This is a genomic window from Francisella sp. SYW-9 (assembly GCF_008711465.1).
Classification (GTDB): domain Bacteria; phylum Pseudomonadota; class Gammaproteobacteria; order Francisellales; family Francisellaceae; genus Francisella.
Window position 1 is genome coordinate 1 of sequence record NZ_VXKQ01000033.1, and the last position, 54016, is coordinate 54016.

A 54016-nucleotide genomic window follows, 5' to 3' on the forward strand; every position below is an offset into this window, starting at 1 on the left:
GGCTGTGGTTTTATTTACTGATACTAATTCTGATGCAGTTAGCGCTGTACTTCCTGCTATAAATAACTCTATTAATTTGTCTTGCTTGTATGAACTTAATCTACTTTTTCTCATCAAAACCATCCTAACATAACTTAGTTATCTAGGACAGCCCCAAAAGATTTTTGAAAATGTATGTGAATCTTATAAGTATTTGATAACTGTATTACAAGTACATATATCTATTTATGCTTTTTTATTAGTAGAAAAATATATATTATGCGTAACACACAAAAATAATATAAAAGATAAAACTATAAAAAATAATTGTTGGATTGAAATATCTATTTGTAAGCTTTTTAACTCATTACTAGAAATTAAGTAGCTTGCTAAGCTTCCAAAAGAAAACTTAATTAGATTAGCTATTGCATTTCCAGAGCCATATCCAAAATTCAAAGTATTTAATGCAATTGATGTTACTAGTATATTTGTTGATACAAAACATCCAGTTGCTAATAGATTAAACACAATAAAGATATAAATATTATTATATAAATTAGATAGAATAATATTTATTATTAAGAATAAAATAGCTAATAAAAAATATATAAGTATTACTTTATATTGATTATTCTTATTCACTTTCTTTCTTACATAATAGCTGCTTAATATAACACCTAATATATTCAAACCAAATAGTAAGCAATATTGTATATACCCTAGTTTCAAGTAGCTTATTATCAATATAGATGATGAGCTTATAAAGCTAAACATTGCAGCAAATGATAAGCCTATAACTATTGTAAAGAGTATAAAAGGAAGATTTTGGAAATGCTTTATATACGTTCTAATGTTAGAAAGAATTGATACTTCCTTTTTTTCTTGATTTATAGTTTCAGGAATAAAAAATGAAAGAATTAATAGCACAACTCCATATATAGTTAAAAAATGGAATATATTCTTCCAATCATTGGTTTGATATATAATGAAACTCCCAATAATAGGCGCTACAATAGGAGCTATCATGAAAGTCATTGTTATTGTTGACATCATCTTAGTAAGTCTATTACCCTTATAGCAATCTCTTAAAATAGCCATAGAAATAATGGCTCCTGATGAATCTCCTAAGCCCTGGATAAAACGCATAATAAGTAACATCTTATAATTAACGCTTATAGAGCATAAAATAGAACTTGCTAGATAAATGATAATCCCTATTATTAGTGGCTTTCTTCTACCAAATCTATCTGTGATAGCTCCCCAAAGTAGCATACCAATAGCAAAACCTAAAAAATATGTAGATATAGACTTTGTTAAATCATGGTCAGATACACCAAAATAGCTACCTATTTCTTTGAAGGCTGGCATATATGCATCAATTGCAAAAGGTGGTAAAGCAGCAAATATAGTAATTACAAAAACTAAAGATAAACTACCTTTTCTAATAGTCACAAGATTATCTTAAAAAAGAAGTAAAAATTCCCGAGAGTATAACTTAAATATTGAGTATAATAAAGTTTTTAAGAGCTATTATATTTTAAGCTTTTAAAAGCCTATCTCACTCCAAATATTATATAATAGCTCTCCAAAAAGAGTATTTGCCCAAGCAAACCACTTTCTAGTATAGTCATATTGATTATCTTTGTTGATCCCTTCATGCATAAAATATGTTTCTGCATGAGAACTTTTCAAATATTTAATGCACTGCTTTATTTCTGATAGATCATTTGAAGTTAGAGCTTGAATAACTATAGCGATTGGCCAAACATACCCTCTACCAGTATGAATACTTCCTATCCCTGTTAGGTCTTTTCCATCAAAAAACCATGGATTATTCTCTGATAGTAAGAACTTGCGCGTATTTCGATATAACTCATCATTCTTATCGATACACCCTAAATATGGTAATGAAATTAAACTAGGAACATTTGCATCATCCATCAATATATGACTACCATATCCATCAACTTCATAAGCAAGAATCTTACCAAACTTTTTATGCTCTACAACACCATACTCATATATAGCACTATCAACCTCTTCTGCTAAAGCTTTACACTGATTTGCAAAGTCAAAATCCTCATACACTTCAGATGATATTTCAGCTAGCTGTTTCAAAGATTTAACTGCATAAAAGTTTGCTGGAATCAAAAATGGTAAAATTGTTGCATCATCAGAAGGTCTAAATGATGATGCTATTAATCCAACTGGATTAACAGGATATCCTAAACCATTATCTGCTAACGTATCTGTTGCAACTGGCGTAACTCTCTGAAAAGAATAATCTTTCTCAGAATCTTTACGCTGCTGATCCTTAAAAGTTCTATATATAAGTTTTGCTGACTCTAGCCAACTAGTATTAAAAACACTATTATCTTCTACTTTTTGATAATACATATACGACAGTCTAACGTGACTACAAAGAGAGTCAAGCTCCCATTTTCTCTCATGTAACTCTGGCTTCATATCTGTAAGATCATCCTGCCATGGAGATCCTTCATCTGCCTTATTAAAGGCATTGGCATAAGGGTCAATCAAAATATACTTAGATTGTCTATTTATGACTCCCTCAATCATTTTTTTTAACTTATTATCTTGATTAACAAGCGATATATAAGGAGTAACTTGAGCAGTAGAATCTCTTAGCCACATAGCATCGATATCTCCAGTAATCACATATGTATCTGGAGAGGATGAGTCTTCATCATAGTATACTGTTGTGTCAAGCGTATTTGGAAAACAGTTCTCAAATAGTCTAGCTAACTCTTTATCCTTAGCTTTAGACTTAACTTCTTCTATTAAATTATTAACTGCATCTGACGTAAAGAGTCTCTTCTCAGGTCGAGATGAACCCAATAAATTTACAATTTCATCTGATGTATAAATATCAGTAGTAATCTTACCACTGGCTTTATCATACTTGTACAATGAATCACTCATATTCTAATCAACCTTTGTTTTATGTAAAAATTTGTAATACGGAATAACTAAGATTATTAATATAATCAATGGAATAATTGTCGAAACCTTAAACCCTTGGACTCCTCCTAAAGAATCCATCATATAGCCAATACCTCTTGCTGTAGCACTTGATGCTAATGCAAAGACTATCGTAACAACAGTCATTACTAAAGCTTGCTTCTCTTTTGAGGTCCTACTTAATATAGATGAACTAAGAACTGGAGTTGTTGGCGCATAAAAGAAACCAAATGCTGGTAATATTATTGACATAATAGACACTTCGCTAAGATCTGTAATTTCATGTCCAGAAGCATGTATCGAGAACAAAACTATAACTAAAAATACAAATCCCACTACATAGTAGCATAGCAGCATCTTATGCCACTTCATATATTTTAATAATACAAAAGCAACTATCCTACCTGCAAAAGCGGCAAGCCCACCAAAACTAGCAATTTTCAAACTTAGAGCAGGAGATAGATGTAAAGCATCTTGATAAAATCCAGGTAGCCAAGCACTAAATCCCATCTCTAAAACACTACCAATAAAAATCATAACTATTGCAGCGATTACTAACTTACTTTTACAGATATTAAGAATATCTTTTATCTGTTCTTTTACAGGTGCTGCTTTTTCTTTTTCTAATGCACTCTCATCAATTCTGACAAACATCCAAACAATTATATTTATAATACCTATGACTGCATATAAGTACAAAAAATCTAACCAGTGATTAGTACTGCTAGACATAAAGAAAGCTATTATCCACATACCAGCCATACCCGCAATCATCCAAGTAGCTTCTAATAAAGAAAGTAACCCTGCTTGCTCATTTTCTTCCTTACTAATAATAGCCGCAGATGCATAAATACAAACTTTCATACCAACTAGAACAATTCCTGTACCAATTAAGAAAAGCTTAACTATCCAGTATGAGTCAATAATTGGTGTTATCACTGATAACAGTACCATTATAGAAAGTATTGTTATAATTGATTTTCTATAGCCAAGTCGCAAAATAAAAGAAAATGCTATAAATGAAAACCCTATAACTGTAAAGTTTTGATAGCTTTCTAAAGTTCCAGCTGATGTTAATGATGCATGGAAATAGTTTGATCCTTGCATAATGAATGTGGAAAGAGTCCCACAAAACAAACTAAAGACCCACACTGTGAAAATTAATGCTACCTTAGTTATAGTTGTATTAGTAACTTTTTTGGGCACAGCAATATCACTCATACTAACTCCTATGTAATATCAAATGCAAATTAATAAGGTTTAAAATATTGAATATTTTTAAAATTCATAAATTTACAGATTAGCATAAACCTAACTAAGAATTAGATATTTTATAGCGTAATATATGCCTACATAATGTTTTTAATACTATTTGAATTAATGTTTTGTAAAACTTTTTAATTGAACCTTAATGGATCAAAAACTTTATAACACCTTTTATTTTCAATATTTAATATATAATCCGAAACCATACTCCCAAAAGCAGGAGCATGCTTACAACCATGACCATTAAATCCAACAGCTACCCAAATATTATCATCAACCTTACCAACTAAAGGTAGCCCATCTTTTGTCAAACCATATTCACACATAGACAACTCAGGCTTAAAATCACTATTTAAATTTGGGAAGTTCTTTTTAATCTTTTTAGTTAAAGTTTTGCTAATTTTATCTGCAAATTCTTGATCTGTTAAACTAGTATCATCATATAAGTGACAATTATGTAAACCTGCTTTGATATAACATTTGTTATTGATATACTCTGACATTGCGTACATTTCAAAATGGTTATTTACTATTTCTATATATGTATTATTTAGATTTGAATTTTTCAATTCGTAGTAAAAGACTGGTATTCTTTGTCTAGATAGAGTTAAATTATATTGTTGTAAAATACCAGAATTAGCATTAGTCGCATAAATCAGCTTCTTTGTTCTAATAGTTTTTATAGCATCTTGGCTTTTTATTTCAATCTCTATAAACTCTTTATTCTTGTTATGTCTTATGAGCCTGTAATTCCAAAAGAACTCTAAATCATTTTTAAGCAAACCATAGTAAGTTTTTATTATTTCACTAGGATTTAATATGCCTAACATATTTTGAGAATTATTTTTCTCAATAATAGCTTTTTCTAATGGTTGGAGTTGTCTGAAATAGCAGTCAATAACTTGCTGCTGCCTACCCCGAATAATATCAACCTCAACATTATGTTCTATAGAAGAAGATATAATCTCTTTTAATAATTGACTATCCTGACCAACAACAATGCATTTGTTCGGCTTATGAATCTTAGGATTGTGCTTAGCTAACTCTCTATACTCACTATTTGAAAACGGTAACATACTATAATACTCACGACATTCAGATCCTATTGAGCGCCCACCTATTCTTGATCCTCCAATACTTGATTTAGTTGGAATATAGTCTGATGCTTGCTCTATTACTGCTATCTTTTGTGAAAATGATTTATTTAGATGATAAGCAATACTACTACCAATTAATCCAAATCCTATAATTACAACATCAAAATCCATATAACTCTCCTAAGGAGTAGCAACCCACCACAAACACAAAGATAATAAAATATCTTTCAACAAATCAAAATTAGATATCTAGCTATAAAAATATTATCACTTTCCTAACATTTTGATAAATAGAATAATGACAAACATATAAAAAATTTTTTAGACCATTATTTTGAATTTTTATTCATCTAAGAAATATCCTCATACATAACGAACCTCCAACAATAACTTGGTTAAATATCATGTTTTAATCATAAAAATATTCCAATATAGTAATTTTTAAACTACCATTATAGAATAATTATTCAAATAAATGAAATATGAAACAGCTTGTAGGTATATTTTTGATTATTGGTTCAACTATAGGTGGTGGTATTATTGGCCTACCTATAGCTGCTGTTAACTTAGGATTTGTAGGGAGCCTATTAGCAATATGCTTAGTATGGTTAATAATGACATTTACAGGATTATGTATATTAAAAATCTCATATAATATGCCTGTCAAACATAACACATACTATTCTTTATCCACTAAGTTCCTAAATTTTAAAGGAGCTAAGATTAGCGTTTTTAGCAGTTATTTACTAATCTTATATTTAACACTAACTACCTACATATCAGGGATTAGTTCATCTATAAGTTTATACTTCTCACAAAATAGTAATTTAAGTTATTTACTATCTGGAGTAACTCTTATCTTCATACTAGGTGGGATTACAACATATAACTCTAGAATTGTAATTAAAAGCAATGTCATATTTGTAATAACCAAATTATCTCTTATTATCATAGCTATATTTCTGATCTTTTATACAACAAAGAAGGTCGATATAAATGTTGATGGTTATCCTATTGAGTCAATAGGAGCATTATCATTTCTGTTTGTATTATTTAATGCTTTTGGTTACCACTTTATTATTCCAAGTTTAGTAAAATTTTATAATCAGCATATTTCATTTAAATCATTTGTATTTTTACTTATTTTTAGTACAACATTAATAGCTTTTATTTATCTAGCGTGGATCTTAGCAATATTCTTTACAATACCTGCAGAAGGTAGTCATGGAATGCTAAATATTTATAACAGTAAAAATCAACTAATAGCTTTTAATAATAGCATCAGCTTTTTCACTCAGTCATATACTATTAGTGATATGTTAAGTGCTTTTCAGCTAATATCGATGGTAGGATCTTTTTGCTGTATATCAATAGGTGTAATTGATGCGCTAAAAGATGCCTTCGGACAAAATGCCTATCTTAAAGTTCTAATTTGTACTTATTTACCGCCACTTATTTTAATGTGTCTATCACAAAACATGTTTCTAATTGCGATGTCACTTGCTGGAGTACTAACATTCTATGTTGAGGTATTTGTACCAATTTTAGGAATTAAAAATTATTATAAGTTTTCTAAAGAGAAAGGAAATAAATCATTATTTGCTGGTCAATATTCAAAGCTTTTAGTTAAATCTTGAGACAAATTTAGAATAAAAAAAACAGTACTTATTCACCATTTAACTTAAGTACTTATACTAAGATGAACTCTTTTTTAGATCTTGATACAGTAGCATAGCTACTGACGTAGTAGATATTAATGATTTGTCTTCTTGATTAACTGATTTACTAATCCAAACATTACCGCTATTTATAACTTTTACCGCTCCAATAGGATCGCCATTTATTGAGAATACATAACCTGTTGCTTGGCCCATTGACAAAGAGCTTGTAGAGAATTTATCTACTCCTGAAATATCAATAGCTGTTTTACCATCTGTTACATTTCCTTGTAAGGTATTAGAATCGTAAGATTGTGACATAATAATTGCTGCCACTTCAGCATTATTATTCCCTGTTATTTTACAAACCAATTGTGGATCAGAAGATGATTCTATACTTAGTTTACCTCCCAAAAACTCACCTAGTGTCGCATGATCCCAGCTTGCAGCAGATACACATTCTACCGCCCATAAATTTCTACCCGACTCATCAATTGAAAACTCATATTTTTGTTCTACTTTAGATGAACCGTAACCTAATATAGTTGCTCCGCTTCTCTTAGTCCACCCTCTGTGAATATTAGAAACATGGTATTTACCAAAATTAAACTCACCACTAAAGTCAGAAAAAGCTCGTCCCTCCACCGACATTTTAGTTGAGTTATTTTCTAGCTGCATTGGCATAGCCATATGCGCAGCACAGCCATCCAATATGATCGTTAAGAAAATACCGCAAATTACTATATAACAATTTTTTTTCGTAAATAGCTTATACATCAAAAACCCCACAAATTAAATTAAAGACCTAATTATATATAAAAACTAAATATACGGAAGTAAAATCGGATATTTAATTTTGGCAAACTACGTTCAATTTATAGAATATTTTGATATTATAGAATCAACTAAACAAGCAGCTGAATCTATTGCTACTATACCATTTCTACTAGAAGCACTATTAACTACTGTCGTTATATCAGTACAACCTATAATTATAGATTGAACACCTTTTTCTTTAACTTTCTTGATAAGATCGTTTGCTTTAACATTAACCAAACTATCATCTCCCACTTTCATAGCAGAGATTAACTTATTCACATCATCTTGCCAAGCAGTTTCAAAAATAAAAGGGACTCCTGCTTTTTCAAATCCATTTTGATAAACATTTGACTCGAAAGTACTTTGAGTTGCAAATAAAGTTACATTTCCTAGATTATCCGATAGTTTAGCTAAGGTTGCATCTATCATATTTAGCAATGGTACGTCAATTGCTGCTTGAAGTTGCTCGAAATACCTATGAGCAGTATTACATGGCATTGCAATTATCTCAGCTCCCCAACCTTCTAATTTACATAACCCTTGAGCTATTGAGCTTTCTAATTCTTTATGATTTATTTCACGATCTAAATAAAAAGGGGTTGGTAATGAATATATAACAACATGTGGATAATCTATATCATGAATTGCATTAAACTTTTTTCTCCACGCAACCATTAGAGCATCTATAAATGGTGCTGTTGACATTGGTCCCATACCTGCAAGTATACCAATCATAGACTTTTCACCTTTTTGTTTTATATATCAGACCCCACTCAAACTAACCGTACTACCCTCAGCTATTAATCTACTAATATCATTAACAAACTTATAAATAGAAAAAGGCTTTTGTAAATAATCAAACTTACCATCCACATCATCTAGAGAAACAGTTATTTCTAAAACATTCTCTTTGTGGCTATCAGTTGATGCGATATTTGTTTTTAGATTATCTAAAACCTTTTTAAGGTTTGTAGGGTTTACATTTTTACTTCTAAGATTTAGCTCAACTTTACTAAAGTTCTCATCAATATATTGTGATATCGGTTGAACCTTATCAACACTTAGCTTATTACACTCTCTTTGTACATCACGACTAACTTTACCCTCTACCACAACAATATCATCAACTTGAATATTATCTTTTACTAAAGCAAATACATCTTCGCCAACCAAACAATCTGCTCTATCAAACTCATCATCAATATTGATAATATACAGAATTCTACCAGTTTTGGTTTTTCTGCGGATAGCTGGAGTTATCATACTAGCAATAATTCTCACAGAATTACCATCCATATTTGGCTGCTGGATCTTTTGCAGATCACTAAAGCTAACATGATTACGCCAATGACTTTCTTCATCAATAATATGCCCAGAGAAATACATTCCTAAAGCTTTCTTCTCATTAATTAGTAGCTCTTTTAGACTCCATTCTTCTGAGATGCATTCTCTTTCTAATTCAGTATCAGTATCGCTCTCTTGCTCTGTAAAACCAAATAGATCATTTTGCCCAGCTGCTGCCATTTCATTGACATAACCAGCATTTTTAATAGCTTTTTCAATAGAGTTAAATGCTGTAGCTCTATTTCTAGATATATCCTTGATAGCTCCTGCAAAGCAAAGTGCTTCAAGAGCTTTTTTGTTAACCTTACGTAAATCAACTCTACGTGTCAGATCAAATATAGAACTAAACTCTCCTTTAGCATCACGCTCTGTAAGGATACTTTTTATAGCCTCACCACCAAGTCCTTTGATAGCGCCTAAGCCAAGTAAAATCGTACCTTTTGCAACAGCTATACAGTCATAAACACTTTTGTTCACATTGGGTGATAAAACTGTGATACCCATATTTTTACAATCTAGGATAAACTTAACTAACTGATCAGTATTACCCATATCCCCTGACATAAGAGCAGCCATATACTCATCAGGATAATGTGCCTTTAACCAAGCAGTTTGATAAGCAATTAAAGCATATGCAGCAGCATGAGATTTGTTAAAACCATAACCGGCAAAGGCTTCCATTTGGTCAAATATCTCATCAGCAAGACCAGCCTCTATATTATGATATTTAGCAGCGCCCTCTTTAAAGATTTTACGCTGTTGCTCCATCTCTTCTGGCTTTTTCTTACCCATTGCTCGACGTAATAAATCTGCTGCTCCAAGAGTATAGCCAGCAAGCTTTTGCGCCATCTGCATTACCTGCTCTTGGTAAACTGGGATACCATAAGTCTCTCTTAGAACTTCTTCTAATAATGGATGTAAATATGTAGTTCTTTTGCGACCATGCTTGCGATCAATAAATGTTGGTATATTCTCCATAGGACCTGGACGATATAGTGCCACTAGGGCAATAATTTCCTCAAAATTAGAGGTACCAAGATCTTTGACAATCTGACGCATTCCTTGCGACTCTAGCTGGAATATCCCAGTAGTATTACCTGCTTGTAAAAGCTTAAATGTCTTCTCATCTTCAAGAGGAATATCTGAGATATTTAAAGGAATTTCATCACTAGGTCGTTTAGCATTAATACTTGTAATAGCATTTTTGATAATCGTTAAGTTTTTTAGTCCCAAAAAGTCAAACTTAACAAGACCAACATCTTCAACATCACCTTTATCAAACTGAGTTACAATGTCACCGCCCTTATCCTCACAATATATTGGAGCAAAATCTGATATTACAGTCGGTGATATCACAATACCGGCAGCATGCTTACCTAAACTACGTGGTAGACCCTCTAACTTTTGAGCTTTCTCAACAATTTCCGCAACATCTTCATCTGCTTGCATCTCATCATATAAAGGTTCACCTTCATGGAGAATCTTTTTAAATGTAGTCCCTGGAGTTTCAGGAATAAGCTTGGCAATCCTATCACCGAAACCGAAACTTTGACCCATTACACGCACTACATCTCGCACTACACCTTTAGCCGCCATAGTACCGTAAGTTATAATCTGACCAACACTTTGTTTACCATATTTCTGCTCTACATATTTGATAACCCTGTCTCGACCCTGGATACAAAAATCAATATCAAAATCTGGCATTGATACCCTTTCTGGATTAAGGAATCTCTCAAAAAGTAGCCCATACGGTAAAGGATCAATATCTGTAATAAGTAACGAATATGCCACTAATGAACCAGCACCAGATCCACGCCCTGGACCTACTGGGATATCATTTTCTTTTGACCATCTGATGAAATCCTCTACTATCAAGAAGTAGCCTGGGAATCCCATATCACAGATAATATCAATCTCTCTTTGTAATCTATCTTTATAAACTTTTGTAATATGATCATGCTTATCTTGCGGCTTATTTGCTAACACTTTTTCTAAACGGTTTTCTAAGCCTTGATAGCATAGCTTTGAGAAGTATTCTTTCTCAGTTAAACCATCTGGAATATCTACAGTTGGTAGGCAAGGTTTACCTAAATCAAATATCACATTACAACGTTTTGCAATAGCTAATGTATTGTCAACTATAACTGACAAGGAATTAAATGTATCATACATTTCACCTGCTGATTTCAGATACTGTTGTCGTGTAAACCTTGATTTACGTGACTCATCAAGAATTGTAGTTTTTTCGTTGATACAAGCTCTAATTTCATGAATATCATAATCATCTGATTCCATAAACACTGTAAGGTTTGTTGCAACTGCAATTAGATTATGTTTGGTTGCTAACTCAAGAGCTTTTTCATTATACAAACCTTCGTTTTCATACCCTAACTTATGAATTTCAATAACATAATTATCTTGACCAAATATTGCTATATTTTCAGCGATAATCTCTTCTGCTTTAATATCGTCTTTAGCTAAGATTGCATTACCAAGCTCCCCATGTTGACCACCGTTTAGACATATTATATTCTCTAAGTTAGACTCTTTTAGCCAACTTTTTGGTATAAGAGGTATTGAGCCTACTCTATCAGCTTCTTGGTAAGCTTTTGATACTAGATCAACTATGTTTTGATAACCATCGTTATTTTCAGCTAAAAGGATCACGTTAGAAATACCTAGTTCAGTATCAATTTTTAGCTCAACACCAAATATAGGTTTAACTCCACTACCTAAAGCTTGCTTATAAAACTTTACTGCAGCAAATAAATTACAAACATCCGTAAGCGCTATTGCAGCAATATTTTTATCTTTTGCACGAGAAAAAAGATCTCCTAAACGTACCGTACTATCAACAACAGAAAATCCTGTATGGACTCTAAGATGAGAAATCATTATAGATTCTATTTTATTTTATGAACTTAGCTACAAATATTACTATAAATAGTACCTAAAATCATTCTCTAAGTTACATAGTATAGCTACACATATGTCTAATTTTAAAATGGAATATCAGATAAAATAAAATATTATTATATTAGCTCTTTCAAACGATTCTATACAAATGACCCTTTTTGGTGTTTTTTAAATAATCTTATTTCTAATAGCTTTTCCATTAATAAGCCATTTATCTAATCTATATAAAAGCCAAGGAATGATCGACAATTTTGAATTTAATCTAAGCAAAAAAGTTATTTAGTATAAAGAGTTTTACAATTACTCAACACATTTTACGCAGCCTCTTCCATTCTGCTTAGCCAAATAAACTGCTTTATCAGCTTTTTTAATTAACTGTTCAAAGCTTTTCATGCTTTTATCTTTAGATGCTACACCAACACTTATACTTCCTATCCAAGGCTTACCACCTGTTTTAATCTTCATTTTTGCAATATTAGCTCTTACTCGTTCAGCTACTTTCATAGCAATTTTGATATCTGTATCTGGCAAGATAACTAAAAATTCATCTCCCCCTAAACGGCATACAATGTCTTTATCTCTAAAGTTTTTATTCAAAGCCTTTGCAAGCTTAATTAAAACGACATCTCCTACATCATGACCATAGTTATCATTAACTTCTTTAAAGAAGTCTGCATCAATCACAACACAAGATATTGATTGGTTAATTGTTTGTGCAAGCTCCCAAGCACTTGATAAATATTTTATAGCATATCTTCTATTTGGTATCCCAGTTAATACATCTTTAAATGAAAGCTCTTCCAAGGAAGTATTAAGGATACTAAGTTGCTTATTTGCCCTATCAGTCTGCTCTACTCTTTGTTCTAGTGTTAAGTTAATTTCTTGCAGTCTCTGATGACTTAGTGATATATTTTTCAACAACGCATCAAAAACATCTAATAACTCATTTGCAGATGATTGGCTTCTTTCTGCCTCCAGCATTTCAAAAGTATCTTTGGGGCTTATACCAGCATTTACTGCCTTAATTTGATTTGCCATATCTTGATCTATACCTAGTATATGATGAGTCAACCAACGAGTTAGAAAATTAAATAATGAGCTGGTTAGTTCTAATGTGTCTAAATTTATCGTTTTTTTATATATAACGTTAACTTTTTCGATGAACCTGTTATGTATCTCAATGTGTTTTTCAACAAAACGCTCATCAAGTTGTGATTCTTTCATTGCCTTTTCTTCTTCCGAAAAATGATATTTCACATAATCAGAAATTCTGCTAAAGATATCTTCAACCTCTTCAAGACTAATATCTTCGTCATCTAATAATAATCCAAGCTCATTGATTATACTAATCAACTCTTGATGTTGCTCATCAACATCCGGTAGATTAGTAGCATAACTATCAGACCACTTAAATAAAGCCATATATCTAATACAAAAAAGCTAAATCATAGTTACCATTTTACATCACTAAATTAGCTATAACAAATATACGCTAGTAAATACTATATAGTATTCTAATCTTTAGATTAGTACAAAATATACATTATAATAAGTTATTTAAATACTGTTAGATCTACTGCTGACACTGTTTTGTATTTTTCAAGAGCACTGATGTTATGTAATATCATTTTAACCTTTTATCAATGACAAAAACCACAATGATTTTTAATAATAACGCTAAACTAAAACATACCCATAATGCTAAAAGAATTAAGTGATAATTTGAGATATCCATATGTGCCTTTATAAATCCCCATATAGACATACAAAATCCTACTGAGAATGTTAACATAGCTGCTGCAGTACCATGGTTTTTAGTAATATCACTCATAGCCGCCCCTGTTGCTAAAGGTATAAAAAAACCTAAAAAATAACATATTAGTTGTAGTGATATTACAGTGCTATATAACGACACGTTTAAAAAACTATATAAAATAATAAAAATAAAAGCGACCCCTAAAACTCCAAGTCTATAACGCTTTTTATGTGCAGAACTAGCTTTCATTCGGAAACTAATTATTCCTAAAATATAGAAGATAGATGCTAATAAAAATATAACTGTAAAAACATTAATAGATATATTTAACTCATCTACCAACAACCCTTTATATGAGCTCATCAATACTCCTAAATAAAAAGAGAAAAGTATCGCCGCAATCATAACATTAAGTAAATAGCTAGGTTTCGACAAAGCATGAACAAAGCCTGATAGAATTTGAGATGCTGGAATTAAAACTTGATTTTGAGCATCTATTTTTAATATTTCTATAGAGAATAGAAATAATGCTATTTCTATTATGGCCATAATGAAATAAGCAAGTCTCCATGAAACAGGTATCACACATAAAACCAAATAAGTACTCACAATTGGAGCAACTATTATCATTATAGATAATATAGAATATGCTTTTTTCATCTGAGTAATATCATCAGCATTTCGTGATATTAAAGCCCTAGCAATGGATGAATAACACCCCGTACCAAGACCTAAACACACAAATCCTACATACATAATATTAATATTACTTGCTATACCCAAAATTATTAAACCCAAGATTGATAAGCTTTGTGATAGAGATAACACTTTTTTTGCGGTAAATATATCCGAAAGAGTTGCAAATAGTATTGCAGAAAGACTAAACATAAAAAATGATAAGCTCATTGCTAGTTGAGTTTGTTCTTGAGGGATTTTTAAATTAGATGATACGCTAGATATTAGTGGCATTGATATCGTCAACGTCATATAACCAACATATGTTAAAAAATATGCTAGTAAATTCTCTTTTTTAATATTTTTAAACATATATCCATTTTCTTAATCTATAAACTAATACTAAACCCCAAACTTTAAAAAAATTCTAAAAAGTTATCCTCTACCTACCCATTTCAAAAAGCCTCATCAATTTCACATACTCAAAATGAAATAATGTACTCTCCATATTTAAACCTAGCTTCTGTTCACAATGGACTATAATATAGAGTTTTAAAATCCAAACTACTGCTAGTTAAAGCAAAAGAGCAGCATATATCAAAAGTTTAACAAACGAATTATCATATAAGAAGGAGAGTTTTAGTCAAGTATTTTAACATTGTTAAAAATTAGATCTGACGAAAAAAATATCTAAATAAGCGTAACTCAACCAAAAATTTGTAAGAAGATTAGCATCTAAATGTATTATAAATATTACTAAACTAAAAGATTATTTATAACCTCATAGTTATGAATTTATGTATAAATATCACAGTGTACTCGAGAACAGTACATCTTTATTAATTTATTTAAATTTTTGCTGAATAAACTTAAAGAAACCAACAATAATAAATGATAGTTTTAATTTATAAGTCACTATAAGAATTGACAAAAAGAGAGTTCATAATGAATATACAACAACCAGATATACTCACTTTAACCCCAATGATAACCTTTTTATAATTTACCTTATGAAAAAATCTGAAAGTAAAAATTATCAATCAAAGAAAAGAATATATCCAATCGGTTTAGTTCCCATACTAATAGTTCAAGTATTTATAATATTTCCTTTAGTATGTTTATCATCAACTATTGTTTACTATATGCAATCTGTTGGACATATAAATACATCACAAGCAGTAATAGTTTTTTCAATTAGTTTTTCTCTTATATGGGGAGGTAATTGGTTTGGTGTGACCGCTGGTAGGTTAGTAAATAGACATCAAGTTATTATAGTTGGTATTATGCTTATATTCATTTCTTTAATATGTCTAGCTAATAATTGGATAAGTATCATATACTCTATTGCACTATTTGCTACTGGTTTTGTCTTTTTTGCTCCAAACAAAAGTATTCTTATAAATTATTTATATGAAAAAAATGATGTCTATGGTAGAAATTCTGCAATAACATTACTTCAATTTTTCGTAAATATTGGATCTGCTGGAGCAGCAATACTTTTTGGAATATTTGTTAAAAAAATAGGTTATAGAATATCTTATGAAATAGTTTCCATCTTTCCCATTTTAGGTTTATTTATTTATTTATATTTATCAAAGAAAGTCCATTTATCTCAAGATAACAAAAAAATATTTTTTCCTCAGGATAGATACCATATAAAAAATATAGTATTAATTACTCTACTTGGGTTAGTTACTAGCCTAATATTCTTTATAATTTTTAAATTAATAAAATTAGAAACATATATTATTTTTACTATATCTGGTATTGTTCTACTTTTTATAATCTACAAAGCTAGAGTATTATTATTAGAAGAAAAAATTATGTTAAGATCTCTAATAATAATTTTTATATTAATTGTACTAGCATCATCTATAGATGCGTTTATACCATCTGTAATATCGTTATTTATAAATTCAAATGTTGATAGGCATATATTCAGGTATGTTTTGCCAGCATCATCTTTTCAAGGGTTTAATTCTATAATGGTTGTGATTCTATGTCTTCCACTCAGTTTACTATGGTCATACAAATCAAAATCATCTCATAATATAAATAATTTCAAATATATTTCAGGAGGCTTTATAGCATATGGCCTTGGGTTCTTAGTACTCTCTTTAGCAATTATGATTTCACCTGGCAAGCTTAATGTTTTTATAATTTTACTTTTCTATCTAACACAAGCTATTGCTTTTACTTTAGTATCACCTGGTTTAAACTCATTAATATTTAAATATATACCTAAAAAAATGGATAATCTAATTTTTGGTATATTCTCTTTTACAGGAGCTTTTGCTGGATTAACATTAACTTTTTTAACACCTATTTTACATATTGATATTATTAGCCATAAGATTCAAGACTCAACCAAAGGAGTTTTTGTGCATACTTTCTTTTATCTGTCATTATATCCACTTATAATCGCTATCTTGATAATAGCTTTTTATAAATTAAAAATATCTTCTATGAAGTTATTTTCACACAAAAATAAAACTTAATTAAAGGATGTACAATTATGGACATTAATAATATAAATAATTTAAATCTAAAAAAACAGTTTAAAAAAGATGGTTTTGTTTTAATAAAAAATGCTATTAATAATGAATTATTAGAAGAAATGCAGAAAGATTCTGAATTATTAGCAAATTCTATCGATTCAAGTATAAAACAAAAAGTTTGGCATGAACGAGTATTATTTAGAAGGCTGTCTTTTAGAAAGTTTATTCAAACTCCTATAATATTTGAGCTAGCGGAATTATTAATAGGGAATGATATTCAACTACTTGCTGCTGACCTAAAAAAACAAAGTCCCGGGGCTATGGGGATTGAGTGGCATCGTGATGTAAATTTTATATGCAATAAAACATTATCTATGAACTCAGGTATATATTTTCAAGATATCTCTGAAGAATTAGGGGCATTTGAAATAATACCGGGTTCACATAAAAGAGAGAGAATGTATAGTAATAGTGAATTAGAAAGTAAAAAAATAAAACTCTTCCCTAAAAAAGGAGATATTATATTTTTTGATGCTGGTATTCTACATAAAGCAAACCCTAATACATCTCAATCTAAGGAACGCTGGGCATTATTTCTTTTCTTTGGACATTATTGGATTAAAAGGATGGGAGAATATTTCCACTCACCATTACCTGATGAGTTAAGTGAAACTAATTCTGCAAAGCTCCAACAATTGTTAGGGATAAGGTTAAGAGATAATGTAACCTCATATCATGGCGATAATGAAGAATATAATTTATTAAGAGGGGAGCCCGGTTTAGATTTTTAATGTTTTTTAAAAGATTAAGAAGTACCTTTCCTTCAAATGAAGGAAAATATAATAAAGTCATTAAGTTTTTTATCAATAAAAATTTAAATACGCTTTTACTACTTCACGTTGGACCATATCACCATTAGAGTGCCCAGATGTAACAAAGTGTAGTATTGTTTCTTCATCTAAGGCTTTTTTTAACTCGTATGCTGCTGATGGCATGCAGATAAAATCATATCTGCCATGCACAATAGTTATGGGGATATGCTTTATTTTATAAGCATTATCTAATATATAGTTCTCTTTAAGAAAACATTTATTTAAAATATAATGAGCTTCTAAGAAAACTACTGACTCTGAGGCAAAATCTTCTAACTCTGATTCTAAATTCTTACCAGTAAAGTCTAGTTGAAATAAGCTTGATTCATACACTAGCCACTCTCGTGCAAACCTCTTCTTTTGATCCTCATTTTTACTACTGAGCAATTCTTGTAAAAAATGAGGTTTTATGTCGAGTTTCTCATGTATTGGCGCATTATCTCGAAAACGTTGCCATACTTCTGGAAAATGTGTCGAAGCACCTCCTCCACCAATATAGAATTTAATATCTATTTCGCGAGCTAAGAAAACTCCTCCTATAAGCATTTTTTCGACTATATTAGGATTTTCAATACTATATAATAATGCTAATGTTGATCCCCAAGAGAACCCATATAAAGATATTTTATCAAAACCTAGATGCTTTCTAAGTTTACAAATATCAGAAACTAAATCCCAGCTTGTATTATTACTAAAAGGTGAAGAAAACCTACTACGTCCAGAACCTCTTTGATCATGAAAAATAACACGATGTCTTTTAGGATCAAAATTTGAAAAATTATCCTTACTAAAACCAGCTCCTGGTCCTCCATGAAGATGAAAAATTGGGATTTCAATATTCTTATTTCCCCAATCGACATAATAAATACTATGATTATCACCAACATCAAGATAACCAGAGCTTATTATATTTGTATCTTTAATATCATTATCATCCATTTTGAAACTCCTTAGTACTTTCTGCAATTCCTTAAATTTAATTCTTATAAGGACCTTATGAATAAATCCTAACTCTTATCATAGATTATTTCTTTAAATCTATTCAGCAAAACATTAAATAATCAATAAAATCCGACTGTTCTCGAGTACTTTATAATACTAATTAACTTTTAAAAGATTTATAAATTTAGACATTTGAATTTATATCTAAATGTATAATTTAAAAAGGATTGAATACCTTAATTTATTAATTTAAACTTTTAAAATGAGGCTCTACTCCTGAAGTATAAAAATATGTCATCAAATAAAAAATATATTCTTAGCTTAAAAATTTCTAAAATAATATTTTTAACTCTTTTTATAATATGTTTATTTGCTTACATAAGACCTTTTACAACAGCTAACTACCTATCTAATAAACAGTTTAAAACTTTTGAGTACCAATCATTGGGGTTTCTAAATAAAAATCAAGTTTCAGGATTTCATAATAAAACTCCTAGAGACTTATTTGCTAACTTCTACTATAAATCTTTGAGCTTATGGATGGGGTCTCATAAGTACTACTATGATGTGATCAACTGTATTTCACCCCAAACTGTAAAAATAAATGATTACACAATTAGCGAACAAGATATTAACATTGATAAAATGCTTGTCGCTCTACTTAAAACTGATTTTAGGCTTAAAGATGTTCCAAATAATACAAATACAAACACAAATAAGTTAAGCCTAACTCTAGGCAAAGATAGCAATAAGCAGACTTTTTACTTAGCTAGAAAAGTTAATGGTGACTGGTATTTCACTCAAAAAAACTTCACAAACCCTAAAACACTTAAAAAATTTGTTGTTTATAAAAATGAGAAAAACTCTACCGAAGATAATATCAGAAATATCTCTATGCCTATACTATCATATATGAGGTTTGTTTTTGGGGTGAATCAAACATATAAATTCGACACCCAAGATGCTCTTGAGATTATGAATCTTAAATGGATCCCTCAAAATATACGAAAAGATTATGCATCGTTTGTCGCTTTTAGTATGGACAAAGTATTTGAGAACGCAAAGATTACAATAAGAAATATACCTGGTGAAGTCTTACCTGACAGTAATCTGGTAATGATATATACATCTCCATTATCTGGAAAAAGTATATATTTAGAAAATATACAAAATACTAAGAAAAATAAGATTTTTGATAACTGGATATTTACAAAAAATGCCCAGATTAATGGTGTGGAAATTTTCTTACATGATCTAGACAACAATACACGGACACCTATTGGCAACAATATAAAACATTCTCTTTGGGAGAACATCCCAAGTCTTCTCAATAAATATGGACAAACTGTATATATAATTATCATATCTGTAATCTCGGCAACTATTTTATATTTAATCTTCAAATTATTTTTTAAAATCTTGAACCCCATATTTAAAGTTCTAGGAAATATTTTTGAGAATAAAGATTATAAAACTATCAAAAAACTCACTATCGCAACATCGTTAATAATATCAATGTACCTTGCATATTTCTTCTTCTTTAACTCTATGATAGTTTTTGAAAAGGCTTGCTATTATTTTGATTTAATATTTAGAATTTCATACGGCATTATCATAATGTTTTTATGTACTGAGATCGTAAATGTTCTATGTTCATTTATTATTTCATCATATAAAAAATCTCAAGACTCAGACAAATCCGCAAGATTTTCCTTTGCTATAATTATTGCCAACAAAATCGTTAACCTTATCATAATACTTATTATTACTGGATATATAATAGAGCAACTTGGTATTGATATGTTCCACTTTTTAGCTGCTCTTGGTATTGGTGGGCTTGCTATAGCCTTAGCCGGCAAAGATACAATTGAGAACCTTTTTGGCTCAATTATTCTAGCTGCAGAAAGACCTATCAAAATTGGAGATTGGGTAATAATTAAAGATCAGCAAGGAATAGTAGAAAAAATAGGCTTAAGGAGTACTATTATTAGAACTTTTGAAGATTCTGCTCTAATAATACCAAACTTTGCATTTGTTACATCTCAAATAAATAACATGGGGGAAAGAAAATATCGTAGATACACAACTATGCTTGAAGTTGATGAATCTACCCCGACAAATAAACTTAAATCCTATGTAAATGCTTTAAATGAATTAGTCCAAAAAACTTCATACATGAAAAAAGATGGATACTATATAAGAGTAAATGATTTAAAACCATCATCTATTGAGATATTAATATATGTATTTTTTGCCTCACAAGACTGGGGAGAAGAGCTAGAGCAACGTGAACAATTCATAATAGATATATTAGATATAGCTGAAAAAATGAAAATTAAATTAGCTCCGTCACAAAGAGTTCAAATAAATAATGTAAATAACTAAATATTTTCCAAATAAATACTCTTTCTTTTTTAATATTAAATTTATGATATCATAATGTACTTTTATTAAATAACTTGATGGTCAATTACTAAAAAGTCAAAGTCTCTTTGATTTAGATGACTATTTTAAATAATGAATAGAAAAAAACTCTCTTTAGTAATATTATTTTTTTTTGCCTTACCACTAATTAGTACTGCTAATTCTGTAGCTAGCATAGATACTGATGCTAAAAAATTAGATAATGATACGAAGCATATCGAAAAGGATACAAAAGGTCTTTATAAGCTCCCTAAAAATTACTACAACATTAATGATCTTGATGGTATTACAAAAAAGACTTTCAAACCTATGGCATATATTAGTGTCAATGGTGGTTGGGGACAACAAACAAACATGTCTAAAGGTGGTGCAACTATAGTAGCTAGCTTAGGCTATAGATTTACAGAGTCTTTTGCTTTAGAGTTTGTTTATCAGAATTTTTTAGTTAGTGAATACAATACAACTCAAAATAATAACTACTTTGCTGGTGCTGCCAAATATTACTATAAGATAAACAATTATATAACAGCTTATGCTGCTGCTGGAGTTGGTCTTGGTCATACAAGTATTAATGGTATCGCAAACCAGCAAAATGCTCCTAGTGACTATTTAGCTACAAATGACACTTGGGGAGGTTTTGCTGTATTTCCAGTAGGTCTAATGTTTCCAATCAAATATGTCGATAACCTTAGTTTGAAAGTTACATATACATATACAATTTCTTTTTCAGGAGACTCACAAAACTTTGTAACTTCAGGTCTACAGTACTCTTTTTAAACCCTATTTTCTAAAACTCTGTTTTTCAGATAGTTTATAGTCTAAGAATGTACTAATATGATTTTTTTTATCTTTAAAGACAAAGTTATTATAAACTATCATGTACATTAGTACCTTTCTTATATAGTGTCTAGTCTCTCCAAACGGAACATTTTCTATCCAAATTGGTGCTGGGACTTCTTTTTTATTTAACCATTTAGCTACATTACCAGGTCCAGCATTATAAGCAGCTATTCCAAGCACTGTATTTTTATCGAACAACTTCTCTAAGAAATGTAAATTTGCTGTACCTAATTTAATATTATTCTGAGGAACAAATATTTTAGTATTCATATTTTCAGACTTACTTCCAACTAAAGAAAGTTTATATTTTTTAGCAATAAATTTAGCTGTAGGCTCAGTGACTTGCATTAAACCTTTTGCTCCCGCCCAAGATCCTGCCTGTATGTCAAATAAAGACTCTTTACGCATTATAGAAAGTACAAGATCTCTATCAACACCAAATTTTTTAGTATTTTCATCCACAATATTTATAAACGCCTTAGGGAAAAGCATATCAATATTATCGTACTTGCCAATCACTGCCATATTAAATATAGCTGCATAATACATATGGTTATCTTCTGCTAAACGTGCAAGCTCTTTTATCTCAGTGATTTGCTTTGCTTTTAGCTTATTTCTTATACTCCAACGCCATATACTTTTAGAGTCTTTATATTGACCCATTTGATATAAATCAATAGCTTGCTCAGTAGCATCTTGAGATAGTAACTTTTTAGTTTCACCATTACTTAATTTATCAGTAGCATTATTACCAAAATTATATGGCTTACCTAATTTATCAGATGCTAAGAATGAGTAATAATTTAGTGGCTCTTTGATCAGCTTTTGATATATTTCTTTGGCTTTTGTAGTCTGTCCCTCTTTATCATAGCTATAAGCTAACCAATATCTCCAAGCCTCATCTTGCTGAGATTTTTTCGGTAGCTGATAATATGTTTTTATAAAACCTGTAAAATTATTATTATAGAGTTCTACTCTTAATAACCATTCCCAAGCTATCGTATCTAAATATCTCTTATCAACTTTTGCTAACCACTGTTTTGCCTCTGGTGACTGAGATCTTGCAAAACTAACAGCAATTACAGAAATACATTCTTGTTTAGTCTTTTTACTTAAATATCTTTTATTTTTTAAATTATCCCATACTCTTGCATATTGAGTTGGACTTTTATTAATAAGATCTTTTGATATATCAAAAAATACTTCATCAAAATGCTTATAGTTATGAAATCTATTTATAAACTGATCTAACTTAGCAGGATTTTTTGTAGCCTCTTTCCATGCTGTAATATAATTAACGTAATCTCTATTATTTTTCACATAAGTATTTAACAACCATAAACTATCATCAAACTTATTAGCAAATGCAAGAGTATAAGCTTTATTAATTATGTAAGCTTTAGGCTTATAATCTAATTTATTCCAGTACTTTTGCATATCTGAACAAGCAGACGGCATATATACACGATTCTGCCATAAATTAGCAAACTCTTTTAAGGCTTGAGTTTTATCTCCTAAAGAATATTCTGCTTGCATACTCCAACATTTACCTGAGATTCCCAAATCATCTTTATAATACTTCTTAAAAAGTTTCCAATCTTGCTTTTGTGCATAATATTCTGCTAAATCATCCGAAAGTCTATCTTTCCAATACTTATTATCATTTTGCTTAAAATACTCATCAATTGTATCTTGTTTAAAAATACTAGGATCACTACTAATCTCTTTATACTGAAAATACGGATAAATACTTGTATTTTGAAGTTTAGATTTAAGATAATAATAAGACTTATAATCCTTTGATTCTAAATCCTTCAATGCTTGTTTTGAAACTTGGACCTGCTCTGTTGTAAGACTATATCCAGCTCCTACAGATAGGAATAATAAACAACTTGCTACAAACTTTTTATTAATCATAATAACTTAATTATTAGAAATTTATTTTGCTAAAAATACTAACATTATTAAGGACAAAAAACTAATGATTATACATAATAAGCTAGCTAATCATATTTAGAAAATTCATTATCTCATCAGAGCTTCAGATTTTAAGCATCAAATATACTAAAAATTAGTACATTTGTCTTAGGTTAGATTACAATTATAAAAATAGATACTATTAAATTGATTTTAGAATGAAAAACAAGCTGAGTTTAATTGCTATTTTTGCTTTTATATATTTAATTGTGGTGATTATTTTTTATAGTTTAAATAACCGATATAGTTATCATTTTTCTACCCCAACACCAACAAATAAAGAAATCTCAAAAGATATAAGTGTAAAGACTATTGCTAATTTAGACTATTTTAAATATAACCACGCATCATCAGTAACAACCTCAGGTAATACACTTTTTATAACTTGGTATAGTGGTGATCATGAGACAGCTCCTAACACAAACATAATGCTAGCAACAGCTAAAAAGATAGATGGGCATTGGAAATTTTCTAAAGCAAGATCTGTTATGAATCGTCAAGAGTTTCAATCTATATTTAAAAAACATATTCATCACTTAGGAAACCCAATCATATATGCTCATGGCAAAAAGATATGGTTAATTTTTACTTCATCTACAGGAGGTTGGGTTACATCTTCTTTGAATACCATGTATTCAACTGACTTAGGTAAAACTTGGAGTAAACCTAGACTAATTATTGCTTCTCCTATTTTTAATTTCAGCACTCTTACTAGAGGCTCTGCTATTACATTAGAAAATGGCAATTTTGCTGTTCCTGTATATAAGGAGTTTAATAACCTAAATGGAAGATGGTTTATCTTTAACAATAGTGGACACCTTATAAATGTATCAGAAATGACTAATGATGGTGTAAACTTACAACCTACCGTAGTACCTCTATCAAATACACATGCTTTGGCTTTTTATAGACAAATGCATAGCTCAATTAAAAAGATCTACACAAACCAAACATATGATAGTGGGCAAACATGGACTAAGGTAAAACCTACACAACTTAATAATCCAGACTCAGGAATTGCAGCGATAAAAACTAAAGATGGCATACTTCTAGCTTATAATAATGCTAGCTCTGGTAGATCAAACCTTAGTTTAGCTTATAAATCAGATAACTCTCAAGATTGGAAAAACATATATACTTTCCCAAACAAAGCCAAAGGTGAGCTATCTTACCCTGCTTTTACTTTCTATAAAGATAGTATTATTCTATCATTCTCAGATAAGCTAAAGAAAACTATAAGAGTTGTAGAGATTAAAGGAGAGAAAACTAATGCTTAATTATTATAACCTTCTAGCAGCAAACCTTTTTACAATATATATTTTTCTTAGGCTACTAGGATTTTTACAAAAGAAAGTACTATTGATACTAACTATTATTTTATTAGCTCTAAATTTAATAAGTGTGACTTCAGATAGTGAAACTATCTATTATTTTATTACTGGAGTTACAAGCTACTTTAGCTTAGCATCTTCATTATTTTTAGTAGTTATTATTGCTTCAATATTTATCAGTAATAATGCTATCGTTTTCCCATATACTAGCTTAGGTTTTTTGCCAATATTAGTTATTTTTTATGGACTATTTTTTATATTTTCATATAAACTTTATGACTTTGGTTTTAGTCCATATATAGTTACACCTTTTATTTTCATCTATGGATTAGTACTTTTACTTATATCTAATAGATTTATATTATTTAATATAATAATTGTTATATCATCAGTGCTGTTATTAACTAATATTCTGCAGGCTAATATTTGGAATTATTTACTTGATCCTGTTTTACTAATAATCTGTGTTATTGAGATAATAAGATCATTAGTTATATATCGTTCATCTCGAAAGAAAAAAGATAACTACAAAATAAGATATTATTAGATCACTTCTTAAAACTAAATTTATTAGATAGTTCTATACGCAAAAGGTCACTTAGCCTTTCATTATTGCTTTTCAAAACTAAATTATCGTAAATGACCATATTTACCAAAACATATCTAACATAGTTTCTAGTCTCAACGAATGGAATATTCTCTATCCAGATTGTTGCTAGAACTTCTCTTTTACTTAACCACTTAGCTACACTTCCTGGACCTGCATTATAGGCTGCTATACTTAGTATCAAATTATTCTTGAACAACCCCATCAAAAAATTCAAATTTGCACTTCCTATTTTAATATTAACTGTAGAATTATATATTTGCTGATCATCAAATGAATTCAGTTTATATCTTTTAGAAATAAAATTGGCTGTCGAGTTTGTAACCTGCATCAAACCTTTTGCTCCTACTGGAGACTCAGCCTTACGATAGAATAAAGACTCTCTACGCATAATAGCAAATATCAATGACTCTTCTAAAGAGTATTTTTGAGACTGTTCACTCACAAGATCTATAAAGGGATTAGGGAATAAAATCTTCAAATGCTTATTTAAACCTAACATACCCATAGTGAAAATAGCTTGATAGTGCATTTTATTATATGATGCTAACTTTGCCAAACTATAAATTTGAGAGTTATCCTCATTATTTAACTTCTGCCTTATGACCCATTTCCATAACCTAGTAGAATCTTTATATTGCTTAGAATTATATAAAGCTATTGCTTGATAGATATTTTCGTCTTTTAATAACTCTGTATGTTTTGACTTAGATATTGTGGTTGCCTTTTTAGAACCAAGGTCATATGGTTGTCCTAAAGCATCTGTAGCTAAGAGAACATAGTAATCAAAGCCTTTTTTTGAAGCTAATTCTTGATAAATATTATTTGCTTTTGACTTATAGCCAGTTCTAGCATAACTATATGCTAACCAGTACTTCCAAACATTCTCTTTTTGTAAGTGTTTAGGTAGTTTTTGATATGTTTTTATATAGTTTTAAAAGTCTAGATTGTATAAATCTACTCTTAATAACCATTGCCAAGCATTATTGCTATAGTAACGACTATCAATTTTTAAAAACCATTTCTCAGCACTTTTATTATGATTTTTAGCTAAGCTAACAGCTATAGGCAAGGTAGCCTTGCTATATAGTTTAGTATCTAAGTATTTTGTATTTTTTAATCCTTGCCATATTTTCGCGTATCTTTGAGGGCTACTTTTTGTTAAATCATTTGATATCTCTATTAATACTTCATCAAACTTAGGATAATCATGATATTTAGCAATAAATTCATCTAAGCCTTTAGGGTTATTTGTAACTTCTTTCCACGCATTTATATACTCAGTGTATGATTGCTGTTTAACATGCTTATTAAGTAAGGCTAGTGCACTATCAAAATTATCATCAAATGCCAAAACATAAGCTTTATCTACAACACAATCTTTACCCTTATTTGCATACCCCTTCCAATATGTTTGAATATCTGTACATTCTAAAGCCGATGGAGTCTCATCTTGATAAAATCTAGTAAAATCTAGAATAGCATTTTGTCTAAATCTTTCATCTTTACTATCTTGAGCTATCCAGCATTTTCCATCAGTTTCTAAATTACCATCATAGAACTTTTTAAACATTTGCCAATTTTTATTTTTAGCGTAATGTATTGCTAGATCATCACACAAAGCTGATGGCCAATACTCACTTTGATGAGTGTTGATATAGTTTGAGATCTGCTCTTGTGTAAAAGCTTCTGGATTTTGAGAAATATTTTTATACTTAAGGTAACTGCTTAGACTAATATTCTTTAAATTGGATCTAATCTGAGAATTATTAGAGTTTTGTTTTTGTTGAATCTGCTTTAGTTGCTGTTTTAAATTATTAATCTGTTTATCTGTCAAACCATATGACAAAATCGATAAAAAACTAACACTAGATACAACAAGCCACCTAAACCACAAACTATTCCCCTTTTATATCCTCTCAACTAAATTTATAACAAAGTTCGCTGACTCCTGTGCTGCATTTTTTGCAAATTCATCAAAATTTTCTGGAGCATCTCCATCAGCAGTATCTGAGATGCTTCTTAAAATTAAGCTTGGGACTTTCATCTCATTACATACAAGGTTAACACTACCACCTTCCATTTCTATAGCTTTTGCATCAAACTCATTAACAACAAAATCTTTTTTCTCTACTGAACTAATAAACTGATCTCCTGTTGCTATAATTCCAGTATGAAGATCGAGCCCTAGATCTTTCGCAACCTTTTTAGCATGATTCAGAATCATATCTGAAGTCTTAATTTGCACTTCTGATATTGGAATCTTACCATGCGGATAACCAAATGCTGTAATATCTACATCATGCTGTACTGTTGCCGTTGCAGCAATCATATCACCTACTTTTAACTCTTGTAAACCGCCTGCAACACCTGTAAACAATAAAGCCTCTGCACCAAAATGCTCTATCATTATAGTTGCTGTCAAAGTTGAAAATACTTTACCAATTTTACTATACGCAATAATGAGCTCTTTGTCTTTATATGTTGCTAAATAGTATTTATTATTTGCATACTCTACTGTTTCATAACTATCTAACTTCTCTAATATTGGTTGGATCTCTATCTCCATAGCGCCCAAAATTGCTATTTTCTTCATTCTTTTAACCTTCTATTTCTATTTTTGTTACTTTTCTAAATCCCTGTGGTAAAAGTACACCTCCGCCAGAAGGCTTATCAGTTAGATATGTTTCTATATTTTTACTATCTATACGAATAAATCTTTTGCCTGCATTTAAGATAGCCTCTTGCTCTGAATTTAATAACTCCACAAACTTAAGTTTATCTTTTTTATCAAGTCTAATAATCGACTTACCTTTACCCTTTTTAAGTATAGCAAAATTAGCAAAATCTCGTATTACCGTTCTGCCATTAGAGCTTACACCTAACATTTTTAAATCTTCAGCAAACGGTATAAATTTAAATACATCTTCACCATCAAAGATATTTTTACCAGTAACTTTATTTGCGATAAGATCCTCTGCAGCAATGACAAAGCCTTTACCACTAACACTAGCGACCAAAAAGTGCGAAGCTGCATTGACGAATTCCATATTAATAATCTCGTCTTTCTTATCTAATGGAATATAGGTAGTTATATGCTCACCATAACCTCTAGCTGAAGGGAATTTATCAATATACATTGAATAAGCTTTACCAAGCTTTGTAAAAAATACCACTTTAATATTGCTATTACCTGAAACAGCAAGAAAAGGCTTATCTTCAGGCTTATAGTTTAAACCTTTAGGGTCTATATTATCACCTTTAGCACATCTAACCCAGCCAGCTTTTGATAAAATAACGGTTACCTTCTCACTAGGTATTAGATCTTTTTCCTCTAATGCTTGAGCTTTTTCAGCATGTATAAGTTGAGAACGTCTATCATCACCAAAGTCTTCTAATATTTGCTTAAACTCTTTCTTCATTAAGTTTCTAAACTTAACTTCGCTATTTAAATACCCTTCTAAAAGTTCTTTTTCTTTGGCTAGTTCTTTTTGTTCTTTCTTAATTTCAATTTCTTCAATTTTCGCTAACTTACGCAATCTGATATTTAAAATTGCTTCGGCTTGAATTTCTGAAAGAGAAAATCTATTTTGTAATTCAACACTTGGATCATCATAATTTCTAATAATCTCAATCACTTCATCTATATTTAAAAATGCTATAAGTAAACCTTCTAAGATATGTAAACGCGCAAGTACTTTATCTAGACTAGTTTGTAGTCTTCTACGTAAAGTTTGTCTACGATATTCAAGCCATTCAGTTAAAATATCTAAGAGATTTTTAACTTTAGGTTTATAGTCTAAACCGATCATATTCATATTGACACGGAAGCTTTTCTCAAGATCAGTCGTCGCCAATAAGTGACCCATTATTTTCTTGATATTTTTCTTTGTAGTTCCTGAGTATAAAACTATCTTAACAGGTTCTTTATCATCAGATTCATCTTGAATATTTTTAATCCAAGTAATTTTCTGCTGCTTAAGCTGATTTGCTATCTGCTCCATTACAGAGGCACTTGATACTTGATGAGGTAACTTTGTAATCACTACATTACCGTGACTATCGTAGTCATATACAGCTTGTTGCCTAATTGATCCTGTACCAGATTTATAGACATCTGATATTTCTTCTCTAGTACTAATTATATTTGCTCCACCTGGATAATCCGGAGCTTCAACAATCTCTAAGACATCCTCTATTGAAGATTTAGGGTTTGATAGCAAGTGCAAGCAAGCATTAATAATCTCTGTAATATTGTGCGGGGGTATATATGTCGACATCCCCACTGCAATACCCATAGCACCATTTAGTAAAATATTTGGTACTTGTGCTGGTAAAAGCTTAGGCTCATCCATAGTACCATCAAAGTTTTTAACCCAATCCACAGTACCTTTTTTAAGTTCATCTAATAGCAAAACGGCATACTTAGATAAACGTGACTCAGTATAACGCATTGCTGCGAATGATTTTGGATCATCAACTGACCCCCAGTTACCCTGACCATCGATAAAAGGATAACGATAAGAGAAACTTTGAGCCATTAAAACCATTGCTTCATAACACGCACTATCACCGTGAGGATGATATTTACCTAAAACATCCCCTACCGTACGAGCAGACTTCTTATATTTTGATAGATGACTTAAGCCAATTTCACTCATTGCATAAATAATACGCCTTTGCACAGGTTTTAAACCATCAGATATATGTGGTAAAGCTCTATCTAATATTACATACATTGAATAGTTTAGATATGCTTGCTCTGAAAACTCTCCTACAGATTGCTTATTTTCTAAACTTGAGAATAGATCCATATAGTCTTATGAATATTTAATATTTTAATCAAATTATATATTAAATGTTGTAGTGATGCTACGACTCAAGCTTAAGGTCGCATATAGATTCTATACTTTCATATCATCTATCTTTTTAATCATAATAGCTAAAACTATATTTTCTTAAATAAGCTAGTTGATTATACTATTATATTTAATATAGAATGTAATCAAGTTGATGTTTAAAAGTGTTAATCACTTGAAGTATGATAAATCTAAAATCTTTTTGTAATACTCTTTACCCTTAATTATCACACCTATTCTATTTAGTACTTATTTTGCTAGATATTACTATGCAAAAAGTACTTATCGCAACTAAAAAATTCCAAGTAAAACAAAATAACTGTAATAGGTGTATTATGATAAACAATCAATATAAATACGGAGAAAATCAACCAGGAAACAATTCTGTTTTTTATAAAGACTATCCTCAACTACAAGAAATTAAAAAGAAACTACCACTACGTGTATTAAGTGAAAATGATTTTAAACACTGGCAAACCTATGGTTATGTAGTCATCAAAAATGCTATTCCAAAAGAAGATGCTAAACAAACTGTCGATTTCCTATGGGAGTTTAGCGAAATGAGGCAGAATGATAAATCAACATGGAAACCAAACAAAACTGTATATCGAATGCAAGAGCTTAATGGTAGTGGTATGCTTGAGTGCTATCACCATCCATTATTATGGAAAAACCGTCAGAATCAAAGAGTATATGACGCTTTTGTAGATATTTGGGATAGAGAAGATTTATGGGTTACTATTGATAGAGCTAACTTAAGTTTACCAATCAAATATAACCAAAAAAACTTCAGTGGTTTTTTACATTGGGATGCAGATTCAACATTAAAACCCCTACCTGTAAATGTGCAAGGTGTACTAGCATTAAGTGATACAACACTATCTAGCGGCGGCTTTCAATGTGTTCCAGAGCTATTCAAAAACTTCTCAAAATGGGAGCAACAACAACCATCAGATAGAGACCCATTTACACCAAACATAGAAACAGTTCCATACCCTGCAAAACCAATTCTTGTCAAAGCTGGGGATCTTATTATTTTTAATGCAATGTTACTTCACGGCATTCGCCCAAATACATCTGATGATGAAGTAAGATTAGCTCAATATATATCAATGACTCCTGCAGAGCCAACTAATCAAGCTATTAAAAACTGGCGAGTTAAATCATTTGAGGAAAAAACAGCTCCTGATGGTTTTGCTTTTGAGGGCGATCCAAGAGAATGGGAAAAAAACAAATACTTTCCTGCTAAGCTTAATTCTTTAGGAGAGAAGCTATTAGGACTTAAAAGCTACTAAAAAGTTTTAACTAAATATTTTTCTATATCAAATATTATGTGAATTTGTAGTCTAGCAATAAATATTTAATTCGCTTTAATACCAATAACAGCCTTATTTAAATTATTAGTACTTAAAGAATATTAAGAAGCATCATAATATTAAATTAGTTTCTGCTGCTGCATATGTATTGCACCATAATGCAATACATTGTATCATTATATTGAATTAATAAATTAATCCGGAGGTTGTAATATGAAATTAGGTGATCTTTTAGTTAAAATTACTAAAAAGTTAAACATCGATACTGTTTTTGGCGTACCAGGAGATTATGTCATGAATGGTCTTGACTACTATGAAAAAGATCTTGATATAACACTATGCACAACTTGTAATGAGCTAAATGCTGGATATGCTGCTGATGCTTATGCAAGATCAAAAGGCTATGGAATGGTAATGGTCACTTCAGGTCCAGGAGAGCTTAGCTTAGTAAACGCAATTGCTGGAAGCTATGCGGAGAATGTGCCTGTACTGCTGATTGCAGGTTGTCCCAATGATACTTTAATTGAAGCTCAATTACCTGTACACCATAGCCTTGGTGACTATACATCTCCAAGATTCAATAGAGTATTTGAAACAATTACTTGTGCATCATCTTCTGTTACAAAGCATAATTTTATCCAAGAAATAAATCGTGTCATTAGCACTATGATTAAGCAGAAAAAACCTGCCTATATTAATATTCCAATCAATCTTTTTGATATAGATATTTCTGAAAGTATCGAAGATATACACTTACTTGGTAATCTTGAACAAAACTTTGTTGATACTTCTATTAAAAAAATTTCTTCTTCTAGTAGACCATTACTAATTTTAGGTAATGATATTAAAGGAAATGAGGATATTATTAAAAGCTTTATAGAAAAAAATAATGTTCCTTTTGTCTCAACATTTGCAAGCAAAAGTATTCTTGACGAAGACCACCCTCTTTTTTGTGGAATATTTGCTGGAAATTTTTCAGACTCTACCACATGCGAAATTGTTAAAAACTCAGACTGTATAATATCTATTGGTGTTTTAAATAGTGATCTTATTTTAGGTGGTTTTTCTATCAACAACTATATAAATGAGAAAGAAATAATTATATTTAATAGAGTTAACTACCAAATAGAAAAACAATTCTTTTCTATTAATATCGATTATGATAAATGTTTAGAAAAACTATTCCTAAATTTAAATAGCTTAGACTTTCAATTTTCTGAATTCAAAAATAAGTATTCATTTAGTTCTAATAAAAATACTGAATTTAGTGGTGAACTTACACAAAATAAGTTTTGGCCTTTTATTTCTACAAATATACTTAAAGATAAGGATATTGTTATTGGTGAGATAGGATGTTCAGCTTTTGGACTAATACCTGAACAAATGCCTAAAAATGCTACTTTTATAGCTCAGCCTAAATGGTCTTCTATTGGATACACTTTACCCGCCGCTTTAGGAGCAGCAATGGCAAATAAAAATTCAAGAATTATGCTATTTATTGGTGATGGATCTTTTAATTTAACAGCCCAAGAACTTTCAACAATATCAGAACATAATCTCAATATTAATATCTTTGTTATTAATAATAATGGTTACACTGTTGAAAGAGGTATACATGGACCTAATGCAAAATATAATGATATTACTAAATGGGATTATATTAAATTTGCTGAATCTGTAGGTATTAATGATGTTTTACGAAGCAAAAATTTTTCTGAATTAGCTAATCTTAATGATTTTTTATCTAAAAAAGGACCTAAGCTAATAGAACTTTTCTTTGATCCATTTGATGCTCCTAAACTTCTAGAAATGATTACTACTTCTCTAGAAGCATAAAACATTAATAATTAAATTTTAAGTATTTTTTTTACGATGATAAGCTATTGTTTCTAGCTCTTTTGAAAAAATGAACTTATTCCTTCTCAGAAAATCTAATGTTTTCATAATATCTGTAAATCCAGAAAGAATCCAAGCTTGGATAGTATAGTCAAAAGTTGTTTTTGCTTTTAGATATCTACTAATCCCAGAGCGACATTCTTGAGTTAGAAAATCTGTCGCTGGGAATTTTATAGCGATAAAGCCTCTTTTGTCATATACTGCCATTTTTGCATAAGCTCCTAGACTTGAGATCTGCTCTTTTATATCTTTAAAATCTTCCCATGCTAGAAGAGTCTTTTCAACAGCTTCTTTCTCAATAAAGCGCATAGATTTTGAATTATAATTTTGCTTTAAACTATATGACTCTTCTTTTAACTCATTATATTTTTCAAGAAGTTCATTATAGCGTCTGTTTAAAGTTAGATTTGATATTTCTAAACTATCATTTTTGTTAGATACTTCAACGTGCTTTTGTTTCAGCTTTTTAGTTTTTTCAGACACTTGCTGGTCTATATATTTTTTCAAATTACTACGTATGCTAGTAGCTATCTGATTTTCTTCAACGGAGTATTCTTTTAGTGTCTTTTGTATTATTGCCAATAACTCATCACAAGGTTTATTTTGTAAAGGCTCCTCTTCTACTTGAGCTTCAATAAGAGCCTTTTTCTTATCTTGTTTATATAAAGTAACCTTCTCTACTAAATCAATGATTGAGATATTACCACCAATAAGCTTTCTCACCTTATTAACAGTAATATCCTCATTCTGTGACTTTAATAATTCACATTTTTGATTTACAAGTTTTTGCGTTACTTTTTGTGACATTTTATATTTTTTCTTCTTCTCTTAAAGTTAAAACTTCACAACCATCTTTTGTCACTAAAATAGTATGCTCCCATTGAGCAGAAAGAGATCTATCTTTAGTAACAGCTGTCCAGCCATCTTTTAAAACTGATACAGCTCTTTTACCAACATTTATCATTGGCTCAATTGTGAAAATCATACCTTCTTTGATCACCTCTCCTGTGCCGGCTTGACCATGATGCATAACATGAGGAGGTTCATGGAAACTAGCTCCTATACCATGGCCACAAAAAGCATCAACTATTGAATAACCGAATTTTTTAGCATGCTTTTCAATAACCGCACCAATATCACCAAAATAATTACCTGGCTTTACTACTTCTATACCTTTCCATAAGCACTCATGGGTTACTTCAACTAGCTTTTTAGCCATTACTGATGGTTCACCGATCATAAACATCTTACTTGTATCACCATGATAACCATCTTTTTTAACAGTTACATCAATGTTTAAAATATCACCTTTTTTTAGCTTTTTATCAGCAGGAATTCCATGACAAACAACATGATTTATCGATGTACATACTGATTTAGGGAAACCATGGTAGTTAAGAGGTGCTGGATATGCATCTTGCTCATTAACAATATAATCATGACATATCTTATCTAACTCTCCTGTTGTGATACCTTCTTTTACATATGGAGTAATCATCTCTAAAACTTCTGCTGCTAATTTCCCAGCAACACGCATTTTCTCAATTTCTTCAGGTGTTTTTATAATTATTTCACTCATACTTCAATACTAAACTTTTCAATAACCTAGTTGGTTATTATAAACTATCATATTGTGAATATATAGATGCTAAAAAAGTATGTTTATAAAATTATTTAGCGCTTTGGTTTTAAGCTTCAATAATATTTAATTTCTCAACCAGCTCCCAAAATATTTTCTTAACAGGAGAAATTAGAGCCTCTTTTCTCATTACCACACCTACTGATAAATTTGGTAATCCAACTGTCTCTATTATATTAACAGATTCGGATAAATGGCTATGTTTTAATACTACCTTTGGTAATATTGAAATTCCTATACCAGATGCCACCAATGATAGAATTGCTTCATTCCCATCAACATCACTATATATTTCTGGTTTTAAGTTTTGTTTGCGAAACCATTCATCTAAATTACTACTACCAATATGGTGTGACGGTCTAATAAATGGAATATTTCTAATAGCCTGTTTTAAATTTTTAACTTTTCTTATCGTTGGTGCAATCATAACCATCTCTGTAGTTAAAACTTCTTTAACGCAATAGTTATTAGGAATATCTTTTGAAAGTATACCTACAATTACGTCTGTAGTATCCTCTTCAAGTTGACTCGTACAGTTTTTTATTGACCCAGTAGTTAACTGTATCTTAATACCTGGGTAATTAATGTGTAGTTCCTTAATAATATTAGGTAAGACAGCATATGATGCTGTTACTGTACAAGATAACCGAATTTCTCCCGTTATTTGTCCTTTTTTAGGATGTAATATACAGTTTAAATCTTCATACTTCTGCAACATCTCCTTGGCAAATTGATAATAAACCCTACCAGCATCTGTTAATCTAATATTTCTATTATCTCTTTCAAAAAGTAGTATATCCATTTCTTGTTCAATACGCTGAATAAGACGGGTTAGAGCTGAGGGTGTCATAAAACATTTCTTACTTGCCCTACCAAAATGTAGTGTTTCAGCTAATACTTTAAACGCATTTAGTTCTCTTTTATCAATCATAAAATCTATTTATTGCATTTTCCGCAATAAATGATTGCAATTTTTTCACTTTATTTCAAGCAATACTTTCTATACATTTACAATTAGATTTACGATAAAAGAGCCAAATATTGGAGAAATATTATGAAAATTCAAAGTAACATTTTTGAAGTTAAAGAATACAACTTAGGTGGGCACAATGAAACTATCGTTGCTGGTGGTCGTCATTTATTTGAAAAACTACCTCAAGCGTTTGAAGGAATCAAACAAATCGGTGTAATTGGTTGGGGATCTCAAGGTCCAGCCCAAGCGCAAAATTTACGTGATTCTTTGGAAGGAACTGGCATCAAAGTTAAAGTTGGCTTACGTGCTGGCTCAAGCTCAGAAAAAGAAGCTGAAGCTGTTGGTTTTACTAAAGAAAATGGTACTTTAGGTGAAATGTTTGATGTTATTAAAGAATCAGATATGGCTTTAATATTGATATCAGACGGAGCTCAAGCTAAACTTTATGACAAGATTATATCTGCTGTTAAGCCAGGAGCTACTTTAGGATTTTCACACGGTTTCTTAATTGGCTTTGTTCAAAGTATTAATCATAAAATTAGAGATGATATAAATATTATCGCAATGTGCCCTAAAGGTATGGGGCCTTCTGTTCGTCGTTTATATGAGCAAGGTAAAACAATAAACGGTGCAGGTATCAATAGTAGTATTGGTGTTTACCAAGACGCTAATGGTAAAGCAACAGAGCAAGCTCTAGGTTGGGCTATTGCTTGTGGTGCGCCATTTGTATTCCCTACAACTATGGAAATGGAATATCGCTCTGACATCTTTGGAGAAAGAGGCGTATTGCTTGGTGGGGTTCATGGAATTATTGAAACTTTATACAAATATTTCACAGAAGATGGAATGGACAAAGAAGAAGCTTTCCGACGTACTGCTGAAGCAATCACAGGTCCTATATCTAAAATCATCTCTACTCAAGGTATGAAAAAAGTATATGAAAACCTAAATGCTGAAGACAGACAAAAATTTGAAAATGCATACAACGCTGCTTACACGCCTCTTTATGACATTTTAATTGAGTGTTATGAAGATGTAGAAAGTGGTGATGAAATCCGTTCAGTTATTAGGGCCAACGCTCGCCATAATCGTCTACCAATGGGTAAAATTGACAATACAGAGCTATGGGAAGTTGGTAAAAAGGTAAGAGCTGAGCGTGATCAACATGAGACGCCTATTGATCCGATTACAGCAGGTATATATATTGCCTGTATGATAGCTCAAACCGATATCTTAGTGGAAAAAGGACACTTATATTCTGAGATCGTCAATGAATCTATTATCGAAGCTGTAGATTCACTAAACCCGTATATGCATTTTAAAGGTGTATCACATATGGTTGATAACTGTTCAACTACAGCTAGACTTGGTTCACGCAAATGGGCGCCTAGATTTGACTACAACTTAATGCAGCAAACTATCCCATGCATAAACACTAAAGCAGGTGCAGATGCTCCTTTTGAGAAATTTGCTAACCATCCAGTTCATGAAGCTTTAGCTGTTTGTTCAACTTTACGCCCATCTGTGGATATAAGTGTTGTAGAATAAATAGTAGTATAAAATCCAATTCCTAAAATCTCATGCAAATTAAAGAAGCTCAACAAACCATAGAAAAGCTTTTTAAAAATATTTCTCATCCAAGATTAGCTAGCTTTATCGCTCTAACTGAAGAAGTTGGTGAACTAGCTAATGAAATTATGCAAAAAGAAATCTATGAAGAAGCTTCTGATAATGAAAAGATCAAATCAGAACTAACTGATGTATTAGTTTGTGTCCTTGAAATTGCAAATCTATACAATATCGATCTTGAGCAAGAATTTAAAAACAAAATACAAAGTCTAGAACCACGAGTTAAGCAATGGCAAAGCGCTAGCAAACTACTTAAATCTAAAAGAGAAAAACTAGATTAAATATAGCCTTTATAGTTTATGTATTATTATTTTATATCTAGCTATATCTTTTATAATATTTTTGTACTACACTAGGAGTGTAAGGATAGAAAATTTTCAAGAGTTTAATTTTCATTATATTAATTTCAGTTTTTGCTTAATCACATAAATTGTCATTTCATATAGTCCATACATAAATTAATAGCCTTAAGTGGCTATAGAGAACTAACCAAATAAAATTAAAGAGAATTAGAAATGGATAATAAATCACAAGGTACAGTAAAATTTTTCAATGACCAAAAAGGATTTGGTTTTATAACTCCTGAAAATGGCGGTAAAGATGTATTTGTACATATATCAAAGTTAGATGGTGAAACATTAGCTGAAGGTCAACAAGTAAGTTTTGAAACTCAAGAAGGTAGAAAAGGCCCTGAAGCTATAAATATCGAGGTACTATAATGCCAAGTATTAGAGTAGATGAGCGTAAACCTTTTGATATTAGTTTAAGAAACTTCAAGCGTGCTTGCGAAAAAGCTGGAATCAAGCAAGAGCTTAGAGATAGACAGCATTATGTTAAGCCAACTGAAAAAAGAAAAATTGCTAAAAGAGCTGCTGTGAAAAGAGCTAGAATTGCTCAAAGAAGAGCTTTTAGTTAATTAATTTCTTATTCAAATTTTTCTTAAAAATTCATTTTATATTTCAAATATATTAAATAACTTACTATATTAGGCAAATACCTTTTATAGCCCAAGATTTTATATAATTCTTTTATCAAATTTTTGTATAACCCATAATGGGCCTATTAGTAAAAATTGAATATCTTTTAAGAACGATGGTTTTTTACCTTCTAAATGATGACCATAGAACTGTAAAGCCCAACCAATGACAAATATAAGAAGAGAAATCAATAAAATATCTGGAATAAGAATAGCTACACCAAGCATTACTAGACTTGCTACTAACATAATCCAGGCATATCTAAACGATAATGAGAAATAAAAACATAATGCTAGAACTATCAAAATCAATGTTAGCCAAAGACTTATCGAATATAGTATTCCAATAATTGAAAAAGTAATTGCTGGAACACAAATAGTGTGAATCTTCTGATTAATAGCATTTTTGTGACTCAATGAGTATTCATATAGCCAACTTTGTAAATCACGTCGCATAAGTAATTATTTTAATAATAGCATTATTAAAAGTTTACATTAAAAATAATCTTTTAAAATAGCAAGTTTGTTACTTTATATATTTAAAGGTCTAACAAACATTTTTCTTTTGTTAGCTTAAAAACTAACCTATTATGTAGACTATCCTTCCTATACAAACTCGCTCCTAGCTTTTCTACAGCTTTCTGTGAACGGAAATTCTCAACCCAAATATCAAAAAATACAGTCTTAATAAAATTAAAGGCATAGCTAAGCATTAACTTTTTGACTTTCTTATTTAATTCAGTTCCCCAATATTTTTTTGCATAAAACGTATAGCCTATCTTTATTGATGATGTAACAGAGTCATACTCATAATATCTTGTAGAACCGACTAATTCATCTTTATAGTAGATCAAATAACAATTTTGAGGATTATTTATTCCACTATCAAAAAACTTCTTAAACACTTCCTTTTTATATCTTTGCTTATCATCATGCTGATCCCAAATTTCAGGATCACTAGCCACACTAAATAACTTATCAAAGTCATCATTGTTCATTACTTTAAAACAAACATCTTCACTAAATAAAGATTTATTAAAGTCCATAGATTTTGTAACTTTTTTATACATTTTATTATTAAATCATATAGTATGAAGTTTTGATACTTTATTCTGCAAATAGCTAACTCCTCCATAAAGAATTTCTCATTTCTAGGTATCACAAATTAAGTTATCTTTTATAATTAAGTACTATGATGCTAATAATGCATTTACGACTGTAGTATTTCTTCCTTCCCTCAAATTTGAATATGTCCCAGAGTTGGCATAATCAACATTATAGTTCCATACAAATATTCCTTTCAAATTCTTCTTATTAGCATATGCTATTACACCATTTATAAACCTATCATCTATATTCGATTTATCTTCTGCTTCTCCGACTTCAATACCTATATTAAGCTTACTAAATGGAACACCTAGTTTGTTATATGATAATACAGAATTTTTTGTATAAATAAGTGCTTGCTTGCTACCAACTTTTGGCCAAGAATATGACATAACATTATAGTAATCTATATATTGAGAAATGCGATAATTTCCAGAGAAAAACCATCTTGCTGTTCCCCATGAACAACTTGAGTTTTTAAGCCATAAACACATTCTATTATTAGAATTAATCGAAGCACCACATGCTCCTGTATGCGGTAAATCAATAGATATTAGTTTACCTTGCTTTCTTAAATTATTACTTAAATCTGATATAAATATCTGGAAATTTGATTTAAATACTGGAGAAGAATTAGGAACATCTACATCTACATCAATACCTACAACTCCTGTCTGCTTTACAATATTTGACAATGAATCAACGATTGTTTTAATATTAGCATTACTTTGATTAAAATATTTCCACCCTTTACTATTTGTAGATCCTCCAAAAGATAACATAAACTTATTTGCTGGCTTACCGCTCTGTAATATATAATCTTTGACTTTAGCAATACTCAAAGCTACTCCACCAGGAGCTCCCCAATATAAGGAAGCTCCTATATTTGTTACAAAAGCTATATTACTAACCGAAGTTAAAGTAGAATAAGGTTTTTCTTTTAGTATTGACGCTCCACTACCCCAGTTTATTACAAAACCTGATATCTTGTTAGAATCATATGCTGCCGTTGCTGAACTTACTATTAGAAAGCTTAGCGATAGCCAGATGTATTTCATATAGGAAATAACTATATTCCTTACTATTAAAATACTTTTAATTCTATAGCAATACTTTACTTAGCTATAGCTATTCATTGCAGCTTTTTTCTTTAAAGTATTTAATTATTTGTACTACTCAACAGTTACAGATTTAGCTAAATTTCTAGGTTGATCAACATCTGTGCCTTTAATTATTGCAACATGATATGAAAGAAGCTGAAGAGGTATTGTAAATACTATTGGTGCACTAAAATCATGACCACCATCTAACTCCAGTACAATACTATTATCAAAATTAACTCTATCCTTAATTGCTTTATCAACAAAGAGGATTAATTTACCACCTCTTGCATGAACTTCTTGAAGATTTGAAAGAGTTTTATCTAATAAGCCATCATTAGGTACTACTGCTACTATTGGCATATTTTTATCAACTAATGCTAATGGACCATGCTTTAACTCTCCAGATGGATAAGCTTCTGCATGTATATAAGAGATCTCTTTGAGTTTTAAAGCTCCTTCGACAGCTATAGGGAAATACAATCCCCTTCCAAGAAATATTGTATGCTCTTTATCTGAGAAGTACTCACTTATTTCATCTATCTCAGGATCAAGCTTTAAAGCACCCATAACTAAAGCTCGAGTATTTTTTAGCTCTTGTGTATATTTTGCAATCTCTATATCTGTTAAACTCTTTCTAAGCTTAGCCATTGCTAATGTAAAGATTGCTAAAGCTATTAGCTGAGTAGTAAATGCTTTGGTAGATGCGACACCTATCTCAACGCCTGCTTTTGTCATAAATGCAATATCAGACTCTCTCACTAATGAGCTATTGGGTACATTACATATACACATACTTCCAGCATAACCTTGATTTTTACTCTTTCTGAGAGATTCTAAAGTATCCGCTGTCTCACCTGACTGAGATATACTCACAAATAAAGAACCATCTACAACAACATTATCTCGATATCTAAGCTCACTTGCAATCTCAACACTACAAGGTATCTTTGCATACTTTTCTATCCAGTATTTAGCTGTCATACCAGCATTATAACTTGTACCACATGCAACTATACAGATATGCCTAGTTTTCTCGAATAACTCTTTTGCTCTATTATCAAAATTCTCTAAGCTAATTTCATTATCATCTTTTAATGATGCTAAAATTGTGTTTGAAATAGCTTCAGGCTGCTCATATATCTCTTTAAGCATATAATGCTTATAACCATCTTTTGATGCACTAGAAGTTGAATAATTATACTCTTCAACTTCAAGATTTTTTGAAATTCCTTGAGCATCAAAAACTTCAACACCATCCTTAGAGACTATCGCAATATCACCTTCGTCAAGATAAGAAAACTTATTTGTCACTGGTAATAAAGATAAAGCATCTGATGATACAAAATTTTCATCAATACCTACACCTATAACTAAAGGTGATCCAGAGCGCACCGCTATAATCTTATCAGGAAAGTTTTGTGATATGATTGCTAAAGCATAAGCACCTTTTAATAAGGCTATAATACGCTTAATATTTTCTATAACTGATTCTTGAGTATTCCACTCTCTATCTAATAAGTGAGCAACAACCTCGGTATCAGTATCTGACTTAAACTCATAGTTATCAGCTATTAATGATTTCTTAAGTTCAGAAAAGTTTTCTATAACACCATTATGTACTATACAAAAACTCTCTGATGTATGAGGGTGAGAATTTTCTTTTGACGGTTTACCATGAGTTGCCCATCTAGTATGTGCTATACCTATATTCCCCTTAAACTCAGGCAAAGCTCTTACTGATTTTTCAAGCTCAATAACTTTACCAACTTCCTTACATATATCTATATTTTTCTGATTATCAATTACCGCCAAACCTGCTGAATCATAGCCTCTATACTCAAGCTTTTTTAGACCTTCAATTAAAATATTTGTAACATTTCTCGTTGAATTTGCACCAACTATTCCACACATAATAAAATCCTATTAACTATATTACTTATCAGTTTTCTTTACAGGTCTTTCCCAACTATCAATATGTCGTTGCCTAGCTCGTGATATTGCTAAATTATCAGCAGGTACATCTTTTGCTATTGTAGATCCTGCTCCGACAGTAGCACCTTGACCTATACTTACAGGAGCAACTAATTGAGAATCCGAACCAATAAATGCATAGTCTTCAATTATAGTTTTGTGTTTATTTACACCATCATAGTTACAAGTAATTACCCCAGCACCTATATTACAATTCGAGCCAATTTCACTATCACCAAGATAAGTTAAATGAGATGCTTTTGAGCCCTTACCAAGAACAGTTTTCTTTGTCTCAACGAAATTCCCAATTACAGCTTCTTCTTTTATATCACAGTCTGGTCTAACTCTAGCAAATGGACCAACAATAGCTCCCTTTCTTACAATAGAACCATCAACCATACTATTTGACTTAATTTTAACATTATCTTCTATAATACAATCCTTTAAGATACAGTTCGCTCCAATAACAACATTATCACCAAGCTTTACATTACCTTTAATAATTACATTAACATCAAGCCAGCAATCTTTACCCACATTTAAGTGACCTCTTACATCAAACCTATTTGGATCAGCAATACTAACACCTTTAGCCATAATTCTATCAGCTATAGTTCTTTGCCAAGTTCTCTCAAGATCTGCAAGCTGCTGTCTATCATTGACACCAAGTATTTCAAACTCATAAATTGGATGAGTTACATTTATAGATAAACGATCATTCTTAGCAAATGTAACAATATCTGTTAAATAATATTCTTTTTGAGCATTATTAGCTTCTAGATTAGGTAACCATTTTTCTAAGAGATTTTTATGAGCACAATAAATACCTGTGTTTATTTCTTTTATCTGACGCTGTACATCATTTGCATCTTTTTCTTCAACAATCTCTGATACTGATCCAAATCTATCTCTTACAATTCTTCCTAAACCTTTAGGATTATCAACAAAAGCAGTTAAAACACCTAGGTCATAGTCATGAGTCGTAGATACAAGATTATCTAGAACTTCCGCTGATATTAAAGGAACGTCTCCGTATAAAATTAAAACTTTCTGACTTTTTAAATGTGGTAGCGTTTGTAATACAGCATGCCCAGTCCCTAGTTGCTCTTCTTGGTAGACAAATGTTATACCTCTACCATCTAAAACATTCTCAACCTGCTCTTTTAAATGTCCTGTTACAACAACGATATTATCGGGATTCAATTTTTCTACAGACTCGACAACATGGGTGATAAGAGGTTTACCTGCAAGTGTTTGTAAAACCTTCGGTTTATTTGAGTTCATTCTAGAACCCTTGCCTGCTGCTAAAATTACAACTGATAAATCCATAATATAAAAATCTCCTACTTCTTATTTTTATAATAGTTTTCTAGCAAAACTGTGATAATTTGATAGTGATCTTCTAGCATTCTATCATACATACTATTAAGAATTGACCTTATAGGAATCCATTTCGCATTTTTTGCATCATCTGCTGCTTTAATATCTGGTAATTTTTGCCATTCCTCAAATACAAATAATCCCACATGGCTAATTGTTCTACCCCGAACTGATCGAGATGGGTAATCAAAAACCTTCTCATATCTTTTTGCTATTGCTAACTGCTCAACTGTTAGGTCAATATTTGTTTCTTCAAGCAACTCTCTAACAATTGCTTGCGATACCGTCTCTGTATACTCTAAGAAACCTCCTGGTAATGCCCAGAGATTTTTACCTGGAAAACCATTTCTCTGTACTAAAAGTATATGATCATTTACTATTACTAAAGCATCTACAGTTACTAGAATTGGTTTATATGGTGCAGACCTCCATGATTTCTTATATTCTATGACATAATTATTCTCTTGTACTAAATCATAATATTTTTGTGTTTTCATAAAATCATTAAGAAACTTGTATGTAGCCATATTAGAATTTTCGCTACACATGTAATCAGACTTAATAAGACCTTTATAGAATTCTAGCCTAAAATCAGTCGCATTATAGTTTTTATAATTATCAACGGTAATAAATCCCCATTCAGGAAAGCTTTCAAGGTAATAGCTAGAATCATCTTTCATATGTCCAACAATAGCTACTGTTTGATCACTTCTAGTATGTTTAGCAACATTACTACGTAAAGCTTCTTCCCACTTTTGCTCTTCATAGAAAAAATCTGCAAGAGGCTCTATCATAACTCTAGACAAGTCAATACCTGAGATTTTTAGATCCTCCTCAATCATCATTTTTCTTTGATCAAATGAGAAAGGGTTTTTAATGTTAGGAGCATTGAAAGAACTCCCAACGTTTATAATTATCTTATCACTATTTGAAAGAGCCACTAAAATATTGTGTAAATGTCCTTTATGGAAAGGCTGAAACCTCCCTATAAATACTGAAATATCATACATTTTATTGCCTATGTATTTAGCACTTGAGCTTGCGTATCACTATCATAAACAGTGCCATCTGCTGGTGCTGTTAATTGAGTATAGTCTTGATCTGTTTGATGTTTTTCCTGCTGAGAGTTTGCTTTATCCATGGTTCTATCATAAGAACTAAAGAAAGTTCCCTTTTTCAATGATCCTGAAATGCCACCTAAACCTTGTTTATTAGATTTCTTATCTGCTGCTGCTGAATTTAGCTCAGCCTCTGTCTGCTTAATTATCTTGATATTAGCATTACTCTTAAGCTTAGCATTATTTAGAGCTTTACGTATCTGGCTCAATAACTTAACACTTTGATTTATATGATCTGGTGCTAATGTTTTACCATCTCCAGCAAATACTGTGTCTACTTTCACTAAACTAGATAAATCATCAACTTTACGAGCTTTTATAACAAATATTAAATTCTTTTTAATATCCTTAACTCTTATTAAATTACCAGATAGTATCTCATCTTTTACTGACAACAGTTTATAATCTTTTGGTCTTTTTTTGAAATACTCTTCAAGTAAGTTTAAAGTTATAGCTATAGGTTCTCTAAATACCAGTTTTAACGCTCCAGTACTATCATAAAGAACACTTATAGAAACTTCTGCGATTTGATCATCAATAATCTTAGACATATTAAATTTGTCAGAATAGTTAGCAGGCAACATTTCTTTCTGTGCTTCACTTACTTGTGATTTAGCGTAATTATTATTTCCTTCTGGAAGCTTAAGTGCTGGTTTTATAGCATTTCCATTTAAGCCTGTTGGAATTTTTAAAGGTTGTTCTTCTTTAACCTGAGCTCTTGCATAATCATATTTTCTATTTCTAAATGGTGCACCACTCACAGTTTCTGATAGATTTTCATATGAAAAATCATTATCAACGCTATTTGTTGAGCAGTCTTGCAATAGAAAAGCAAAGCCTAACATTACAAGTATTTTAGATATATTTTTCATTATTTTAAATTCATATGATTTGAATGATTAAGTTAGCTAAATATTATAACACAGTGATATACTATTATATAAGAAAGCTTTTAGTAATAAACATGAGTATACCTAATGAAAGATAATTTATTTATATTTTTACAATATTTATTGCCGCATGGTCTAACTTCACGATTAGTGAGTAGGCTTGCTGAATCAAAGAATAGGGCTATAAAGAACTACTTGATTAATCTAGCTATAAAGAAGTTTAAAATAAATACTGATGAAGCAAAAGAAACTAATCTTGATAATTACTCATCATTTAATGACTTCTTTACAAGAGAGCTAAAAGACGGAGTAAGACCTCTAAACACAGAGCGTACTATTATTACATCTCCTGCTGACGGTGTTTTGAGCGAGTTTGGAAATATTGAAAATGATACTCTTATTCAAGCAAAAGGAAAATCTTTTACACTTGAATCATTAATAGCAAATAGTTCTAGTACAACATTTACAAAGTTTGCAACCATTTACTTATCACCCAAAGATTATCATAGAGTTCATATGCCTATCGATGGTAAATTAACAAAGATGGTTTATATCCCAGGTAAGCTTTATTCTGTTAATAAATTAACCACTAGTAGAATAGACAATTTATTTGCTAAAAATGAACGATTAGTTTGTTATTTTGATACACAAATTGGTGAAGTAGCTGTAATCTTTGTCGGCGCTCTTTTAGTTGCTGGTATCGAAACTGTATGGCATGGCAAAGTTGCTCCCAACTACTATAGAAATATCCAAACTTGGAACTATGGTAGTAATGATTATGATATTAAATTTAAAAAAGGTGATACTATTGGTTGGTTTAATTATGGGTCAACTATTATTGTTCTTACACCAGGGGAAAAAATAGATTTTAACTTTAAAGAAAATAACTCAAATATAAGTGTCAATCAAGATTTAGCTTTTATAGTAGAATAAAGATTTACATTTATCCAACAACGGCTAAATATGTTAGTTTTTGTAAGATTTTCAGACTTACATTCATTAACATATGCTACTTCTCTATTAAGATCAGCACTATCTTCATTCAATCTAAATCTAGGCGGTAATTTAATATCAAATCGTTTTGCCCATTTTCTAATTGTTACATGTTTAAAGCCTAGAACTTTTTCAGCATCTTGATAGCTTAGTCCTTCTCTTTGACACTTTAATAGCATCTCTCGTGCTGAGCACTTAAATTTATCTTCAACTATCTGTTCAAAGTTTCCTGAATATTGATTTGCCATAAAATTGAGCCTCCTTTAATTTATAATTTAAAAGCAAATGACTCCCCCCAACAAAAAAATGTATTCTTTTTTATTTACTAACGACAAGTTTTATATAGCAAACATTAAGTAAAAATTAATATTTAAAACTGATCGTTAATTATCGAATACTATGTATTATCAGTCATACTACTTAATCATATTATTTAATTTGAAATAATATTTCATTCTCTTATAATCAAAATTTAATTTAAAAATAAGGAACTAATAATTATTCTTCCACAAAATTTACTTATAATCAATAATAAATTAATCTAATAATAATATTTTTTACATTTTAATTAATTTAATACTAATATAAGCATAATTTAGAAAATTTATTAAACATAAATATGACATTAGTTCTTCATATTGGCTTTTATAACTAATATAATCATGTACAGCATATTTAATTGATCTTAAAAACATGGATATAAATCATATTTTAATAACTATATTAATGGCAGGTATTCCATTAATATTTGCTATAACAATGCATGAGGCTGCTCATGGACTTATAGCAAAGTTGCGCGGTGATAATACCGCATATAACCTTGGCAGAGTAACGTTAAATCCAGTTTCACATATAGATCCTATTGGAACTCTATTATTGCCAGGAATAATGTTATTGTCATCAATAGCCGCGGGATTTCCCTTCATATTTGGCTGGGCAAAACCTGTACCTGTAGATTACAGTAACTTAAAGAAACCTAGATTAGATATGGCTCTAGTTGCTTTAGCCGGACCTTTAGCTAACTTTATAATGGCTATTTTATGGGCTGTAGTAGCAAAGTATATAACTTTACACCCCTATATACAAGGTATGGCTTTTTACGGCATTATGATAAACATCGTACTAATGATTTTAAATCTAATACCTATTCCACCATTAGATGGAAGTAAAATTGTAACAGCTTTTTTATCGCCATCACTAGCATTTAAATACAACAGTATACAAAGATATGGTTTTTTTATTTTACTTGCTTTAATAATTATTCCATTTAATGGCTCAAACTTATTATTCTATATTATGAAACCATTTATCATAGCAATTACAAATATTGTCCAATTTATAGTCTTCTAAAATAGAAGTTAAAATTTAGTTTATCTTTTATTTCAAATATATTCTTATCTTAATGTATCTTATAACTATTAATTTTTTATACATTAGATCTAAAAGAATAAATTAAGTATAATAAGATTATCAATAGGCTCTAAAATAAAAAATCCACATGCTAAAACTAATTAAGCTTCCAATATTTTTTTTGTTACTAATAATCTCTATAAATTCCTATTGTTACGGTAGTACACCACCTAAAAAACCAACTATTGTATATGTGACAGCATTTATTACAGATATTCAAAATCTTGATGAGGTAAATGAACAAATTCAGATTGATGCTATATTTAAGTTTAAGTGGCATGATTCAAGACTAGCGTTTGATTCAAAAAAAGATGGAGAAGAATATAAAAATTATCAAGGCAATTTTCAGTACGATGAAATCTTTGAAGGATGGCGACCTCAAATATCAATAATAAATGAGATAGGAAGCCCCCAAATTAAATCAAGACAGCTAAGAGTCTATCCAAATGGTGATGTAGTTTATACAGAACAAAGAACACTTGCTTTAGAAACACCTATGCAACTTAGGAAGTTTCCTTTTGATAAACAAAAACTTAATGCTCATATTATTCCTTTTGGCTACAATGCTAATGAAGTACAGCTAAAAGTAGATCCTGATTATAAAATTACAGTTAAAGATTATATTAAAGATCATCCAAATGTTAATATCGCAGAATGGCAACTTATAAATTTTGATCTCGAAAGTAGTACTCCTGTCAAACAGTACTATGGTAAGCCAAGTAAAGTATCCATGCTTGATTTTAATATTTCACTAGAAAGAAAACCTGTAAATATTTTACTAAAAGTATTAGTTCCTTTATCTCTACTAGTGCTAGCAATGTGGGCAGTCTTTTGGATGGATACGAAAGCTTTATCTGATAGACTAAACATTTCTTTTATTGGCATACTTTCTGTGATTGCTTATCAGTTTTTAGTTGAGGGTGAAATGCCTGATATTGATTATCTTACATTTACAGATGGCTTCTTACTGCTATCATTTTCTATACTTTTTTCTACAGTATTAGAAAGTTTGATAGTCTATTGGCTTGTCAAAACAAATAAGCAATCATTAGCTAAAAATGTAGATATCTTTTCAAGAGCTGCTTTTCCATTAACATATATTGGTCTTATATTTCTTCTTTATTTTATTTACTTGCGTTAAGCTCTTAAAAGAGTAATACTACAATATATAAATTCACTGTTGTAGATCATGACTAAAATGAACAAAGTTTTTAAAATCATCTTAACAACTTTAATTTTAAGCATACCAATATATTCAATAAGCAATCCTAACATTAACTCTCCCAAATCAATAGACTCACTTATTAAATTTCTTCAAAAACAAGTTAGTAATCTTCAGATAGAAGCTAAGAATATTAGTAAACAAGATAGTAAAAAACAACAACCATCATTTGTAATGTATAATAATGTTGTTGTTCGACATAATCCTAATGAAAACCTTTATATTTAGCCTTAATCACTAAAAATAGTTCAATACTATTTTCGTATTTTTTATACTAATTGTCTTAGAAAATGTTATATAATTTTTTTATGTGGTTCATAAAATATTCAGATATACGACTGAGGTTATTCTATGATAATTAAAGGGATAAGTTTTATCTAATCTAGATTTTTGAATATTTTCTTAAATCCATAGCCTGTTCACACTCAACAAGTGATAACCCTTCCATTTGACAAGTATTATTAAAGATTCTCGTATTTACTCTCATTACAGTACTAATATCATTTATATATACGCACCATAGCCCAAATAACTTCTCTATAATATTCAATCTAAAATTCACATTATTTATATTATGGTATAAATATCTCTACGATTAAGATATAAAAATCCATTTTTAAAAATAACTTCGGCTTCTTCATTTGAAACATCCGGAGCTATGATACATTTATCTTTTCTATCCCAATTAACAGGTGTAGCAAGAGCATATTTATCTGTTAGTTATAACACAATTAGAAGAAATTATTTTTGCGCACAGAACCTAATAAATACGTACTTTCTACGATACATGTCCTCTTTGAAATACATATAATTAATTACTAATTAAAACCCTAAATAATATTTGATTCTTAAAATTAAGCATGAGAGAAGCTCAAGTTATTCAACTTAATACCAATTTAAATCAACTGTATTATACAGATGATTATATTTCGATTAATGAGAAATTAAATGCTAAAGAAGCCACCTTTATAATAGGTGATTTACATGGTAATGCCTCGAAATTCATATCTTTCTTATTTTATTCAGAAATTATTCTTGCCAAGGAAGAACGTTCAAAAGGATATAAAACAAGCTTATAAGGATAAAAAATGATCCCTCATAATGGCCTATTATCTGATGATGAAATAAATAATCATAGCGACAATAATAAACTTATCACCTTAAATGATAGAGATCTTGAAGGAATATCCAATTATCCAACAGAGATTGATAAAATGAAATTTGATGGATGGATAACATGTCCTAAGATACTTCGATCTTATCTTTATTTTGGGAGTTATTTTGAAAGAGTGGATTTCGAACATATTTTCCCTCAGGGGAATTATATATATATGTCTGATATTCATCAAAAATATCTAGGAGAATGTTTTATAGATTCGAGTCTTATTTCTATTATAAATAAAAACCCTTTTCATTTACTCTTAAATATGCGATATAAAGATAATCGTATATATGTTAAATTTCACACAAAAAAATATATTAATGACATTTTTAACACTGATTACGATACCGTTATTTACTCTTTGGAACCTACTATCTTAAAGGGGAATATGAAAATTTCTGGATATAATTTTAATAATCATGCTCTATGGGCAAATCTTTTTATAAAAGCATATGCAGCACATTGTCGAGAGACTTTTAAACAAGAAGGTATCAGCTTGCTTTTTTAAATGGTGGATGCAGTATAGAAGTTTATTATGCTATATTAGGAAATTCTCGAGAATTAACTTTTGATTGGCTTATAGAAAGAGGTGTGAGTTATTCCATATTAAAAGCATTTTTTATTGATAATCCTATATCTCAGAAAATAATAGAAGATCAGATACGTGCTATTAATACTTTTAAAAATATTGTTGATAATCAATTGATTGGTAAAAGTAAAATACCTCAATGGAAAGTAGACACATTATTTAGAGAAATATTAAAAACTTTGTCTAATTTTAAAGAAGTTTTGGGTAACTTAGAAGATAATTCTTTACTGGAATATTTATCACCACTTAATAGTTCATTAGAAAATTATTTTGCTTTTAAGAACAATGCGTTAAAGATTGAAGATATAGATGAAAAAACTTTATTAAATAATATTATCAAATTAGCAAAAAGAAAGGCTCCTATTATTGATACTTTCAAAAAATACATAAATTCAACTCATATATTACCAAGTAATATTAGTGAGTTTGCAGATAAATCTTTAAGTCGTCAAAATACGAATAAAGAAAGCTTGTATGCTAAGATTGCAAAATTTGATGATAATTTTTCTATTAATTGGGATTTTTATCGAGTAGAAAAATATATAGTAACTTATATACAAAAACTCCTATCTACAGGTCATTTTATATCTGCTGCTACTAAAAATGATTTAAATCTTAGTAAGTTAAATACCTACTTAAGTCGTATTTATGGAGGTTGGAAAAATGGAATTGTTCCTTGTCATGCATACTCAATTATAGACTGTTATAAAAGAGAAGATAATAATTATTATATTCAGCTAGTTAACCCTCATCAAAAATCAATAGCTGAATATAACAACCAAAATAAACTTATATCAAAACTATCATACCCTGATGGATTTAATAAGCCAAAATATGATGATCATTACTCAAATAAATATGGAGCAATTAAACATAAATTTTTATCAAAGAACTTATTATATCCTGATCAAAAACCTGAGTATAATGGTACTTTTGAATTAAAAGTGCGAGATTTCTTTAATTATTTTTACGAACTTGCTATTGCTAAAGATTCTAGATCTATATCTTTGATAAATAATATACATAATATAAATACACTATATAAAGACCGTAATAACTTTATAAAAGAATTTGATGGCTATTCTTCTAGATCAAAATATATTACAGAATTTACAACAGGAGTTGATGAAATACTTCATAGTGCTAACAGCACTGATCAAATGCTTATAAAAATCAAAGAGCATCTGTTATTGACAGTAAAAAAGTTAACTAGTGAAACTTATATCCTAAAACTTCTAGAAAAAGTTAATGTTTATCTTAAAGAAAAAAGTTATTAATCGACATAAAATATATCACTGATTGAGGGTCTTCAACTAACTATTTAAATTAACCTCCAAATTATAATTTAGGGGTTAATGAAAAAATGGGGGTTAAAGTATAACTGTAACTATTGTAAAACAGAGGTTTAAAAAGAGTTATTTACAAATGTTTGTAGAATCTATAATTGCCGATTTAAGAGTCGATCGTTCATCTGTAAGCTAGACATACCAAAATTTATAGCTATGGTTGCAAAAATTCTGTACCTTCCTAAATAGAACCCCTCAATTTAAAAGTATTATTCACGAGCCCTAATGGGCATTTCATAAATTACTTTTGGGGCTGTCGTCCTAGATAAGTTTATTTTAAACTCTCTCTAACCCAATGTCTAATTAGCTTTAGCTGCTTTTTAGAGTCACTGTGGTTAAACCTCCATTCACTCTCCTTCAAAAATAAATGAAAATGATCTCTAGGAATACCGTTAAATTCCAAGTAAAGAATAAAAAAACCATACCCTATAAATGAAAAAGCCCCATATTTCTA

Annotated in this window: 47 protein-coding genes and 3 pseudogenes; 20 read left to right on the forward strand and 30 right to left on the reverse strand. The window is 30.2% G+C overall.

Going from position 1 to position 54016, the window contains the following annotated elements:
* From F3D62_RS11600 to F3D62_RS11620, 5 genes and pseudogenes are all read right to left on the reverse strand, one after another.
* A pseudogene (locus tag F3D62_RS11600) lies at positions 1-114 on the reverse strand (IS1595 family transposase); the annotation flags it as partial.
* Positions 115-225: 111 nt separating this feature from the next.
* Entirely contained in the window at positions 226-1431 is a 1206-nt protein-coding gene (locus tag F3D62_RS11605; RefSeq protein ID WP_150468415.1) for a multidrug effflux MFS transporter, read from the reverse strand.
* A gap of 93 nt (positions 1432-1524) precedes the next feature.
* Positions 1525-2919, reverse strand: a complete 1395-nt coding sequence (locus tag F3D62_RS11610) for a glycoside hydrolase family 125 protein (RefSeq protein ID WP_150468416.1) — start codon at positions 2917-2919, stop codon at positions 1525-1527.
* 3 nt (positions 2920-2922) lie between these two features.
* Positions 2923-4179, reverse strand: coding sequence for an MFS transporter (locus tag F3D62_RS11615; protein ID WP_150468417.1), 1257 nt, complete (start codon positions 4177-4179; stop codon positions 2923-2925).
* A gap of 176 nt (positions 4180-4355) precedes the next feature.
* The gene (locus F3D62_RS11620) at positions 4356-5492 is read right to left on the reverse strand and encodes an NAD(P)/FAD-dependent oxidoreductase (protein WP_150468418.1); all 1137 of its coding nucleotides are present in this window, start codon (positions 5490-5492) and stop codon (positions 4356-4358) included.
* 311 nt (positions 5493-5803) lie between these two features.
* Between F3D62_RS11620 and F3D62_RS11625 the strand changes: the two genes are divergently transcribed.
* Positions 5804-6958: an aromatic amino acid transport family protein gene (locus F3D62_RS11625; protein ID WP_150468419.1), complete on the forward strand. Its 1155-nt coding sequence runs from the start codon at positions 5804-5806 to the stop codon at positions 6956-6958.
* 57 nt (positions 6959-7015) lie between these two features.
* On the opposite strand, the gene F3D62_RS11630 is transcribed toward F3D62_RS11625, so the two are convergent.
* The 5 genes from F3D62_RS11630 to F3D62_RS11650 all read right to left on the reverse strand — a co-directional run bounded on the left by F3D62_RS11630 (position 7016) and on the right by F3D62_RS11650 (position 14864).
* Entirely contained in the window at positions 7016-7756 is a 741-nt protein-coding gene (locus F3D62_RS11630) for a hypothetical protein (protein WP_150468420.1), read from the reverse strand.
* A gap of 93 nt (positions 7757-7849) precedes the next feature.
* Positions 7850-8533: an aspartate/glutamate racemase family protein gene (locus F3D62_RS11635; protein WP_150468421.1), complete on the reverse strand. Its 684-nt coding sequence runs from the start codon at positions 8531-8533 to the stop codon at positions 7850-7852.
* Positions 8534-8560: 27 nt separating this feature from the next.
* A complete protein-coding gene (dnaE, locus tag F3D62_RS11640; protein WP_150468422.1) occupies positions 8561-12040 on the reverse strand; it encodes a DNA polymerase III subunit alpha in 3480 nt (1159 codons plus the stop codon).
* Between the two features lie 321 nt (positions 12041-12361).
* A complete protein-coding gene (locus tag F3D62_RS11645) occupies positions 12362-13483 on the reverse strand; it encodes a GGDEF domain-containing protein (protein ID WP_150468423.1) in 1122 nt (373 codons plus the stop codon).
* A 202-nt stretch (positions 13484-13685) separates the two neighbouring features.
* The gene (locus F3D62_RS11650; protein WP_150468424.1) at positions 13686-14864 is read right to left on the reverse strand and encodes an MFS transporter; all 1179 of its coding nucleotides are present in this window, start codon (positions 14862-14864) and stop codon (positions 13686-13688) included.
* Positions 14865-15502: 638 nt separating this feature from the next.
* Between F3D62_RS11650 and F3D62_RS11655 the strand changes: the two genes are divergently transcribed.
* Positions 15503-16990, forward strand: a complete 1488-nt coding sequence (locus F3D62_RS11655; RefSeq protein ID WP_150468425.1) for an MFS transporter — start codon at positions 15503-15505, stop codon at positions 16988-16990.
* A gap of 17 nt (positions 16991-17007) precedes the next feature.
* A complete protein-coding gene (locus F3D62_RS11660; RefSeq protein ID WP_150468426.1) occupies positions 17008-17781 on the forward strand; it encodes a phytanoyl-CoA dioxygenase family protein in 774 nt (257 codons plus the stop codon).
* 72 nt (positions 17782-17853) lie between these two features.
* Here the strand turns inward: F3D62_RS11660 and pip are convergent, their stop codons facing one another.
* Complete coding sequence (gene pip / locus F3D62_RS11665; RefSeq protein WP_150468427.1) at positions 17854-18801, reverse strand: prolyl aminopeptidase; 948 nt, start codon at positions 18799-18801, stop codon at positions 17854-17856.
* 294 nt (positions 18802-19095) lie between these two features.
* Here pip and F3D62_RS11670 point away from each other — a divergent pair, with 294 nt between their 5' ends.
* Positions 19096-21189, forward strand: a complete 2094-nt coding sequence (locus F3D62_RS11670) for a mechanosensitive ion channel family protein (protein ID WP_150468428.1) — start codon at positions 19096-19098, stop codon at positions 21187-21189.
* Positions 21190-21321: 132 nt separating this feature from the next.
* Positions 21322-22005 carry an outer membrane protein gene (locus F3D62_RS13000; protein WP_224732691.1) on the forward strand — a complete coding sequence of 228 codons (684 nt, stop codon included), beginning with the start codon at positions 21322-21324 and terminating at the stop codon, positions 22003-22005.
* 3 nt (positions 22006-22008) lie between these two features.
* Here F3D62_RS13000 and F3D62_RS11680 read toward each other — a convergent pair whose 3' ends face one another.
* A complete protein-coding gene (locus F3D62_RS11680) occupies positions 22009-23985 on the reverse strand; it encodes a lytic transglycosylase domain-containing protein (RefSeq protein ID WP_150468429.1) in 1977 nt (658 codons plus the stop codon).
* A 218-nt stretch (positions 23986-24203) separates the two neighbouring features.
* Between F3D62_RS11680 and F3D62_RS11685 the strand changes: the two genes are divergently transcribed.
* The gene (locus tag F3D62_RS11685; RefSeq protein ID WP_150468430.1) at positions 24204-25322 is read left to right on the forward strand and encodes an exo-alpha-sialidase; all 1119 of its coding nucleotides are present in this window, start codon (positions 24204-24206) and stop codon (positions 25320-25322) included.
* Positions 25315-25923, forward strand: a complete 609-nt coding sequence (locus F3D62_RS11690; RefSeq protein WP_150468431.1) for a hypothetical protein — start codon at positions 25315-25317, stop codon at positions 25921-25923. The genes F3D62_RS11685 and F3D62_RS11690 overlap by 8 nt, the downstream gene beginning before the upstream one ends.
* A 1-nt stretch (position 25924) precedes the next feature.
* Here F3D62_RS11690 and F3D62_RS11695 read toward each other — a convergent pair whose 3' ends face one another.
* The 4 genes from F3D62_RS11695 to parC form a co-directional block, all read right to left on the reverse strand.
* The gene (locus F3D62_RS11695; protein WP_150468432.1) at positions 25925-26515 is read right to left on the reverse strand and encodes a lytic transglycosylase domain-containing protein; all 591 of its coding nucleotides are present in this window, start codon (positions 26513-26515) and stop codon (positions 25925-25927) included.
* Between the two features lie 402 nt (positions 26516-26917).
* Complete coding sequence (locus F3D62_RS11700) at positions 26918-27880, reverse strand: hypothetical protein (protein WP_150468433.1); 963 nt, start codon at positions 27878-27880, stop codon at positions 26918-26920.
* Between the two features lie 12 nt (positions 27881-27892).
* Complete coding sequence (locus tag F3D62_RS11705; RefSeq protein WP_150468434.1) at positions 27893-28579, reverse strand: 5'-methylthioadenosine/adenosylhomocysteine nucleosidase; 687 nt, start codon at positions 28577-28579, stop codon at positions 27893-27895.
* Between the two features lie 4 nt (positions 28580-28583).
* A complete protein-coding gene (parC, locus tag F3D62_RS11710) occupies positions 28584-30797 on the reverse strand; it encodes a DNA topoisomerase IV subunit A (protein ID WP_150468435.1) in 2214 nt (737 codons plus the stop codon).
* Positions 30798-31177: 380 nt separating this feature from the next.
* Here parC and F3D62_RS11715 point away from each other — a divergent pair, with 380 nt between their 5' ends.
* Positions 31178-32137: a phytanoyl-CoA dioxygenase family protein gene (locus F3D62_RS11715; RefSeq protein WP_224732692.1), complete on the forward strand. Its 960-nt coding sequence runs from the start codon at positions 31178-31180 to the stop codon at positions 32135-32137.
* Positions 32138-32371: 234 nt separating this feature from the next.
* A complete protein-coding gene (locus F3D62_RS11720) occupies positions 32372-33994 on the forward strand; it encodes a thiamine pyrophosphate-binding protein (RefSeq protein WP_150468436.1) in 1623 nt (540 codons plus the stop codon).
* Positions 33995-34012: 18 nt separating this feature from the next.
* Here the strand turns inward: F3D62_RS11720 and F3D62_RS11725 are convergent, their stop codons facing one another.
* The 3 genes from F3D62_RS11725 to ilvY all read right to left on the reverse strand — a co-directional run bounded on the left by F3D62_RS11725 (position 34013) and on the right by ilvY (position 36624).
* Positions 34013-34861: a hypothetical protein gene (locus F3D62_RS11725; RefSeq protein ID WP_150468437.1), complete on the reverse strand. Its 849-nt coding sequence runs from the start codon at positions 34859-34861 to the stop codon at positions 34013-34015.
* Between the two features lies 1 nt (position 34862).
* Positions 34863-35633, reverse strand: a complete 771-nt coding sequence (map, locus tag F3D62_RS11730; protein WP_150468438.1) for a type I methionyl aminopeptidase — start codon at positions 35631-35633, stop codon at positions 34863-34865.
* Between the two features lie 109 nt (positions 35634-35742).
* A complete protein-coding gene (gene ilvY / locus F3D62_RS11735; protein ID WP_150468439.1) occupies positions 35743-36624 on the reverse strand; it encodes an HTH-type transcriptional activator IlvY in 882 nt (293 codons plus the stop codon).
* 123 nt (positions 36625-36747) lie between these two features.
* On the opposite strand from ilvY, the gene F3D62_RS11740 reads away from it, so the two are divergent.
* The 4 genes from F3D62_RS11740 to rpsU all read left to right on the forward strand — a co-directional run bounded on the left by F3D62_RS11740 (position 36748) and on the right by rpsU (position 39211).
* On the forward strand, positions 36748-38214 hold the full coding sequence (locus F3D62_RS11740) for a ketol-acid reductoisomerase (protein WP_191092612.1): 1467 nt from the start codon (positions 36748-36750) through the stop codon (positions 38212-38214).
* Positions 38215-38246: 32 nt separating this feature from the next.
* Positions 38247-38576 (forward strand): MazG nucleotide pyrophosphohydrolase domain-containing protein, encoded by a 330-nt coding sequence (locus F3D62_RS11745; RefSeq protein ID WP_150468441.1) that lies wholly within the window; start codon positions 38247-38249, stop codon positions 38574-38576.
* A gap of 234 nt (positions 38577-38810) precedes the next feature.
* Positions 38811-39014: a cold-shock protein gene (locus F3D62_RS11750; RefSeq protein WP_150468442.1), complete on the forward strand. Its 204-nt coding sequence runs from the start codon at positions 38811-38813 to the stop codon at positions 39012-39014.
* Positions 39014-39211 (forward strand): 30S ribosomal protein S21, encoded by a 198-nt coding sequence (gene rpsU / locus F3D62_RS11755; protein WP_150468443.1) that lies wholly within the window; start codon positions 39014-39016, stop codon positions 39209-39211. The genes F3D62_RS11750 and rpsU overlap by 1 nt, the downstream gene beginning before the upstream one ends.
* Before the next feature lie 99 nt (positions 39212-39310).
* Here rpsU and F3D62_RS11760 read toward each other — a convergent pair whose 3' ends face one another.
* From F3D62_RS11760 to F3D62_RS11790, 7 genes are all read right to left on the reverse strand, one after another.
* Positions 39311-39727 carry a DUF962 domain-containing protein gene (locus tag F3D62_RS11760; protein WP_150468444.1) on the reverse strand — a complete coding sequence of 139 codons (417 nt, stop codon included), beginning with the start codon at positions 39725-39727 and terminating at the stop codon, positions 39311-39313.
* 83 nt (positions 39728-39810) lie between these two features.
* The gene (locus F3D62_RS11765; RefSeq protein WP_150468461.1) at positions 39811-40317 is read right to left on the reverse strand and encodes a GNAT family N-acetyltransferase; all 507 of its coding nucleotides are present in this window, start codon (positions 40315-40317) and stop codon (positions 39811-39813) included.
* A 144-nt stretch (positions 40318-40461) separates the two neighbouring features.
* Positions 40462-41436, reverse strand: a complete 975-nt coding sequence (locus F3D62_RS11770; protein ID WP_150468445.1) for a glycoside hydrolase family 18 protein — start codon at positions 41434-41436, stop codon at positions 40462-40464.
* 114 nt (positions 41437-41550) lie between these two features.
* Positions 41551-43392: a glutamine--fructose-6-phosphate transaminase (isomerizing) gene (glmS, locus tag F3D62_RS11775; RefSeq protein WP_150468446.1), complete on the reverse strand. Its 1842-nt coding sequence runs from the start codon at positions 43390-43392 to the stop codon at positions 41551-41553.
* Positions 43393-43413: 21 nt separating this feature from the next.
* Positions 43414-44781 (reverse strand): bifunctional UDP-N-acetylglucosamine diphosphorylase/glucosamine-1-phosphate N-acetyltransferase GlmU, encoded by a 1368-nt coding sequence (gene glmU, locus F3D62_RS11780; RefSeq protein ID WP_150468447.1) that lies wholly within the window; start codon positions 44779-44781, stop codon positions 43414-43416.
* 14 nt (positions 44782-44795) lie between these two features.
* Positions 44796-45842, reverse strand: a complete 1047-nt coding sequence (locus tag F3D62_RS11785) for a bifunctional nicotinamide-nucleotide adenylyltransferase/Nudix hydroxylase (RefSeq protein ID WP_150468448.1) — start codon at positions 45840-45842, stop codon at positions 44796-44798.
* A gap of 8 nt (positions 45843-45850) precedes the next feature.
* A complete protein-coding gene (locus tag F3D62_RS11790; RefSeq protein WP_150468449.1) occupies positions 45851-46822 on the reverse strand; it encodes a hypothetical protein in 972 nt (323 codons plus the stop codon).
* A 105-nt stretch (positions 46823-46927) separates the two neighbouring features.
* Here F3D62_RS11790 and asd point away from each other — a divergent pair, with 105 nt between their 5' ends.
* Positions 46928-47773, forward strand: a complete 846-nt coding sequence (gene asd / locus F3D62_RS11795) for an archaetidylserine decarboxylase (RefSeq protein ID WP_150468450.1) — start codon at positions 46928-46930, stop codon at positions 47771-47773.
* Here the strand turns inward: asd and F3D62_RS11800 are convergent.
* On the reverse strand, positions 47746-48081 hold the full coding sequence (locus tag F3D62_RS11800; RefSeq protein ID WP_150468451.1) for a hypothetical protein: 336 nt from the start codon (positions 48079-48081) through the stop codon (positions 47746-47748). The genes asd and F3D62_RS11800 overlap by 28 nt on opposite strands.
* Positions 48082-48526: 445 nt before the next feature.
* Here F3D62_RS11800 and F3D62_RS11805 point away from each other — a divergent pair, with 445 nt between their 5' ends.
* The 3 genes from F3D62_RS11805 (at position 48527) to F3D62_RS11815 (ending at position 50693) form a co-directional block, all read left to right on the forward strand.
* The gene (locus tag F3D62_RS11805; protein WP_150468452.1) at positions 48527-49183 is read left to right on the forward strand and encodes a site-2 protease family protein; all 657 of its coding nucleotides are present in this window, start codon (positions 48527-48529) and stop codon (positions 49181-49183) included.
* 148 nt (positions 49184-49331) lie between these two features.
* Entirely contained in the window at positions 49332-50384 is a 1053-nt protein-coding gene (locus tag F3D62_RS11810; RefSeq protein ID WP_150468453.1) for a ligand-gated ion channel, read from the forward strand.
* A 57-nt stretch (positions 50385-50441) separates the two neighbouring features.
* Positions 50442-50693: a hypothetical protein gene (locus tag F3D62_RS11815; RefSeq protein WP_150468454.1), complete on the forward strand. Its 252-nt coding sequence runs from the start codon at positions 50442-50444 to the stop codon at positions 50691-50693.
* 154 nt (positions 50694-50847) lie between these two features.
* Here the strand turns inward: F3D62_RS11815 and F3D62_RS11820 are convergent, their stop codons facing one another.
* Together F3D62_RS11820 and F3D62_RS13270 are read right to left on the reverse strand one after the other, a co-directional pair.
* Positions 50848-51027 carry a hypothetical protein gene (locus F3D62_RS11820; protein WP_150468455.1) on the reverse strand — a complete coding sequence of 60 codons (180 nt, stop codon included), beginning with the start codon at positions 51025-51027 and terminating at the stop codon, positions 50848-50850.
* A 5-nt stretch (positions 51028-51032) separates the two neighbouring features.
* Positions 51033-51173: pseudogene (locus F3D62_RS13270) on the reverse strand (hypothetical protein); the annotation flags it as partial.
* 152 nt (positions 51174-51325) lie between these two features.
* Between F3D62_RS13270 and F3D62_RS11830 the strand changes: the two are divergent.
* From F3D62_RS11830 to F3D62_RS11840, 3 genes are all read left to right on the forward strand, one after another.
* Positions 51326-51544, forward strand: a complete 219-nt coding sequence (locus F3D62_RS11830; RefSeq protein WP_150468456.1) for a hypothetical protein — start codon at positions 51326-51328, stop codon at positions 51542-51544.
* A 9-nt stretch (positions 51545-51553) separates the two neighbouring features.
* The gene (locus F3D62_RS11835) at positions 51554-52135 is read left to right on the forward strand and encodes a hypothetical protein (protein ID WP_150468457.1); all 582 of its coding nucleotides are present in this window, start codon (positions 51554-51556) and stop codon (positions 52133-52135) included.
* Positions 52136-52218: 83 nt separating this feature from the next.
* On the forward strand, positions 52219-53493 hold the full coding sequence (locus F3D62_RS11840; protein ID WP_150468458.1) for a hypothetical protein: 1275 nt from the start codon (positions 52219-52221) through the stop codon (positions 53491-53493).
* 340 nt (positions 53494-53833) lie between these two features.
* On the opposite strand, the pseudogene F3D62_RS11845 reads toward F3D62_RS11840, so the two are convergent.
* Positions 53834-53962 (reverse strand): annotated as a pseudogene (locus tag F3D62_RS11845) (IS1595 family transposase); the annotation flags it as partial.
* Between the last annotated feature and the right edge of the window lie 54 nt (positions 53963-54016).

Bases quoted from the DNA above. Each gene is read 5' to 3' on its own strand.
- F3D62_RS11740 (WP_191092612.1), top strand. From the start codon at position 36,748: ATGAAAATTCAAAGTAACATTTTTGAAGTTAAAGAATACAACTTAGGT.
- ilvY (WP_150468439.1), bottom strand. From the start codon at position 36,624: ATGATTGATAAAAGAGAACTAAATGCGTTTAAAGTATTAGCTGAAACA.
- pip (WP_150468427.1), bottom strand. From the start codon at position 18,801: ATGGATGATAATGATATTAAAGATACAAATATAATAAGCTCTGGTTAT.
- F3D62_RS11685 (WP_150468430.1), top strand. From the start codon at position 24,204: ATGAAAAACAAGCTGAGTTTAATTGCTATTTTTGCTTTTATATATTTA.
- F3D62_RS11805 (WP_150468452.1), top strand. From the start codon at position 48,527: ATGGATATAAATCATATTTTAATAACTATATTAATGGCAGGTATTCCA.
- F3D62_RS11815 (WP_150468454.1), top strand. From the start codon at position 50,442: ATGAACAAAGTTTTTAAAATCATCTTAACAACTTTAATTTTAAGCATA.
- F3D62_RS11725 (WP_150468437.1), bottom strand. From the start codon at position 34,861: ATGTCACAAAAAGTAACGCAAAAACTTGTAAATCAAAAATGTGAATTA.
- parC (WP_150468435.1), bottom strand. From the start codon at position 30,797: ATGGATCTATTCTCAAGTTTAGAAAATAAGCAATCTGTAGGAGAGTTT.
- F3D62_RS11695 (WP_150468432.1), bottom strand. From the start codon at position 26,515: ATGCACTATCAAGCTATTTTCACTATGGGTATGTTAGGTTTAAATAAG.
- F3D62_RS11750 (WP_150468442.1), top strand. From the start codon at position 38,811: ATGGATAATAAATCACAAGGTACAGTAAAATTTTTCAATGACCAAAAA.
- F3D62_RS11760 (WP_150468444.1), bottom strand. From the start codon at position 39,727: ATGCGACGTGATTTACAAAGTTGGCTATATGAATACTCATTGAGTCAC.
- F3D62_RS11660 (WP_150468426.1), top strand. From the start codon at position 17,008: ATGGACATTAATAATATAAATAATTTAAATCTAAAAAAACAGTTTAAA.
- F3D62_RS11625 (WP_150468419.1), top strand. From the start codon at position 5,804: ATGAAACAGCTTGTAGGTATATTTTTGATTATTGGTTCAACTATAGGT.
- F3D62_RS13000 (WP_224732691.1), top strand. From the start codon at position 21,322: ATGAATAGAAAAAAACTCTCTTTAGTAATATTATTTTTTTTTGCCTTA.
- glmS (WP_150468446.1), bottom strand. From the start codon at position 43,392: ATGTGTGGAATAGTTGGTGCAAATTCAACGAGAAATGTTACAAATATT.
- F3D62_RS11655 (WP_150468425.1), top strand. From the start codon at position 15,503: ATGAAAAAATCTGAAAGTAAAAATTATCAATCAAAGAAAAGAATATAT.
- F3D62_RS11745 (WP_150468441.1), top strand. From the start codon at position 38,247: ATGCAAATTAAAGAAGCTCAACAAACCATAGAAAAGCTTTTTAAAAAT.
- F3D62_RS11785 (WP_150468448.1), bottom strand. From the start codon at position 45,842: ATGTATGATATTTCAGTATTTATAGGGAGGTTTCAGCCTTTCCATAAA.
- F3D62_RS11765 (WP_150468461.1), bottom strand. From the start codon at position 40,317: ATGGACTTTAATAAATCTTTATTTAGTGAAGATGTTTGTTTTAAAGTA.
- F3D62_RS11810 (WP_150468453.1), top strand. From the start codon at position 49,332: ATGCTAAAACTAATTAAGCTTCCAATATTTTTTTTGTTACTAATAATC.
- F3D62_RS11670 (WP_150468428.1), top strand. From the start codon at position 19,096: ATGTCATCAAATAAAAAATATATTCTTAGCTTAAAAATTTCTAAAATA.
- F3D62_RS11645 (WP_150468423.1), bottom strand. From the start codon at position 13,483: ATGGCTTTATTTAAGTGGTCTGATAGTTATGCTACTAATCTACCGGAT.
- F3D62_RS11680 (WP_150468429.1), bottom strand. From the start codon at position 23,985: ATGATTAATAAAAAGTTTGTAGCAAGTTGTTTATTATTCCTATCTGTA.
- F3D62_RS11635 (WP_150468421.1), bottom strand. From the start codon at position 8,533: ATGATTGGTATACTTGCAGGTATGGGACCAATGTCAACAGCACCATTT.
- F3D62_RS11705 (WP_150468434.1), bottom strand. From the start codon at position 28,579: ATGAAGAAAATAGCAATTTTGGGCGCTATGGAGATAGAGATCCAACCA.
- F3D62_RS11715 (WP_224732692.1), top strand. From the start codon at position 31,178: ATGATAAACAATCAATATAAATACGGAGAAAATCAACCAGGAAACAAT.
- F3D62_RS11630 (WP_150468420.1), bottom strand. From the start codon at position 7,756: ATGTATAAGCTATTTACGAAAAAAAATTGTTATATAGTAATTTGCGGT.
- map (WP_150468438.1), bottom strand. From the start codon at position 35,633: ATGAGTGAAATAATTATAAAAACACCTGAAGAAATTGAGAAAATGCGT.
- dnaE (WP_150468422.1), bottom strand. From the start codon at position 12,040: ATGATTTCTCATCTTAGAGTCCATACAGGATTTTCTGTTGTTGATAGT.
- F3D62_RS11650 (WP_150468424.1), bottom strand. From the start codon at position 14,864: ATGTTTAAAAATATTAAAAAAGAGAATTTACTAGCATATTTTTTAACA.
- glmU (WP_150468447.1), bottom strand. From the start codon at position 44,781: ATGGATTTATCAGTTGTAATTTTAGCAGCAGGCAAGGGTTCTAGAATG.
- F3D62_RS11830 (WP_150468456.1), top strand. From the start codon at position 51,326: ATGAGAGAAGCTCAAGTTATTCAACTTAATACCAATTTAAATCAACTG.
- F3D62_RS11690 (WP_150468431.1), top strand. From the start codon at position 25,315: ATGCTTAATTATTATAACCTTCTAGCAGCAAACCTTTTTACAATATAT.
- F3D62_RS11720 (WP_150468436.1), top strand. From the start codon at position 32,372: ATGAAATTAGGTGATCTTTTAGTTAAAATTACTAAAAAGTTAAACATC.
- F3D62_RS11615 (WP_150468417.1), bottom strand. From the start codon at position 4,179: ATGAGTGATATTGCTGTGCCCAAAAAAGTTACTAATACAACTATAACT.
- F3D62_RS11770 (WP_150468445.1), bottom strand. From the start codon at position 41,436: ATGAAATACATCTGGCTATCGCTAAGCTTTCTAATAGTAAGTTCAGCA.
- F3D62_RS11835 (WP_150468457.1), top strand. From the start codon at position 51,554: ATGATCCCTCATAATGGCCTATTATCTGATGATGAAATAAATAATCAT.
- F3D62_RS11610 (WP_150468416.1), bottom strand. From the start codon at position 2,919: ATGAGTGATTCATTGTACAAGTATGATAAAGCCAGTGGTAAGATTACT.
- asd (WP_150468450.1), top strand. From the start codon at position 46,928: ATGAAAGATAATTTATTTATATTTTTACAATATTTATTGCCGCATGGT.
- F3D62_RS11620 (WP_150468418.1), bottom strand. From the start codon at position 5,492: ATGGATTTTGATGTTGTAATTATAGGATTTGGATTAATTGGTAGTAGT.
- F3D62_RS11800 (WP_150468451.1), bottom strand. From the start codon at position 48,081: ATGGCAAATCAATATTCAGGAAACTTTGAACAGATAGTTGAAGATAAA.
- F3D62_RS11790 (WP_150468449.1), bottom strand. From the start codon at position 46,822: ATGAAAAATATATCTAAAATACTTGTAATGTTAGGCTTTGCTTTTCTA.
- rpsU (WP_150468443.1), top strand. From the start codon at position 39,014: ATGCCAAGTATTAGAGTAGATGAGCGTAAACCTTTTGATATTAGTTTA.